This is a genomic window from Aeromonas sp. SER, assembly GCF_038739615.1.
GTDB classification, from domain to species: Bacteria; Pseudomonadota; Gammaproteobacteria; order Enterobacterales; family Aeromonadaceae; genus Aeromonas; species Aeromonas jandaei.
This window is the reverse complement of sequence record NZ_JBCGFC010000004.1, coordinates 287090-339948: the sequence shown is the minus strand read 5'-3', so window position 1 is coordinate 339948 and position 52859 is coordinate 287090. Positions and strand designations below refer to the sequence as shown.

78 protein-coding genes (2 of these 78 running past the window's edge) are annotated in these 52859 nt (G+C 49.0%); 73 read left to right on the top strand and 5 right to left on the bottom strand.

The features are described 5' to 3' along the window. The 26 genes from AAHA41_RS09010 to AAHA41_RS08885 form a co-directional block, all read left to right on the top strand. Window positions 1–304, top strand: the 3' portion of a protein-coding gene (locus AAHA41_RS09010; protein ID WP_136501890.1) for a hypothetical protein. It extends 2 nt beyond the left edge of the window; the window shows 304 of its 306 coding nt (coding positions 3–306); its start codon straddles the left edge of the window (only 1 of its three bases is visible, at window position 1); the stop codon is at window positions 302–304. Window positions 305–359: 55 nt separating this feature from the next. Continuing rightward, the gene (locus AAHA41_RS09005) at window positions 360–632 is read left to right on the top strand and encodes a hypothetical protein (RefSeq protein WP_136501889.1); all 273 of its coding nucleotides are present in this window, start codon (window positions 360–362) and stop codon (window positions 630–632) included. A gap of 60 nt (window positions 633–692) precedes the next feature. Next, entirely contained in the window at window positions 693–1325 is a 633-nt protein-coding gene (locus AAHA41_RS09000; protein ID WP_323069895.1) for a hypothetical protein, read from the top strand. 149 nt (window positions 1326–1474) lie between these two features. After that, window positions 1475–1693, top strand: a complete 219-nt coding sequence (locus tag AAHA41_RS08995; protein ID WP_136501888.1) for a hypothetical protein — start codon at window positions 1475–1477, stop codon at window positions 1691–1693. 239 nt (window positions 1694–1932) lie between these two features. Then, window positions 1933–2502, top strand: a complete 570-nt coding sequence (locus AAHA41_RS08990) for a hypothetical protein (RefSeq protein WP_323069897.1) — start codon at window positions 1933–1935, stop codon at window positions 2500–2502. Window positions 2503–2663: 161 nt separating this feature from the next. Beyond that, window positions 2664–3323 (top strand): hypothetical protein, encoded by a 660-nt coding sequence (locus AAHA41_RS08985; protein WP_136501886.1) that lies wholly within the window; start codon window positions 2664–2666, stop codon window positions 3321–3323. A 7-nt stretch (window positions 3324–3330) separates the two neighbouring features. Next, the gene (locus tag AAHA41_RS08980) at window positions 3331–4413 is read left to right on the top strand and encodes a hypothetical protein (RefSeq protein WP_323069898.1); all 1083 of its coding nucleotides are present in this window, start codon (window positions 3331–3333) and stop codon (window positions 4411–4413) included. A gap of 68 nt (window positions 4414–4481) precedes the next feature. Continuing rightward, window positions 4482–4865: a hypothetical protein gene (locus AAHA41_RS08975; protein ID WP_136501884.1), complete on the top strand. Its 384-nt coding sequence runs from the start codon at window positions 4482–4484 to the stop codon at window positions 4863–4865. 251 nt (window positions 4866–5116) lie between these two features. Continuing rightward, window positions 5117–5464, top strand: a complete 348-nt coding sequence (locus AAHA41_RS08970) for a hypothetical protein (RefSeq protein WP_323069899.1) — start codon at window positions 5117–5119, stop codon at window positions 5462–5464. A 10-nt stretch (window positions 5465–5474) separates the two neighbouring features. Further along, window positions 5475–5642, top strand: a complete 168-nt coding sequence (locus tag AAHA41_RS08965; RefSeq protein ID WP_323069900.1) for a hypothetical protein — start codon at window positions 5475–5477, stop codon at window positions 5640–5642. A gap of 48 nt (window positions 5643–5690) precedes the next feature. Continuing rightward, the gene (locus AAHA41_RS08960; RefSeq protein WP_323069901.1) at window positions 5691–5927 is read left to right on the top strand and encodes a hypothetical protein; all 237 of its coding nucleotides are present in this window, start codon (window positions 5691–5693) and stop codon (window positions 5925–5927) included. Between the two features lie 12 nt (window positions 5928–5939). Further along, window positions 5940–6179 carry a hypothetical protein gene (locus tag AAHA41_RS08955; protein ID WP_136501880.1) on the top strand — a complete coding sequence of 80 codons (240 nt, stop codon included), beginning with the start codon at window positions 5940–5942 and terminating at the stop codon, window positions 6177–6179. A 291-nt stretch (window positions 6180–6470) separates the two neighbouring features. Then, window positions 6471–6755 (top strand): hypothetical protein, encoded by a 285-nt coding sequence (locus AAHA41_RS08950; RefSeq protein ID WP_323069903.1) that lies wholly within the window; start codon window positions 6471–6473, stop codon window positions 6753–6755. Beyond that, complete coding sequence (locus AAHA41_RS08945; RefSeq protein ID WP_323069904.1) at window positions 6752–7096, top strand: hypothetical protein; 345 nt, start codon at window positions 6752–6754, stop codon at window positions 7094–7096. The genes AAHA41_RS08950 and AAHA41_RS08945 overlap by 4 nt, the downstream gene beginning before the upstream one ends. Then, window positions 7093–7569, top strand: coding sequence for a hypothetical protein (locus AAHA41_RS08940; protein WP_323069905.1), 477 nt, complete (start codon window positions 7093–7095; stop codon window positions 7567–7569). Before AAHA41_RS08945 ends, AAHA41_RS08940 begins: the two co-directional genes overlap by 4 nt. A gap of 23 nt (window positions 7570–7592) precedes the next feature. Beyond that, window positions 7593–7997, top strand: a complete 405-nt coding sequence (locus tag AAHA41_RS08935; protein ID WP_323069906.1) for a hypothetical protein — start codon at window positions 7593–7595, stop codon at window positions 7995–7997. 20 nt (window positions 7998–8017) lie between these two features. Beyond that, window positions 8018–8560, top strand: coding sequence for a hypothetical protein (locus tag AAHA41_RS08930; RefSeq protein WP_323069907.1), 543 nt, complete (start codon window positions 8018–8020; stop codon window positions 8558–8560). A gap of 528 nt (window positions 8561–9088) precedes the next feature. Continuing rightward, entirely contained in the window at window positions 9089–9295 is a 207-nt protein-coding gene (locus AAHA41_RS08925) for a hypothetical protein (protein ID WP_323069909.1), read from the top strand. A gap of 85 nt (window positions 9296–9380) precedes the next feature. Then, window positions 9381–9800, top strand: a complete 420-nt coding sequence (locus tag AAHA41_RS08920; RefSeq protein ID WP_323069911.1) for a hypothetical protein — start codon at window positions 9381–9383, stop codon at window positions 9798–9800. 21 nt (window positions 9801–9821) lie between these two features. Then, window positions 9822–10286, top strand: coding sequence for a hypothetical protein (locus AAHA41_RS08915; protein WP_136501873.1), 465 nt, complete (start codon window positions 9822–9824; stop codon window positions 10284–10286). Between the two features lie 22 nt (window positions 10287–10308). Next, window positions 10309–10794, top strand: a complete 486-nt coding sequence (locus AAHA41_RS08910) for a hypothetical protein (RefSeq protein ID WP_323069912.1) — start codon at window positions 10309–10311, stop codon at window positions 10792–10794. Window positions 10795–11049: 255 nt separating this feature from the next. After that, window positions 11050–12255, top strand: a complete 1206-nt coding sequence (locus AAHA41_RS08905) for a transposase (protein ID WP_323069913.1) — start codon at window positions 11050–11052, stop codon at window positions 12253–12255. A gap of 328 nt (window positions 12256–12583) precedes the next feature. Next, window positions 12584–14368, top strand: coding sequence for a hypothetical protein (locus AAHA41_RS08900; protein ID WP_323069914.1), 1785 nt, complete (start codon window positions 12584–12586; stop codon window positions 14366–14368). Between the two features lie 182 nt (window positions 14369–14550). Then, window positions 14551–15177 carry a tetratricopeptide repeat protein gene (locus AAHA41_RS08895; RefSeq protein ID WP_323069915.1) on the top strand — a complete coding sequence of 209 codons (627 nt, stop codon included), beginning with the start codon at window positions 14551–14553 and terminating at the stop codon, window positions 15175–15177. 93 nt (window positions 15178–15270) lie between these two features. Continuing rightward, window positions 15271–15612: a hypothetical protein gene (locus AAHA41_RS08890; protein WP_323069916.1), complete on the top strand. Its 342-nt coding sequence runs from the start codon at window positions 15271–15273 to the stop codon at window positions 15610–15612. A gap of 49 nt (window positions 15613–15661) precedes the next feature. Next, window positions 15662–16267, top strand: a complete 606-nt coding sequence (locus AAHA41_RS08885) for a DUF262 domain-containing protein (protein ID WP_323069917.1) — start codon at window positions 15662–15664, stop codon at window positions 16265–16267. A gap of 323 nt (window positions 16268–16590) precedes the next feature. Here AAHA41_RS08885 and AAHA41_RS08880 read toward each other — a convergent pair whose 3' ends face one another. Continuing rightward, window positions 16591–16893 carry a hypothetical protein gene (locus tag AAHA41_RS08880; RefSeq protein WP_136501869.1) on the bottom strand — a complete coding sequence of 101 codons (303 nt, stop codon included), beginning with the start codon at window positions 16891–16893 and terminating at the stop codon, window positions 16591–16593. Between the two features lie 184 nt (window positions 16894–17077). On the opposite strand from AAHA41_RS08880, the gene AAHA41_RS08875 reads away from it, so the two are divergent. The 4 genes from AAHA41_RS08875 to AAHA41_RS08860 all read left to right on the top strand — a co-directional run bounded on the left by AAHA41_RS08875 (window position 17078) and on the right by AAHA41_RS08860 (window position 19985). Then, window positions 17078–17725 carry a hypothetical protein gene (locus AAHA41_RS08875; RefSeq protein WP_323069920.1) on the top strand — a complete coding sequence of 216 codons (648 nt, stop codon included), beginning with the start codon at window positions 17078–17080 and terminating at the stop codon, window positions 17723–17725. Between the two features lie 242 nt (window positions 17726–17967). Continuing rightward, the gene (locus AAHA41_RS08870; protein ID WP_323069921.1) at window positions 17968–18903 is read left to right on the top strand and encodes a hypothetical protein; all 936 of its coding nucleotides are present in this window, start codon (window positions 17968–17970) and stop codon (window positions 18901–18903) included. 49 nt (window positions 18904–18952) lie between these two features. Beyond that, window positions 18953–19555, top strand: a complete 603-nt coding sequence (locus AAHA41_RS08865) for an RES family NAD+ phosphorylase (protein WP_323069922.1) — start codon at window positions 18953–18955, stop codon at window positions 19553–19555. An 82-nt stretch (window positions 19556–19637) separates the two neighbouring features. Beyond that, complete coding sequence (locus tag AAHA41_RS08860) at window positions 19638–19985, top strand: hypothetical protein (RefSeq protein ID WP_136501865.1); 348 nt, start codon at window positions 19638–19640, stop codon at window positions 19983–19985. 48 nt (window positions 19986–20033) lie between these two features. Here the strand turns inward: AAHA41_RS08860 and AAHA41_RS08855 are convergent, their stop codons facing one another. Both AAHA41_RS08855 and AAHA41_RS08850 read right to left on the bottom strand, forming a co-directional pair. Beyond that, complete coding sequence (locus AAHA41_RS08855; protein WP_323069924.1) at window positions 20034–20579, bottom strand: hypothetical protein; 546 nt, start codon at window positions 20577–20579, stop codon at window positions 20034–20036. After that, window positions 20566–21459, bottom strand: coding sequence for a hypothetical protein (locus AAHA41_RS08850; protein ID WP_323069925.1), 894 nt, complete (start codon window positions 21457–21459; stop codon window positions 20566–20568). Before AAHA41_RS08850 ends, AAHA41_RS08855 begins: the two co-directional genes overlap by 14 nt. A 251-nt stretch (window positions 21460–21710) precedes the next feature. Here AAHA41_RS08850 and AAHA41_RS08845 point away from each other — a divergent pair, with 251 nt between their 5' ends. From AAHA41_RS08845 to AAHA41_RS08820, 6 genes are all read left to right on the top strand, one after another. Beyond that, window positions 21711–22196, top strand: coding sequence for a hypothetical protein (locus tag AAHA41_RS08845; protein WP_323069926.1), 486 nt, complete (start codon window positions 21711–21713; stop codon window positions 22194–22196). Between the two features lie 70 nt (window positions 22197–22266). Continuing rightward, on the top strand, window positions 22267–22737 hold the full coding sequence (locus tag AAHA41_RS08840; RefSeq protein ID WP_136501862.1) for a hypothetical protein: 471 nt from the start codon (window positions 22267–22269) through the stop codon (window positions 22735–22737). Next, the gene (locus AAHA41_RS08835; RefSeq protein ID WP_136501861.1) at window positions 22737–23276 is read left to right on the top strand and encodes a hypothetical protein; all 540 of its coding nucleotides are present in this window, start codon (window positions 22737–22739) and stop codon (window positions 23274–23276) included. The genes AAHA41_RS08840 and AAHA41_RS08835 overlap by 1 nt, the downstream gene beginning before the upstream one ends. A gap of 55 nt (window positions 23277–23331) precedes the next feature. Beyond that, the gene (locus AAHA41_RS08830) at window positions 23332–23820 is read left to right on the top strand and encodes a dATP/dGTP pyrophosphohydrolase domain-containing protein (protein WP_136501860.1); all 489 of its coding nucleotides are present in this window, start codon (window positions 23332–23334) and stop codon (window positions 23818–23820) included. Between the two features lie 20 nt (window positions 23821–23840). Continuing rightward, window positions 23841–24365 carry a hypothetical protein gene (locus AAHA41_RS08825; RefSeq protein WP_323069927.1) on the top strand — a complete coding sequence of 175 codons (525 nt, stop codon included), beginning with the start codon at window positions 23841–23843 and terminating at the stop codon, window positions 24363–24365. A 313-nt stretch (window positions 24366–24678) separates the two neighbouring features. Beyond that, window positions 24679–25185, top strand: coding sequence for a hypothetical protein (locus tag AAHA41_RS08820; RefSeq protein ID WP_323069928.1), 507 nt, complete (start codon window positions 24679–24681; stop codon window positions 25183–25185). A gap of 80 nt (window positions 25186–25265) precedes the next feature. On the opposite strand, the gene AAHA41_RS08815 is transcribed toward AAHA41_RS08820, so the two are convergent. Then, complete coding sequence (locus AAHA41_RS08815) at window positions 25266–25478, bottom strand: hypothetical protein (protein WP_323069930.1); 213 nt, start codon at window positions 25476–25478, stop codon at window positions 25266–25268. 130 nt (window positions 25479–25608) lie between these two features. On the opposite strand from AAHA41_RS08815, the gene AAHA41_RS08810 reads away from it, so the two are divergent. The 13 genes from AAHA41_RS08810 to AAHA41_RS08750 all read left to right on the top strand — a co-directional run bounded on the left by AAHA41_RS08810 (window position 25609) and on the right by AAHA41_RS08750 (window position 32680). Then, on the top strand, window positions 25609–25788 hold the full coding sequence (locus AAHA41_RS08810; RefSeq protein WP_323069932.1) for a hypothetical protein: 180 nt from the start codon (window positions 25609–25611) through the stop codon (window positions 25786–25788). 76 nt (window positions 25789–25864) lie between these two features. Then, window positions 25865–26242, top strand: a complete 378-nt coding sequence (locus AAHA41_RS08805) for a hypothetical protein (protein ID WP_323069933.1) — start codon at window positions 25865–25867, stop codon at window positions 26240–26242. An 86-nt stretch (window positions 26243–26328) separates the two neighbouring features. Then, window positions 26329–26610, top strand: a complete 282-nt coding sequence (locus AAHA41_RS08800) for a hypothetical protein (RefSeq protein WP_323069934.1) — start codon at window positions 26329–26331, stop codon at window positions 26608–26610. 10 nt (window positions 26611–26620) lie between these two features. After that, the gene (locus AAHA41_RS08795) at window positions 26621–26830 is read left to right on the top strand and encodes a hypothetical protein (protein WP_323069935.1); all 210 of its coding nucleotides are present in this window, start codon (window positions 26621–26623) and stop codon (window positions 26828–26830) included. A gap of 57 nt (window positions 26831–26887) precedes the next feature. Continuing rightward, window positions 26888–27268: a hypothetical protein gene (locus AAHA41_RS08790; protein WP_323069936.1), complete on the top strand. Its 381-nt coding sequence runs from the start codon at window positions 26888–26890 to the stop codon at window positions 27266–27268. A gap of 68 nt (window positions 27269–27336) precedes the next feature. Next, complete coding sequence (locus tag AAHA41_RS08785; RefSeq protein ID WP_323069937.1) at window positions 27337–28761, top strand: DNA cytosine methyltransferase; 1425 nt, start codon at window positions 27337–27339, stop codon at window positions 28759–28761. Between the two features lie 727 nt (window positions 28762–29488). Next, complete coding sequence (locus AAHA41_RS08780) at window positions 29489–29872, top strand: hypothetical protein (protein ID WP_323069938.1); 384 nt, start codon at window positions 29489–29491, stop codon at window positions 29870–29872. Window positions 29873–30265: 393 nt separating this feature from the next. Next, complete coding sequence (locus tag AAHA41_RS08775; protein ID WP_323069939.1) at window positions 30266–30403, top strand: hypothetical protein; 138 nt, start codon at window positions 30266–30268, stop codon at window positions 30401–30403. 16 nt (window positions 30404–30419) lie between these two features. After that, window positions 30420–30869: a hypothetical protein gene (locus AAHA41_RS08770; protein ID WP_323069940.1), complete on the top strand. Its 450-nt coding sequence runs from the start codon at window positions 30420–30422 to the stop codon at window positions 30867–30869. Window position 30870: 1 nt separating this feature from the next. Next, a complete protein-coding gene (locus AAHA41_RS08765; protein ID WP_323069941.1) occupies window positions 30871–31380 on the top strand; it encodes a tetratricopeptide repeat protein in 510 nt (169 codons plus the stop codon). Between the two features lie 191 nt (window positions 31381–31571). Next, on the top strand, window positions 31572–32075 hold the full coding sequence (locus AAHA41_RS08760) for a hypothetical protein (protein WP_323069943.1): 504 nt from the start codon (window positions 31572–31574) through the stop codon (window positions 32073–32075). A gap of 15 nt (window positions 32076–32090) precedes the next feature. After that, window positions 32091–32390, top strand: coding sequence for a hypothetical protein (locus tag AAHA41_RS08755; protein WP_323069944.1), 300 nt, complete (start codon window positions 32091–32093; stop codon window positions 32388–32390). Window positions 32391–32449: 59 nt separating this feature from the next. Further along, entirely contained in the window at window positions 32450–32680 is a 231-nt protein-coding gene (locus tag AAHA41_RS08750) for a hypothetical protein (RefSeq protein ID WP_323069945.1), read from the top strand. An 82-nt stretch (window positions 32681–32762) separates the two neighbouring features. On the opposite strand, the gene AAHA41_RS08745 is transcribed toward AAHA41_RS08750, so the two are convergent. Then, a complete protein-coding gene (locus tag AAHA41_RS08745; protein ID WP_323069947.1) occupies window positions 32763–33641 on the bottom strand; it encodes a phage exclusion protein Lit family protein in 879 nt (292 codons plus the stop codon). A 322-nt stretch (window positions 33642–33963) separates the two neighbouring features. Here AAHA41_RS08745 and AAHA41_RS08740 point away from each other — a divergent pair, with 322 nt between their 5' ends. The 24 genes from AAHA41_RS08740 to AAHA41_RS08625 all read left to right on the top strand — a co-directional run. Beyond that, window positions 33964–34242: a hypothetical protein gene (locus AAHA41_RS08740; protein WP_323069948.1), complete on the top strand. Its 279-nt coding sequence runs from the start codon at window positions 33964–33966 to the stop codon at window positions 34240–34242. Between the two features lie 36 nt (window positions 34243–34278). Then, complete coding sequence (locus AAHA41_RS08735; RefSeq protein WP_323069949.1) at window positions 34279–34521, top strand: hypothetical protein; 243 nt, start codon at window positions 34279–34281, stop codon at window positions 34519–34521. Window positions 34522–34629: 108 nt separating this feature from the next. Then, window positions 34630–35001 (top strand): hypothetical protein, encoded by a 372-nt coding sequence (locus tag AAHA41_RS08730; RefSeq protein WP_323069950.1) that lies wholly within the window; start codon window positions 34630–34632, stop codon window positions 34999–35001. 61 nt (window positions 35002–35062) lie between these two features. Continuing rightward, complete coding sequence (locus tag AAHA41_RS08725; RefSeq protein ID WP_323069951.1) at window positions 35063–35659, top strand: DUF5420 family protein; 597 nt, start codon at window positions 35063–35065, stop codon at window positions 35657–35659. Between the two features lie 148 nt (window positions 35660–35807). Next, entirely contained in the window at window positions 35808–36116 is a 309-nt protein-coding gene (locus AAHA41_RS08720) for a hypothetical protein (RefSeq protein WP_323069952.1), read from the top strand. Between the two features lie 114 nt (window positions 36117–36230). Further along, window positions 36231–36806, top strand: a complete 576-nt coding sequence (locus AAHA41_RS08715) for a hypothetical protein (protein WP_323069954.1) — start codon at window positions 36231–36233, stop codon at window positions 36804–36806. 73 nt (window positions 36807–36879) lie between these two features. Then, entirely contained in the window at window positions 36880–39582 is a 2703-nt protein-coding gene (locus tag AAHA41_RS08710; protein ID WP_323069956.1) for a TerB N-terminal domain-containing protein, read from the top strand. Next, window positions 39575–40870 carry an ATP-binding protein gene (locus AAHA41_RS08705; protein ID WP_323069958.1) on the top strand — a complete coding sequence of 432 codons (1296 nt, stop codon included), beginning with the start codon at window positions 39575–39577 and terminating at the stop codon, window positions 40868–40870. Before AAHA41_RS08710 ends, AAHA41_RS08705 begins: the two co-directional genes overlap by 8 nt. Further along, window positions 40842–43061, top strand: a complete 2220-nt coding sequence (locus AAHA41_RS08700; RefSeq protein ID WP_323069959.1) for a DEAD/DEAH box helicase — start codon at window positions 40842–40844, stop codon at window positions 43059–43061. Before AAHA41_RS08705 ends, AAHA41_RS08700 begins: the two co-directional genes overlap by 29 nt. Before the next feature lie 167 nt (window positions 43062–43228). Further along, a complete protein-coding gene (locus tag AAHA41_RS08695; protein ID WP_323069960.1) occupies window positions 43229–43468 on the top strand; it encodes a hypothetical protein in 240 nt (79 codons plus the stop codon). Between the two features lie 62 nt (window positions 43469–43530). Continuing rightward, window positions 43531–44082, top strand: coding sequence for a hypothetical protein (locus tag AAHA41_RS08690; protein ID WP_323069961.1), 552 nt, complete (start codon window positions 43531–43533; stop codon window positions 44080–44082). A 60-nt stretch (window positions 44083–44142) separates the two neighbouring features. After that, on the top strand, window positions 44143–44517 hold the full coding sequence (locus AAHA41_RS08685; RefSeq protein WP_323069962.1) for a hypothetical protein: 375 nt from the start codon (window positions 44143–44145) through the stop codon (window positions 44515–44517). A gap of 13 nt (window positions 44518–44530) precedes the next feature. Further along, window positions 44531–45013 carry a hypothetical protein gene (locus AAHA41_RS08680; protein WP_323069963.1) on the top strand — a complete coding sequence of 161 codons (483 nt, stop codon included), beginning with the start codon at window positions 44531–44533 and terminating at the stop codon, window positions 45011–45013. After that, the gene (locus AAHA41_RS08675) at window positions 45013–45393 is read left to right on the top strand and encodes a hypothetical protein (protein ID WP_323069964.1); all 381 of its coding nucleotides are present in this window, start codon (window positions 45013–45015) and stop codon (window positions 45391–45393) included. Before AAHA41_RS08680 ends, AAHA41_RS08675 begins: the two co-directional genes overlap by 1 nt. Window positions 45394–45463: 70 nt before the next feature. Continuing rightward, complete coding sequence (locus AAHA41_RS08670) at window positions 45464–46102, top strand: DUF262 domain-containing protein (RefSeq protein WP_323069965.1); 639 nt, start codon at window positions 45464–45466, stop codon at window positions 46100–46102. Between the two features lie 38 nt (window positions 46103–46140). Next, a complete protein-coding gene (locus AAHA41_RS08665; RefSeq protein ID WP_323069966.1) occupies window positions 46141–46446 on the top strand; it encodes a hypothetical protein in 306 nt (101 codons plus the stop codon). A 31-nt stretch (window positions 46447–46477) separates the two neighbouring features. Continuing rightward, window positions 46478–46642 carry a hypothetical protein gene (locus AAHA41_RS08660; protein ID WP_323069967.1) on the top strand — a complete coding sequence of 55 codons (165 nt, stop codon included), beginning with the start codon at window positions 46478–46480 and terminating at the stop codon, window positions 46640–46642. A 6-nt stretch (window positions 46643–46648) separates the two neighbouring features. Then, complete coding sequence (locus AAHA41_RS08655) at window positions 46649–47164, top strand: hypothetical protein (protein ID WP_323069968.1); 516 nt, start codon at window positions 46649–46651, stop codon at window positions 47162–47164. Between the two features lie 10 nt (window positions 47165–47174). Continuing rightward, window positions 47175–47369 (top strand): hypothetical protein, encoded by a 195-nt coding sequence (locus AAHA41_RS08650; RefSeq protein ID WP_323069969.1) that lies wholly within the window; start codon window positions 47175–47177, stop codon window positions 47367–47369. Window positions 47370–47541: 172 nt separating this feature from the next. Further along, on the top strand, window positions 47542–48768 hold the full coding sequence (locus AAHA41_RS08645) for a hypothetical protein (protein ID WP_323071189.1): 1227 nt from the start codon (window positions 47542–47544) through the stop codon (window positions 48766–48768). Window positions 48769–48770: 2 nt separating this feature from the next. Next, window positions 48771–49997 carry a hypothetical protein gene (locus AAHA41_RS08640; RefSeq protein WP_323071188.1) on the top strand — a complete coding sequence of 409 codons (1227 nt, stop codon included), beginning with the start codon at window positions 48771–48773 and terminating at the stop codon, window positions 49995–49997. A 1-nt stretch (window position 49998) separates the two neighbouring features. Next, window positions 49999–50853 carry a HEAT repeat domain-containing protein gene (locus AAHA41_RS08635; RefSeq protein ID WP_323071187.1) on the top strand — a complete coding sequence of 285 codons (855 nt, stop codon included), beginning with the start codon at window positions 49999–50001 and terminating at the stop codon, window positions 50851–50853. A gap of 1 nt (window position 50854) precedes the next feature. Beyond that, entirely contained in the window at window positions 50855–51934 is a 1080-nt protein-coding gene (locus tag AAHA41_RS08630) for a hypothetical protein (protein WP_323071186.1), read from the top strand. Window position 51935: 1 nt separating this feature from the next. Next, window positions 51936–52859, top strand: partial view of a hypothetical protein gene (locus AAHA41_RS08625; RefSeq protein ID WP_323071185.1) — the 5' portion only. Its footprint extends 69 nt past the window's final position; the window shows 924 of its 993 coding nt (coding positions 1–924); the start codon lies at window positions 51936–51938; the stop codon falls past the right edge of the window.

Sequence of the window (52859 nt, the reverse complement as noted above, 5' to 3'; positions counted from 1 at the left end):
GATGACCCTAGCCACGAACACCACCCCCTCTTGCAACTGGCATACTTTCAATGCGCTGGTGGCTGTCGGCTTTAACAGCAAGGTCGCTGTAGTCGATCTGAGTTGCAGCAGTGACAGCGTAGCAAGTGACCTGGTCATGGATGACATCCTTGAACCTACTTGGGCACAAAGCGCATCTATCGATCTCGAGGTGCCGGGGATTTATCAGGTCATTGGCGAAGTGGATCTCTATGCCGATGGTGAGCCCGAGTATCGCAATGTCACTCAAACACCAGTGAGTTACACCCTCCCCTCAGAACAGTAAGCAAATGCGGGCCTGCGATGGTGTAGGCCCCTAATACCCCAGAGAGGTGAACTGAATGGAACTGGATGTGGAAGCAACAAGATATCGAGCTTGGAAAACCATGTTTTTGGCTTCCATCACTTTTGGTGTGTGGCTCATTGTATTTATCGCTGAGATGGCTTTCGCCGCATGGGTTGGCGCTAACAATGTTTTCATAATCGTGATGGTAGTCATTACATTGTTTTTTACCTTGCTTTTCTGCGGTCTGATGTGCAAATCCATGGCAGATGTTTGCAACCAGGAAAGTGAGCGCCGGAAATCCAAGGGAAATGTTGTTAGCAAGCCATAGTCGCCAGCGGACAATCTACCATCCTTGGTGAAATTACCTATAAGCTAAAAGGAATCGGTTATGCCTAATCACATGGTTTTTCGCTTCAAGCACCCACAAACAGGTGCGACACGATCACTGACTATTTCTGCCTCCGTAATCCAGGAACAGCTTGCCGACTGGCTGATTGAGGAACTTGCTACGGCGTCATGCAAATGCCAGCCTTCAGCACCGGAAACAAATCACGTGGATTGTGACTGTGATGACTCGATCTATGAATTCGAGCTGCTGCCACAACCTGCAATGGATTTTTTGGACCCATCGAAGACGTTGCCAAGCGATCGCCGGAACCCACTGTCGATCCCTGGCAACAGTGCAGGGCATAACCTGATCGCTGCTGAACGCCAGCGGCAAATAGCCGTGGAAGGCTGGTCCGAGAGTCATGATGATCGGCATGGTGCAGGCCTGCTGGAGATGGCCGCCCTCTGCTATCGAGATGCCCAAGATGCAGAAACTGAGCGTCCAGCAAACTGGCCTTGGACCCCCGAGTGGTGGAAACCGAAGGATCGCGAGCGTAACTTGGTGCGAGCTGGTGCGCTGTATCTTGCTGCCGCATCGACTGCAGATCGTGCCGGTGATTACAAGCAGCGCAACAGCTTGCTGGGGCAGGTGGAGAGCTGCGCCATCTTGCTGAACAGCATGCTCCCTCACTAAGCGAAGGCCATATCGATGATGGGGAGGACGTTTACTGCCCTCATTGTGGCCAGGCTGACCCAGAGCTTTGGATCCGCTGGCACCACAAAGATCGAGCCCGGTGCAAGCGGCCAAAGAGCTGCTGGATAATAATCAGGGACATCCAAAGTATGGGCGATGACGACAGCTGGATTGATGCGAACACCCTGCCAAAATGTGATGGCGATTATGAGTGTCGCATCTCCAATAACGGCAGGGAGTTCACCGCCAAGCGCCGGTTCAAAAAAAGATACTGGTTCGGCGGCTGCAGGCCTTTTGCTGATGCAGATATCGTACTGGCCTGGAGAGAACTGGATGCGGCGTCTGTTACCGCAACTCCAAGTAAATAGAATAAGGTAAAAAAGTGACGGCTAAAATCGAAACAATCATTACCTGTGATGGTGGTCCTGAGTGTCCAGAGGATCAAGCATATGGTGTTGGAAGCACCAGCCAGTTTTCAGCAAAGTTGCAACGGGCAGGTTACTGGATGAATGGCTGGGTGTATTGGAAAGGTAAGGACTATTGCGCAGCTTGCGCAAATAGATTGGGGTTGCAGCCTGCAAAAAAACCGACAACCAAGGAGTAATAAATGAAATTCGAGATGAAGCTAGAAAAGCTGGCGTCCTATATTCAGCTAGCAGGTTTGGCCGTGTTGCTCGGTAGCGCATGGTATGGTCTCTCATTCATCATGGCGATCATTTCGTACACCATGATGATGGCTCCATTGATGCTGACCGGCAGCAAAAGAAAACGCCAGGCCAATGTCTTGTTGGTGCTTGGGTCTTCCTTGATATTGATGTCCATTGTATCGAACTGGAATGCGATCTGGCTAATGCTTGGCACCACAGTAATGGTGGCTGGTGCTTGCCATCTTTTCTTCGCTCTGCGAGACCTGGAGAGCAAGTACAAAGCGGCGGATCCTAAACCTGAAGAAAGCTTGAAAACGAAAAAAGACGTACTGCAGTCTCGCATGGTGTGGACCGCAATCACCCTGTTTATTTTGGGGCTCATTACTGGTCAGCTGATGGAGCCATATTGGTTTTTTGGGATATTTTTGGCGGCGAATGCAATTTTGTTTATAGCAGACTTTTTCAGTAAGATGTTTGCTATGCTAACAGCATTCATCATCACAAAGCTGCGAGCAAAGTCAGCTTTGTGACTACCACCATGTTGTTAACATGATAAAGAGGGCCCATCGGGCCCTTTTATTTAAAATAATCGTGCGAAAAACCAAAAAATGTCAATTCATAATTGAATTGTTTTTTACCTGCAAGTGTCTTTCCGTGATAGCATCATCGCATAGCTTTATCCAGTAATTTAATGCCAATTATTAAAATAACGATTATGGTGGAACGTGAAATGACTCTTGATGATCATAAAAATGAGGTTTCGACTTTTAAGCTGCAGCGATTGGCTCATTCTGATGATGCAACACCAGAGATGTTGGCGGATCTTGCTGTTAATGATAAGCCCAGCGTCCGTAGTGGTGTGGCACAGAACCCAGCATGCCCCGTCGCACAACTGGACCAACTTGCACAAGAAAAACACGACTTCATCAGGGAGAGTGTTGCTCGGAATAAATCGTGTCCTCCATACATACTGCAGAAGCTGGCCACTGACCCTGCTATTGAGGTCAGGATCTTTGTTACATCCAATCCGAATACCCCTGTAGAAACGCTGCTTCAGTTAGCCTTCTGCGATCCCCGTAAAACAGTGAAAGCGGCCAGCCGGGATGCTCTGAAGCTAAAGACTGCTGAATATTGGTCATCGAAAGTGAAGGAGGGGCTATCACTGGCCTCTCATGATGAGCACTGGGGAGGAGTATCACTTGGAGATACCTTGCTCGAGGAGAAAGGGCTGGCTGAGGTGTATCAATCAATCCAAGCTGCTGAGCTCAATCATCGGATCGGAATGGCCACCAGCAACGTACCAACAGATGACATCGCAGTGCCGCACTCTTCCGGTAAATTAAGGATGTGATCTACCAATGAACATTGGCAACTTGCGTGATGATGAGAAAGGACGGCTAGCCCAGCACCCGGCAACCCAACCAGCATTGATTGCTGAGTTGGCCAAAGATAAATACTGGAGCATCAGAATGAACGCAGCGGGCAACCTCTCTTGCCCTGCTGATACTCTCGCCGCCCTGGCTGCAGATGAATTCTGGATGGTAAGGATGGTGGTCGTGGGAAATCCCCGATTACCGATATCAGCGCTGGATGATTTGGCTCGAGATGAGCAGGACCGTGTACGCTGTGCAGTTGCCGCCCTGGCTCGAACACCTGACAGACTGCTCACTCAGTTAGCTGGCGATACCAATGGCGATGTATGCGCTGCTGTGGCGGCCAATCCTTCATGCTCCCCTGCACTCATGGAAGAAATTGCCAATTCTGGCGATGAATACCTCCTCAGTGGGCTCGCAAGCAATCCTGCTGCCAGCGCAGAGCTCCTTGCTACCTTACTTCGCGATGGTTCCCATGAAGTGAGAGCCTCGATAGCGAGCAACCGGCAGTGCCCTGAGGTGTTACAACATGCCTTGGTATCAGATAAGCACGTCGAGGTACGCTCCGCCCTGGCGGCCAACCACTCATGCTTGTTGGCATGTCTTGAGAAGCTAAAAGCAGACAAAGAGGCTGCAGTTCGATGGATGGTAGCTGAGAACCCCTATGCAAGTGCAACGATCTTGTCGCAATTATCCTTGGATAAGGATATCGATGTCAGGCGGCTGGTGGCTGCAAATCAGCAGACCAACTTGGCGGTTGCCGCTGGACTGATGCTAAATGATCCGGATGGAGTCGTGCGCAATGCTGCACATGCCGGTATTCAGCAAAAAAACGTAACTGCAGGGTTCGGTGGCGGTGTGAGCGACGAGGGAGTGAACCTGTCCATGCCACTACCAGGTTCAAGGCTCGGGATTACTTTAGGGGATGCCCTTCTCCAGGAGGGGTTTACTGATCTCTATCAGGCACTTCAGGCAGCAGAGCTGGCGAAAATTATTGACCAGCCCACCAGCAGTGAAGAAGCCCCTGTGCTGACAGCGCTATCGAGGCAAGTTCAGTTCAAACTCTAGGGGCAGCAGATTACGTCGTGATAGCATATGAGACCATACCGTAACGACCAAGCAAAGGTGTTGAGTCGATGAGTAAAACACTGTTCCTACCTGCATCGTTTTTTGTTGGATTGCTCTGGCTTTGGGGACTAACAGCAAGTGCTGATTTCGGACTGAAATGGCAATCGACTTCAGATATCCGTAAAAATGTGACTGTCGTTCTTGAGAACGACACAACAATTACGGGTGATATGACCATGAACTGGGATCGATCCTACAACCTGACCGATACCAAAGATGGCAGTATCAGGATGTTTCGGGGCTTCAAAATGATGACGATCCCAACGCAGGAGCAGGAGAAGACTGCATTCCCCTTTCGAGCTGTTCTGCCATTCTTGCTCTATTGCTTGGTCACCATCGGTGGATTCAACTATTGCAGAACGAAATCATCAGCCGAAGCCCCATCAGATTGACCTCTGCTCCAGGCCTTCGCATGCGACCATCTGAAGGCCTTGTTTTCACGCCATCACCTCTTTCCCCTCCCCCTGCCACGCTCCATTCCTGAAAATAACGGCCAGATAAACACGTATAAAATTATTTGGTGTGTTGACAAATTGAGCGGACAGGAACATGCTTTTATACACTCTTTTTTAATTCAGTTAAGTCCAGTTGGAGGGAGTTCTTTAGAACTCTATCAAGCCAACTGAACGAGGAAAAACGGGACATGGCTAAGGACACTGATTGCGTTAACTTCGTCACTGACGACAACACTGGCGGCTACTTCGTTTGTGAGTGCCAGAACTGCGGCGAAGTGTTCAACAGTAAGGATTGTGATGGGGGTGGTGCAAATGCCGATGCGGGTGATTACGGCGACTGCTACTGCCCGCATTGCAATCAAGTAGACCCAGAGGAATGCGACAACCCGAATCTGGTCTGGAACGTGCAGCAGGCCAAGATTAACCGCCTTGTCGCTTCCCTAGAAAAAATCGCCAGTCTGACGCTAGGCGCTAACGCGCGCTGTTATCAGGACGAGGCCCGCGAAGCAATCGCTGCTGTGAATGGCAAGAGATAGAGGAGTAACGATGGCCAGGCATCTGATGAACACGGCAACTGGAAGCGTAGACACAGAAGAAAGCTGGGAGGCTGAAATTCTTGCTTGGGGATATAGTCAGCCTGCTCGCGAGGAACTGTTTTCCTCTCTGGTGGAAGTGGTGAAAGACGAAGCGGGCAACTGGGTAAAGGCAGAGTAATGCAAATAGGGCTGGGTGACCGGCCTCTATTCGAGGAAAAACGCACCTATGGAAATCAAGCCATCCGCTCTGATCATGTCTCTGTGCGACGAGATGTTTGAGCGCAAATCAGGATACGGTGGTCGCAATTGGCCTCCGCACTGGAGGAAGAAAACCCGCGAAAAGTTGGTAGCTGCTGGGATTGTTGAATCAAAGGGTCATGAACCCAAGATCGGGGAGGTTTATTACTTCACTGAGGTTGGTTTGTCCTGGTATTTGGGGCAGCGGCCAGAACGTAAACGTTAGAGGAAGTTTTTGATGAAAAAGCCAACGAAGAGCGAGATCAAGAACAAAGCCTTAAGCGGCCTTATTGACCTTGCAAAGGCGGATAGTGGCGAGTATTGGGAGGAGCTGGCAGCAGAACTGCTACCAGGTGCCGGGATAGATGAGCTGAGTGGTCTGGCCAACGAAATTCAAGCTATTGCGATCAAACAGGCTGAAGCCCTAGTAAAGCCAAAGGCAGTTGGTGTTATTGGCGTCAGTAGACCACGCAGATAATCGACAGAAGTTGGAGTGTAAGTTGAGCGGCATATGCCTGACTATGAGGCAATAATTGCTCGCCGGAATTGTAATGCAGCGTTTGAGAGCTGGCGTCAACGGCTCAGCCAGGGCGACAAGTTGCCAAGAGGTCCGTACTTTGCTGGTAAGAAGCCGGGGCGGAAAATTGTGTTGATGGATGAGGCCTGGTCTGTATAGACCGGCGTTCAAAGAACGCTGGACTAGCGAGTCAACCTCCACCAGCCTCTGTAGATTGGCGGGCTCTGGATAATAGGAAGGTAAGGAACTTTTATGACTACTAACAACAATGTTGAGAGCAAAAAAAAGGCCACTAACGCAATAGAAAAAATGATGGGATGGCTCTCTGAACCTCTTATTACAGGGCCGGTGATTCTGACGCTTCTTATCACGGTTGCCATAGCCGCATTTACCGTATCGAGACTGAAAGAATATGCTGATAGCTGCGACCAGCTGATTGAGGCGCAGCAGGAGGCTCTTGTGATAATGGGGTGGCCACTGAATGATGAAACCAAGAAAGTGGTGGTGTCACGCGAAGAACCCAAGAACGTGAATTGAAATTTAAATTTCTGCCAATTGTGGGTGTTGGCGGTGGCAACATGGCGGCCCACTTCCCGAGCATCAATGTGCGGGGTTCAGGAAGTGAAACTGAACGAGGAAGAATTATGGCAGGTACTGTCTATCTATCGGATCGCGAATGGGCGGCAATCATGACGCTCTGGTCTCAAACATCAACAGCGGTTGAGGGATCGACTGATGAGGTGTTTTGCCGTTCTGTGGATGAACTTGGTGAGGTAATCCAGGGAGTTCGACAGAAATACAAAAAAGCCAGCCTCATGACAGAGGCACGAAGGCTCGCCAAACAAATGGGCAAGAATGAAGGGGAGAACGAGCAATGATAGCAATTGTCTCACTTTTTAGAGCGATACTGATTTTCCCATTGGTATTACTTTCATTTTCAACGCCAAAAATGATAACAAGAATGTCCAGCTCTCGCCTTGTTAACTTTGTTATGTTGGAATTGACGACCATTGCGATGGCAGTTGTTTTTGCATATTATTTTTTCTGGAATACCTTTTTGGATGTGCTGACGTCTCAGGCTTTTTTGTTGTGCTTGGTTGCATTTTTGACTCCTGCCTTTTTAATTACGTTCAAGCAGGTATATGGCAGGGAGAAAAGTAAGCGTGCGATTACCCTAGATAAGATAAAAAATAGCTGTTGGAGACCGTATGCCGCCCCTGTGATCGGTGAGACTGTCAACATAGAGCTAAAGAATGGGCGCATTCTCTGGCATGTGCCGAGTGAAAAATTAGAAGTCTTGCATGATGAGGTAAAGCTATGGATGCCGGTGCCAGGCCAATGTGCAAAATGACAATGGGGAAATAAGGTTCGTCGATGACTAAGCTATCAACCACAACAGAGTATCCAATTGGTTTTGATGGGAGCTATTTATCTGTCTCTGACATTGGCGATAAAGAAGATCCTGTTGAGGCGTTGCTACCAGATAATCGCTTAGTCACGATAGTTGAGGTGACAGAAGTCAATTCATACCCGTCCAGGACAACACTTTGGTGCTTCAAGTCAGATAGTGCCATACAGATGCCTGCAGGTCTCTACGAAGCAATGCAAGGGTTTTGGGTGGCTTATCGGGCCGAACTGGACCTGCGCAAGAAGGCAAAACGTGGGACTGTGAGGTTTCAACGGTTTACTCCATTTATTGGATACCGTGTGTTCCGTGATGTCGAATTTGCACAAGAGCTGATACAACGTGGCTGGGCGGCGATCCTGGCAGACTGTTAGATGGGATGGAAGGAGTGTTTATGAGTGACCTTGTAAAGCAAGTGGAAGAAGCCAGTCGCGGAAAGTTTACTGGCTGGGGGCTTGTTGAGCTTGCCGGTTTTTTCGTAGGTGCAGCTAATCCTCCATTGGGCTTGGCGATGTTTGTTGGCGCAATGGTCGCAGATGTATCGGCGCAGAATCAAAATCTCAACGAAACCAGAATGCCTGATTCGTGGCTTCAGGAAGTTGCTGATAGCACTGCGGTTAGCAAAAAAGGGATGGCCTACTTGGCTAAATGCGTCCAAAAAAATGGTTTTGTCTCGGCCAAGCAGGCAGTTAAATGGGTCGATATCGAACGCCAGAATGCCATAGAACTTCAGCAACACAGTGATAAGAGATCAGGGTTGACGTCCCCTGGTGCGGTGTCACTTTTGACGCGAGCACGTAAAGAATGTAGCGGCTATTTGGATGTCGCATCACTGACGAAAGCAATAGATTCTCTTTCCTCGATGGAAAAGTTGGCTGGCTTAGCAACAGATGCCAGTAAAATCGTCGCAAAAGCCGCATCAATGTTAAAGAAATAAGGGAATTGAGGGCTGGTGGATGATGCTCAATCACACGGCCATCCTCCAGCTCACTAATTGACCTCGCGTAATCACTTGAAAGCCCTGCCCCCAACCTCCCCCACTGACAACCCTCTGCCCCTCTTTTTTTAGCCTAAAAATATGGCTTTATTATTTGCTATGTTGACAATTTGTTTTGATTTGTTCATGCTAGGGTCAGTTCTGTAGCAGCGAAGGGATCAATTATGTGCTTTCCACGAAAGGCATCTCTCGGACGGTATAACGCCAACCGCACCCAGTGGAAGCGAGCTTACAGAGAGGCACGGTGTAAAATTGGCGATGGGGGCTCCCCTAATCACTTGCTATCTGGAATTGAATGGAAGGCACAGCTTATCGTTGCAGATGAACGGGAGCGCATTGACCCACTTACAATTCCAGTATTGAACCGCCTTGCCGCACAAAAAATCATTGAAGAAATTCTGAGTCAGTTATAAGCCTGTCACCCCTATATTTGTTAAAAATACATTCAGAACCTGAGAGATAATGATCATGAGCATGCTGAACAGTGAAAGCCCTAAAGATATCGATCTGAACAGCTTGTCAGATGAAGCAAAAGAGTCACTGCAGGCAATGGTCGATTACTGCATCCGTCACGGGATAGGGATGGGGCCGGACGAAGGAATTAAATGCTTTGACACCAATCAAAAACACTCGTTCCGTGAAGAACTTGAGAACATTTGTGGCTATCAAGATTGAGCGACGTGCAGAAACAAGCGTTCTGAGCTGGCATCATTAAGTCGCACGACGCTTACCAGAAGTTTTATGTTTTAAAGGGAGAAATATGTTTATCTACGCACCAAATAGCATCATCCGTGATGATGGTAAGCCCAGTGATAATGCTAGTTATATGCTGGAAATAAGGCGAGCATCATCGATGTTTCTCTATGAGAATCGCGATGTAAAGCCTACGTCACTGCAATTTAAGGAGGCTGCTGAGTATCTGACCAGTAATACAGGGATCTGCATTCACCATAAGCAAGCAGAGGCAATTCTTTCGCTTTACCCTATTGCCCGGATCAAGCTCGCAAAGCATGGGGTTACCGACACCGACGTATGTGATGAACTTGCATTTGCCAGTGCCCATTTCTTTCTTGGTTGTAGTTGGCCAACTTTCGGTGACAAGATCAATATGGATGAGTTTATCGCGCTCATGAGAAAGCAGGCTGGCTTAATGGGTTTTGCTTGCATAGAGAAAAAGTAGAGTAGCTGCAAGAGAGGAAAAATGACTTCCAGAACCGAAGCGTTGCGACTGTTGGCAGTCAACCATAGCTGGCCCATAGACAAGGGCGATCTCATTAATGGCCACGGAGCATGTTACGGCTGGAAATGGGTGCAGACTACGAACGGGGATATGGTGCTGCGCTGCGAACAGGATGCCGCTGATATCACAAAGACAGAATGGGCAAAGGCCGTCAGAGCAGCGAATAATGGGGCTAATTACGCCTCGACAATCCCTCGTCAGGACGTGCTGAAACCCATGGCCAGAGCACTGGACAAATGGCCTCTCGAACTCTCTGAATCCGGCAGATATTCTTTTGGAATGCATGGCTGGGGATGGGTACTTGCTGGAGACGAAATGGTGTTTCGCAGCCGGGGTGATATTCCTGACATCAAGAAACAGGACTGGGTTGCTGCCCGTGGCGCCCTAGAGCTTATTGCCACCGCGCATGGGCATTTTTATCGCTAGTTGAATAGTTAAGGGGCACCTGATGTCACGTTGGTATAGCAAACAACGCAAGCAGAGAATGACCGGTGATTTCATCACCAATAAGTTCATTCCCTCTCGAGGTCGCATTACTCTTGCACAGAAGCCAGGACGTTTTGCATCTCACCTCTCTCTTTGCGAATACACTGAAGAATGCGATTTTTGCAACAAGCCTGGGAAGAACACTCCTTGCTATGTTCGCATAGTAGAGTGCGGAGAAGCCGGGTCAGAGGCAGATTACTGCATCTGCAAACACTGCTTGCGCCGCAAGCATCACGAGCGAATGATCGGTGAGGAGTCTCAGTGGTATGGCTATTCAGGTTTTCACCAGTGGAAAGCGCGAGCAAAGATGACACCTGAACAGCATGTTTGCGATTATTGCGACGAAATCGTAACAGGTGATTGCGATTGCAATGGTGCTACGTATTGGCGAGCAAAAGAGTCAGGTCGGACTGAAATAGGTGAAGGCAGTGCCCCAAGTTCTCATTGAAGGTATTGAGTACGTACCTAAGGCTGAAATCCCCCCCCCCAATGGACAATGACCAGCTCCCTGTAGCGTTGCGGGAGCTGGTCAGTCTCTATTACCAATTGCGCCTTATATCCCCGTCATTCATGGCGGGGATATAAGGCGAGAGCGGCGTAGCCGTTCCGTGGTCAGTGTGGTGTTTGCTGCTGCTCGATATATTGGCGAATGATCTCATCTAATATCGTTGATATTTGTCATAGACCAAAGGATGATGGAGGAATGCAACGACTTCAAGCCTTCAAATACGAACTGATGCCAAATGGACTGCAAGAGCGGCAAATCCGCCGCTTTGCGGGCACCTGTCGGTTCGTCTTCAACAAGGCGTTGGCGTTGCAAAAAGATAGGCATGAGCAAGGCGAAAAAAAGCAGAGCTATGCAGACTTGTGTAAGTGCTTAACGGCATGGAAGCAAGATGAGCAAACGCGTTGGCTGGCTGAAACGCCTTCTCAGCCCTTGCAGCAGACGCTCAAAGACTTGGAGCGGGCCTACGCCAACTTCTTCGCCAAACGGGCGGATTTCCCTCGTTTCAAGAAGAAGGGACAGAGCGACACCTTTCGTTATCCGCAGGGCTGCAAGCTGGATCAAAGCAATGGGCGCATTTTCCTGCCCAAGCTGGGCTGGCTGCGCTACCGCAATAGTCGAGACGTCTTGGGCGCGGTGAAGAACGTCACCATTAGCCAATCATGCGGCAAGTGGTTCGTTAGCATCCAAACCGAGCGGAAAGTTGAAACTCCCGTGCATCAGGGTGACGCCATTGGGGTTGATATGGGGATTGCCCGCTTTGCCACCCTGTCAGATGGAGAGTTCTACGCCCCGCTCAACAGCTTCAAACGGCATGAAATCGCTTTGCGCAAGGCGCAACAGGCGATGAGCCGCAAGGCCAAATTCAGCGCAAACTGGAAGAAGGCCAAGGACAAGGTCCAGCGTATTCATTCCCGCATCGGCAATGCTCGCCGCGACTACCTACACAAGACCTCTACCGCGATCAGCCAAAACCACGCGATGGTGTGTATCGAGGACCTGCAGGTACGGAACATGTCCAAGTCGGCGGCAGGCAGCACCGAAAAGCCGGGGAAGCAGGTTTGGGCCAAGTCCGGCCTGAATAAGTCCATTCTCGATCAAGGCTGGTTCGAGTTCCGTCGCCAACTGGACTACAAGTTGGCGTGGAAAGGCGGACACCTGGTAGCTGTGCCACCGAAGAACACAAGCCGAACGTGCCCAAGTTGTGGGCATATTTCGGCGGACAATAGGCGAACTCAAGCCAAGTTCCAGTGTGTAGAATGCGGCTTTGAGGAAAACGCCGATGTTGTTGGTGCAATCAATGTATTAAGGGCGGGACACGCCCGGTTAGCCTGTGAAGTGAGCGGTGCAATAATGCCGCCAGCAGCAGGAACCCACCGAGGTGAGTTGGGCGTGTTCGCCTAGCCACGGTAGGAGTCCCCTCCTTCCCGGTCAAAGACCGGCGAGCGTTAGCGAGAGGTGGGGGAGGACGTCAATTTAACGACTGGCATTGTGCTCAAGGGCGCGTCTGGAACGCCATACACGCACTTTCTCCGGAGCTGGCTGAGCTGGTGTCAGATAACCCTTCAGCAGCGTATGAGCGGTTACAGCCACCAGCGACCACTGGTTAATCGCAACCGCTCCAACCTACCCCATCCTCAATTCCCCCACCCGACCCCAAACAGCTTACTCGCCAAATACGGGTGACCATAAATCAAATGAGGGTGACCTTGGCTCATATCGGGGTTACCTCATGACAGATACGGGTGACCTTAATCCATATCTGGGTGACCTCGAGACAAATAAAAAGACCGCCAACCAACACCTAACCATCTGTTCAGCACTGTTGGACAGCATCCCGCTATGTGGTAGCGATCAACAAGGGCCGCAGTTGCCTCACGATGACCTTGCATTACAGTGCCAAAAATATGCTTATATGGTAGCTTTTAAAGAAAGTGATCATCATTATTTTCAAGATGGAGCACATATCATGCAGATCAAAAGCCCAGATGGCCAAAGGCCTCGCATACATTTCACGTTCAACAATTTCGCGTCGGTTAAGAAGCCGATGTCATTAGAACTGGAGTCTATCGAAACAGCTTTCGATTCACTTTCGTTCTACGGACTCTATAAAGATCTGCCATCGCCAGACGATCCAGCCTGGTCAGTGCATCATGATGTCGACCTACCTCGCGCAGTCGATATTCGCTTCATCGACTTCCCTATCGTTATCGACCATTGCGATGCCCTGTCTGACATGTTGATCAGTTTGGAATCAAAAAAACTGACCGCTGGCCAAGAAGAAAAACTGGCTCCCTTGCGCATTGCGATCAAGATGCATGAGATTGCGCAGCTGGTTGCTGCAGGTAAGGTGACTCCTGGTGCAAATGGCATGACGCCAACCATCTACACGATGACGGAGCCCGCGAGCGGGAAAGTGACCGTAGGATGGCGCTTCGAGCCAACCTCAACCAGGCCTGGCGCCAGTGTCTCTTACGACACCGGCATCGGAATTGCGCCAAATAAAAATGCTACCGTGGCTTGGATCCATCCAATTTTTGGATCGGAGTTAAAGAACTGGGCTCGCCAGCAGCAGCATGCAGAGATCAATGGGTTTATTTTGCGACGCAATGGTGAGTGTTCCTTGGGCCGCTTGGCTTTTGACCCAAATTTACTGGGGGGTAGCCATTCACTTAACCACACCCCTATCCAGCCAGAAGAGCTCGATGACATCGTCATGGTGGCTCCAATGCCTCATCTGAGCATCCTTCAACAACACCCGATAGATAATGCCAAAGTCGGTATGAAGGTCATCGCATGGGATCACACCTCTACAGAACCACGTTATGAAATCGGCACAGTAGAAGGCAACCAGACTAATCGCCGCTACCAAGGCTATGCCGGGCTGATGTTTAACGGTACGCCATTCGAAAGTTATCAGTGCTTCCAACGCCTGGAAGAGGTGGTTGCAGCCACCCAAATTCATCAATACAACGCCGCGCTAAACCGTGCTAAAGAGGTACAAGCTGTGAAGAACGCTGTCGAAAAAAGCTATCCAGACTTGTTTCAGAACGCCATAAGCGCCCACGAAGGATCAATTAGTCGCCACCAGCTTACTTACAACCTGAAACAGATTAAATCTATGCCTGCCGAGCAAGGGGAAAACAATGTTCTGGCCAGCCTGACTGACCCCAACGCAGATCCCCAGATCAAGGAGCGTATCAAGTTTCAGCTTCAGCTATTTGGCCACGCCACTCAGATTGAGCTCGATGGCATCAAAACACCTGTGTACATGCATGAAATGTCCGGTGGAGCCATAAATCAAACACCAGGTGGCGGCTGGGCAGTGTTAATGCCAAGAGAAGGCCTTGTTTTGCAAATGACCGGGGATAAATCGCACGCAGTATCCACTATTGCCAGCTCCATAGCCCAGGATATCGCGGTAGCGGTACTTGAGCGTGAACCGACGAAAACGCTGGATACCCATGTAGAGCTACAATCCATCCCGCTCTTTCGGCCACGCGGCATGCGACCTTGAACCCTTGATCCTTGTCAGAAAGTAAAGCGCAGTCATAAAATGGCCCCACTTTTGGGGCTGTTTTATTGAGCATTAACAGCAGTAATTATTTCTTGCATTGACAGCATTTGTGGTTAGATGCATCATTTTAGTTAATCGGAAAAATTTGGTGGCACATATGAAGAATGACAGGGAGAAGCAGAGTGAAGATTAAGATCTTAATTTGTTCATCATTAGCAATGGCGCTGTTAAGTGGTTGCTTTGAAAAAAATGATGAGCAGAAAATAATTCTGAACAATGTGCCGGACATCGTTGCCAAAGGGGATTATCACAAAGGCACAGATATCATTCGCAAAGGCGCAGAACAAGGCTACGCCTCAGATCAATACTTGCTCGGCCTGATCTACTCTCGCGGCATCGGGATGCCACAAGATTACCAGTTGGCCGCTACTTGGTTTGGCAAAGCCGCTGAACAAGGGCATGAATTGTCCCAAATTAAACTTGGATGGATGTATAGCGAAGGCAAGGGCGTGGCTCAAGATCACCAAAAAGCAGTCTATTGGTTTCGCAAAGCCGCTGAACAAGGGTACGACGTGGCTCAGTTCGTTCTGGGACAGAAGTATGAGCGAGGCGAAGGAGTCAAGCAGAGCGCTAAGCTTGCATACGTTTGGTATTCAGTTTCTGTGGCAAATAGCTCAAAAGATAGCGATAACGAAGATCTCGTTGAAATTCGTAATGCGGTGGCCAAGAAATTGACTCCAGAGGAATTGAACGAAGCGCAGAAATTGGCAGCCAAGTATTTTAAGCTGTATCCAGCAAAGCAATCGTAAACAATCTCGATTATCGACCGCGTCAATCCAGTCGTCGCTTCGGTTAAAGTAAAAAGTAGGTAATAAGCAACCATTTGGATATAGGAGATAGTCATGGCTTACTACTTGGGTGCAAGTATTGTTCTTGCCATCTTGGCAATGTGGTTACTTAATGCCTTGATAGATATTCGCAAGCGTACTTACGTTGCAGCTGAAAACGACAAGCTAACCCTGTTTGTCCTTACCACCATGTGTTGCAGCTTGTCACTGATCACTATGGCAAATGCGTTGCCACAAGTAGGTGAAATATTCAACGATATACTTTTATGGGGTATCCCAGAATTTCGCCTATTAACCGTAGGCATTATGTTAATGTTGCTCGTAGCCCTGTACGGTCTACTGCTGGCGGGCTTGGTTTTGTTATTGCGCAAGTCCATAGGCCACCAGCCAATTTAAATGATGAATAAGTGTGGGATGAAAATATTTTCATCCCACAAGAAATGCGATGACCAAGGATAATTTCATGTCAGACCCTCGTGTTTATCACAGCAAGACTGAGTTGCTGAGATCGATAATCAAGCCTTTGCCAGCCGCTAATCACGCTACGGATTGCCCATTCCGCGACCTGGAACGAATGCTTGAAGGGTACGAGCAGAACTGGGGGTTAAATCTTGATCCAGACTTCCAACGAGGTCACGTTTGGACAGTTGCACAACGCATTGCCTATCTTGAAGGCATATACCGGGGCACGGTAGGTGAGAGTCAGCGGACGATCCAGTTCAATGCTCCACATTGGGAGACGGAAGATCACGGGGGTGATCTCCCCAACGAAATTCAGATCCTCGATGGGCTGCAGCGCCTGACTACTGTTCGCATGTTCATGACCGGTAAATTACGGATCTTTAATGGCCTGCATGTTGACGACTTCGAAGGGTCAAACTACAGCACACGAATGGCTGTTTATCGATTACGATTTACCATTCACAATTTCGCGTGGCGAAAAGATGTTTTGCAGTGGTATATCTCGGTCAATGAAGGGGGCTCACCCCACGCCCCTGAGGAGATAGACCGAGTTAAGGCTCTGTTGGCCATCACGGGCAATCAAAACTGAACCATGGGCTCATGTAGCAATACGCAAGACTGAGTTATTGTGGACAGGAGGGATAGGCAATGGCCAGGGCAAAACTGATTTGCAAGAGTGTCGAAATCTTGTGTGGGCATTGCGGCGAAACGCTACCAGAACAGCGCACAGGTTCACTCTTCTGGGTGTTGACGGAAATCACGGATCCTATGACGGTCACTTGTAACGAATGTGGCCGCGAGAACAAGATAAGCATCCCGGCACGCGTAGCGACGGATCTGTAAGCGATTTGAGTTTTTAGATAGTGGGCTTCCGCAGCCCACTATGCTTAATGAATTGGCTACGCCTATCGGCTATTGAGCGGATGAGACCAAGCGAGAAAGTCCTACCCACCCCTGCGTTCCTGCACAAGAGCCGGTCATAACTTTGACTTTCGCTACGTCAACATTAAGCATTCCACCCGCGTTTTTAACGACCTCAATGACTTCTACTGAATCCCCACGCAGAGGTTGGCATTCAGCTTTGCGTGCCTTTACTGGGTCTTGATCGGTCAGAACCATGTTGCTATCTGATAGCTTGGCCACTTCTCCGGCAATACTGGTGGTGCTGAAAAATACGAGCGATGCAGCAATCACCAGGATGTGTTTTTTGAACATTACTGGGCTCCATTTGTTACATAAATAGCCAATATATCCCGATAGGAATGCACGGATCAATTGTGGTTTTTGTTCCCGTAACTGCCACCAGCTAGAGAAAACTGATATCTTAACGCCGACTTGCTACCACACCGTGTGAGACCGCCTCGAGCCAGCTCACACCACTGGAACCAAAAGGCGCATAATGAGTGACAGAAAAATAGTTAGAACTAGCCTGCGACTACCAACCTCCCTTCATGAATTAGTCATTTCATCTGCGATCAACTCTAACAGGACGATGAATGCGGAAATTGTCAATCGATTGGATTTTTCTATTCAAAAAAATCTCATATCATCGATTGACTCTATGGCACATGAGAAAATTCAAAAAACAAGCTTACGGTTGCCAGTTGTCCTGCACGATAAGGTCATGGCTATTGCTGGAAAAGGGTTTAATGATGAAATTGTTAGGCGACTAAAAGGGTCGTTCGACATAAGCCCGAACGAGCAAAGAGAGTTGCAATCTATGGGGACACAAATTGCGTCTTACCCTCTCAGGATGGAACCAGTCATGAGAGAACATTTTGAGATGACTGCAAAGATGAACAAGCGGTCTCTACACTCCGAATTGATAGACCATCTTTCCAGAGCCATGGAAGTATCCGAAGTTGAAAAGACTGCATCACAATCCATCATAAGCCGCCTTCACCGGGTGTTCATCGATGATGTGCCCTACCATCCGGAAACAGATGTAGTGTTGGTTCAGGATCCTGACCTTAGGAACAAGCTTCTACAAGCCTTGAGTGACCCGAAGAAAGTGCAAGCTCTCGCGTCATTCCTAAGCATCAGATGAATGCTGAGATCATAGGGTTGCCGCTGATGAGTAAAAACATCACCCAAAAGCACAGGCCCCGACAATAACGCGATGTGAGTCCTTTGGGATGCCGATGCTTAAATCGGCCTCTCATTCGTCACCCTGGCTATATCCACCAGCCCCCTCTCCCTTGCAAGACCACTTCTTCACTTCGCATCTTTACTCTATCTCTACGAGCTGTGTCGCTATATTGGCTATTTTGGCTATGATGAATGTGAGGTATGATGCTCATCATCTGTACAGGCGTCGGAGGTAATCATATGCCACGCACTGAAGAAGTCTTGCACTCTCACAGCAAGCAAGGATCCATTGTTTCAGTGACCGATATGGCCACGCTGAAGGCAACATCAGAAACACTACCTGATGAGTCCATGATTGTGCTCATCAAAAAATCGGATGCACTGACCAAGCTACATCTCACTGAAGAGCAGCTTAAGGCGTTCCTGCCTAAGGCTGTTGAAATTGCATTGGTCAATATCCTCATGACCCAGGATTCAGAAGCCAACTTTAACCGTTTGGTTGACGCTTATCTTTCTGACATAGGGACGGTAGTACGCCCCTATGGTGTTTCAACTCAAATTCCTACGCGTAAAGAACTTCGGCGTGGTGGATTCAAGAGAGCCAGCCAGCCGTTGCTCGCATCTTGGCTTAGAGAGCACCCTATGCGTCCGATAATATCGACCCCAAGGGGCTGGGCTTCAGCGGAGTTTTCTGCACAACAAGATTTACCCCTCTCAGGGCAGGTCAAACCGGTGCAAGTGCAAGGCGCAACCCCAGCGAAATTGACGGATATAGTGCTGGCCAGTGCTACCTGGTTAACCGCTCAGGAAATCTGTGAATTGGCTGGCATCACGGTCAAAAACCCCTCCTCTACCCCTCATAAATGGAAGAGCAGCGGACGGATCTTCGCCCTGACAAGCGAAAAGAAGGACCTGTACCCTGGTTATGCCTTTGGCATTGATGGCAAGCCATTACCGGTCATGAAAACCGTGCTTCAGCATTTTGCTGGCCGGAAAGTACCTTTGGCTATTGCACTGTGGTTCTGTAGTGCTAACAGTTGGCTGAATGGTGCCAGGCCGCAAGATGTGCTTGCTTCTCAACCGGAGCAGGTCACTCATGCAGCCGCGATGGAGGTGGCTGCAATTGAGCACAGCTAATAACAATTTCAGCATGCCTACCCCAGGGTTGAAGGTCACTGAGTTCACCTTGAACGCTCATACTGAGCTCCTCCGTGTTCACTCAAGTAGATTTGGGGAAACAGTCTTCAACCCTGGTTACGGCAATGCCAGATTCAGTCCTTTTACTAACTCAGCGGGTGTTGCGGTCCCGACGATCTATGCGGGAGCCACCGTGGAGGTTGCTCTGATGGAGAGTGTCTTTCACGACGTCCCCTATACAACAGATCCATCGTTGAAAACATATGACCTCCAGCGACTGGATGGGATGGTGCTGAGTCATATCTCTAACGCCAGGGATTTAAAGCTCGCAAAGCTGTTCGGGCCCGCGACAAGAAACCTGGGGATTGCTGAAGGTGAACTCATTCACAGCTCTGCATCCTACTACCCCTATACTCAGGAATGGGCAAAGGCTATCCATGCAGCCTCAGATGTCGATGGGCTTATCTGGAGTTCTCGACAATGTGCCAGCTATTATGCGGTCATGTTTTTTGGAGATCGTGTATTGCCAAGGGATCTATTAATTAGGGTTCCTGCAGAGTCACTCAAAAACAGTGCGATCGCATCCAAAGCCATTACATCATTGGCCAGCGAGATGGGGCTGACATTCTATGATGGGAAAATGTTGGCTTGACCGGGCATTAGTTCTCGCCACACACGGCGAACAAGCCGCATTGCAAACAACTCACAGCTAACTTTTATCGTCGAGGTGGAATATGGAAGATCTCCATGCAAAGCACGCATCAACTGAGCTGAATCGCATTTTTGACGAAAAATTCGGTGCCTATATGCAGCAGGTCAACGATGGTGAAGCGCCAATGTTGTCCCCCCTGGATGAGTCACTATGGTATTGCGATGAGGTGTTACGCCATGACCCGGAGAGTACCCTGGTTGGCTACGACCAGAATGGCCCAATGTACTTGCTAACCTCCTATGTTGATGCCTGCCGCAAAGCGGATCCGGAGCTGGATGCCTATCTGAAGCAGCTGGTGGCAAACATGCCCGCGTCATTTCGCCAACAGCACGCGAACATTCAGGGGCCTGCAGCCATAACCACCAGCTAAGATCTGGCTGGTCTTGATAAGTGTCCAGATGCATGCCTCACCTGACTACTATCGGACTTTTAGGAAGGCCAAAATGATCAGCGGGGCGCACACCACATAACTGTAAGTCGTGGCCTGCAGCCCCATGTTCATAGCCCCTATGAGATAATCCATTCCGGCTAAATACTCACGAACAGAGACCTGTGAGGCCAACGCCCCATCTTTCCAGAAGTATGAAAGATTGAAGCTGAGCGCTGCATTCCAGATAAAGTGCCCGAACATCACTGCAGCAATTCCAGCCCATCTGACAATAGCTTTCCATCGGCTGGTAGCTACTAATGCCCCCCCCTTCTTCAAGCCACCCAGAATAAGCGCCACGCTGACCCAGAACCCGAGCAGTGAAAAGCTGGAGAAGCAGTCAGCAACGTTCATGACAGCGCGGACTGAAGTATCGTATTGCTGAAGTGACATTACAGCCGGATGAGCTGCTTTCTCCGCCTCAACTACACTCGTGAATTGATACATCAGCATGTTGGCTATCGAGAGATAGATGCATGACATGATCACAACCAACCCAGTCCGGGTGATTATCCAGCGCTGGTTACTTGTCAGCATAAACCCCTCCCAATACTCCGCCCACGGTTCCTGCAGAGTATGGCGACCCTTCACCGATTGCTGATAGCGTTTCTGCAACCACCTTATCCGGAGAGTTGCTATCCGGCACCGGGGTGTACCTTTCGGCGTTGGGGTACTGCTTTCTGAATTCTGCTGTCATCTCGATCACCTGCATCGATGCTGGATCGCTACTTTTTCGGATCAAGTAGCGTTGCAAGGATGCAGGGATGGCAAAATCTTCGTCCTCATCAAACTGGATTGCTAACTCCCCCAGGGTGGCCTCCAGTTTAAACACTGCCGACCCACCCATTTTGATGCCATCTGTTGTATGCGTAGTGCAATTCTTCCCGGTGACATCATATTGGTCAATCGTGCGGCCATTGCGGCGGGTACGATCGCCCATTTTGGGTGTTTGGACCGCTGGCACGCCAGCTGACCAAAGTTTTTCGAAATACTGCCTGATGATGAAGGGATCCGCGTCATCAATCCGGAAAGCCCGTGCGCCAAACTTGTAGAGCTCTTCCCGGTAATACCCTCGGGCATCTTCATACTGCAGGAAATTCAATATGCCATCCCCTACGGCACCAAGCGGATTGCCTACACGCCCAAAGCGGCCATATGTGTAGACGAATGGGCTGTTGTCCTCATGGACTGACACAAACGTATGACCGGCGCCTTTGACCTCAGTCCATACGAAAACACCGTTAGCCAAAGGGTTAACAGGTGCTTGGCAATCTTCACTGGAGTCAACCCAAAACCCTTTTGCGGTCTCGATAAGCTCGACACGACCGGGATCGTCTTGCTTGAGGTAAGAGATTGGCTCACCAGCAGCCAGGCTCTTGTCTTGCCACAAGCCCAATCCTTTCCCGTACTGCTTCATCCTCTCTGGAGTCATCACATTATCCGTTTGGCACAAAGTCGGTATTTTGCCATGGGTTGCACCCGAGACCAAAACCGGAACGCTACGGGACGACAAGGGTTGTCGGCTGGTGGAGAGTGTTGACATCCTTCCACACCTTCGCGCTCTGAGCAGCAGCCAGACTAAATACACCTGTAATAAATATTGACAAGCAGAACAGCGTCAATATAGTGAAAAGCACAGAATTTAGTTTATATGGGAGCATATAAAGAATGATCACACTGAGCGGCAAAAACCTGATTGAGTTGTTGGACTTCATTAGCCCGGATCGGGAACAGGACCCCAGTCAGCTGGATGCCGAAATCACTATCATCAAGCGGGACGCCTTCACCTCCCTGGATGGCGAAAGCATGCCTGCTGGCCTGTACGCTTACGACACGGAATACCCTGAAGAAGGGCTTCATGGGCCGATAGGCATGCATGACCCGCAGCCCATCTCACTGTACAGCATGGAGAATGGAGAGCCTTGGGGGGTCTGGACTGATGGACACCGACTTAAAACTGATTTTTTGGAGAGAGCCAATAAAATCATCACGCAGTCTAGCTACGCCCCGGTAACTGTCGAACAAGTAGAGCATGGTTATGCCCGTTACGACCATGACATCCCTGAATACAACTTGATAGAAGCAACTCAGGATCAGCTGGGGGCATTTCCTATCACTTGGGTGCGCGGCGAAGACATCACTTACGCAGGATGAATGTCGGGGAGCATGCCTCCCCTTCCATCCTCCGACCCAGGCTACACCTCATTTCAACAAGGACCATAAAATGCTGCACGCTCAACGCTGCCAACGCTTTGATGAAAATTTGGATAATACCTTGGGCCCTGTTGAGGTTTTTCTTGACCTCTCAGCGCCCCAGCACTCCATTACAGGACGTGCGATACATCAATTGATGTATCGCAATCAAGATTTGTACGAAATGGCACCAAATCCCAGTGGAACCCCTCACACTGGAGGCGAACACTCCTTCTGCATCAAAGGCTCTCGACAAGAGGTAAATGCTTGGCTGGATTTGTTCGCTGAAGCCTACCCTTCTGTTGCGACAATGGTTGGTTTTGTGAAGGCCCATGTCCGCAAAGAATTTGTCAGTGGTAATTGGCGACAGTACAATCGCATTAACTTCAAGTTAAAAAACATGAAGACGCTGGAGCAAAAGGAAGGTGTTGATCAGCCAGTAGCCGTTTGCTGGTTCCGCAGCCAAAATGAGAAAAATGCGTCCATCAGGAGCAATGATTGATGACTCCCTATGAGGGTTTGCGACGCTGCAGGGTAAAACCTCCTACCCCTCAATTTTTGCGCGACGTACTTTTGGTGTTATGCCTCATATTGGCATTGCAGCTTTACTGGTTAGGGCTTGGCCATTATCTGCAGAGCCTTTCTAATCCAATGCCAATGAAGTTCATCCTCGCAACATCATTTTGTGTAGGTGCCATGTATGAGCTTAAAGGTAATGCCAGCCGTCAGGGAGTTATAGCAATACTGGTAATCGCGATCATATTCGCCATCGCACCATGGTTGTCCATCGTGATCCGTGGATGGTACTTAGGCATAATCGCAGAACTCAAATCTGTTCATGAGGCCACTGAAATGATCGGGGTTGAATACGTTCGGGCAGTTGAAAATCCGGCTATTGGGATAGGTTCATGCTTTGCCATGGCAACAGCAGCTCTTCGATTATCATGCTATCGAATGTTTAAGTATTGGCTGACAAGGATGCTTCTCATCAATGGAGATCAGAATGTCTGTCCGCATTGCGGTCAAATAGTGCCGAAGTGACAGGAGATGTCCCTCCCCTTCCCTCTGATATCTAGCCAAGCGAGGAAAACGAGTTATGCCCCTGCTTACGTTACTTCAAGAACAGCGCGTTTTCAGCGTCTCAGCGTTCGGTCCCGCGCCTCGGTTGCATGGGGTGTTAGAGCACCTCAAAAAGGAGCTTGCAGAGGCCCAGGAGTCTCCTGGTGATGTTACTGAGTGGGCGGACTGCTTTTTACTTTGTGTGGATGGTGCGCTGAGGGCTGGTGGTGATCCCCTCCATATTGATGCCTACATGTCCCATGGGATAATGCCTGAGGAATCGAAGGTTCAGGATGGATGGAGCTTTGACGACATTCATTTCGAGCTATCAGCTTTGGAAGGGAAAATCCATCAGTGGCGCCCTTGGGCCGTCATGGCATACAGGATCTGGTTGGCCGCTTACCATCACGGGCATCAAAAATTGATCCCGGCAGCTGCAGCCAAGTTGGCTATCAACAAATCTCGCACATGGCCAGATTGGCGCAAGGTCGCGATAGATCAGGCGATCGAACACATCAAAGACTGAATTGAGAGAGGCAACAGCCCATGGAAACGAGAAGTATAGAGGAACTGGACAGAGCTCTGTCTGAAATGGGGATGCTAACGGTAACGCAAATGATCCATGGGCAACCGCTGATGCGTCACGCAGGTGTATGTGACCTGGATACGTTCAAACAGTGGTTGACCATGCGCCATGAAGAATCGCTGCGCATGAAAGCCGGTTTGATTGTTGATGGCAAAGAAAAAAGCGAGTTATTTGAATGGGTGATGGCTCATCATGCAGCGTTCTCGGAAGTTCTGGTTAACTTCAATAGCGTTAACCTGTTAGGTTCAGATGTTCAGGCTGAACAGCCAGAAAGAAATCACAATCGCCAATTGGCCGAATTGGCTGTGCAGAAATTCAATCGAACAAATGCGGTAGGTACAAAAGTGACTTACCTGAAAAGTGAGATTGAGGGTAAGCAAATCACTGCTGTAGTTAAACCTGCCTATATCCAAGGTGACTCGAGCCCTATGGTGGTCCTTGAAGGCATAGGTATTGCTCAGTTGGACAAAGTCGAGCCTATTTAAGCTCAAGAGACAACCTGAAGGTGCCAAATGACGTATAAATAGAGGATATCCCGGCAGAATTTTGGGCTGGAAATATCTACACCAAGCTCGCAAAATCACTTTTTTGCGGCTCAATGACACCAGCATGCGAGATTGAACTCAATGAGGGGGTAGATGCAGCGGCCCTCAACAAGTGCATCAGGGCACACCTGCAATCATGGGCCCCAAAGCACGAGCATAAAATTGCAGGGGTAGGATACATGCTCGCGTCAGTATGCACGCTTACTCCACTCCCGGCATAACACTTCAAATCCAGCATAGGCGTAAGTCATAGATGGCAAATTTAAAGCAGCGGGGATACGGCTTCCCTGAAGTGATGTTCGCGATCGTAGTTGCAGCGGCAGTTTACATGTTAGCTGTTGACCCCTATCTCAAGGATCAGAGATTCCGTGAGATGAAGTCGAATTATCCGGAAGTGACAATCGACTCAAAAATTCTTGTCGATAGCTATAGCAGCAAACCGGAGCCAAAAGATCACCCAAGAGGTAGATACGAAGCTGAATTTCAGATAGATGGGAAAAGTGTCGCGGTGTCCTACTATTTTGATGACAAAAACACTGTCACAAAGGAAATGAAAATTGCCGGTATACCAAAAATATCTGGATCCGCGCAGTATCAATTTAATGGCTCAGTATTGATGTTTTCGGAGGTCATCGGCGATAAAGCTTTGTTTCCAGAAATCGGGGAGGCTATTGTGGTTGAAAATCCACAGACAATCACCATGCTTGCGTCGAAGAAAGATGGCGAAAATATCCAGTTAAGTCGAGTGGAAAAGCACTAAGCAACCGAAGATCCAAGATCAAAAAAAAGGCCAAACATCTCTCCAGATTGTTTGGCCTTTTTGTGTTCAAGCGGCTGCGATTAGCTCTCGGCTGCTTTTTTGCTAAGGGTAAGTGCGGCTTGAGCATCGAGAACATCTCGAACCCAATCAGATTTTGTTTTCCCCTCAAGCTCTGCAGCAGCCAGGTAGTCTGCCAACTGTTTTTGCGTCAGCTGGACAACCCCGAGTCTTTCGATCCGCTTTTGGTCTAAGGGTTTTTTGGGCGCACCGCGCGGTTTCGCTTTTTCAGTCATGCAAACATTATTACATGTGCATTTAATGTTGACAAGCACCCCCTAGCCTCTAAAATTAATGCACGTGTAATAAGTTTTTGCCTTTTGAGTAACGCATTCACACGACGACAGTCAATCTGCAAGGAGGATTATGATGACAACAAAGACAAAGCTTAAAGAAGGTGATATAAAATTTTTCAAGAAAAGTGGCAATAAAGTTCGCCTCCTTACCCAAGATGGCAATGGTTGGGTGGTTGAACGTGTCAGCGGGGCATCTGCTGGTAAGCAAATGTGGTGTCCATCCAGATCGCTAGTAGACAGTCTCGATTAGCATTAAAAGGCTCGAGAAGCTGTAGCTGGCATTACCACACATGCAGATACATTTTTTGGTAAAGGGGATGAATGAAATGAAACGTGTGTTGCTGATCAGCCTTCTGTCTATGCTGAGCGCAGGCTGTAATGATGCTGCTACGGAGCGGTATGTGCAATTCGATGACCAAACGTCGCAATGGCGAGCAATCGAAGTTGGAGCTGATTCCGTTGCCTGGATTTCTTCAGAGCAATGTGAGCGCGAGTTTGTCGAATCGAAAGACAAAGCGCGTGAAGAGCTAAGGCATTTTGAAATCGAAACGGTTGATGGCGTTGAAGTGTACAGTCATCCATCTATTGGCGAATTCATCCATGTTGCATCCTATGATCATGAGCCACTGGAAGCAGCGAGAGAGCTTGGTAATAAACATGGATTTTGGAAGGCTCAGACCGATCTCCCCGTGACGAAGTGCTAACCCCCCTGACCACTATTGCTGGTGGACGAGGAACCGTGAAACAGGGCTGCCCCAAAAAAAACAATGCGTAACGATCAGGAAGTCAGATGGCGAGTAAAACCCCGGCAAACCATGGCAAGCACACTCCATCTGAGCTGGTGAGAGAGCGCATCATTGCACACCTCAAGATAGGTCCGTGCAAACGTGCATCAGCTATCGGATATGCCGCATACCCTGATTACACCTTTCGTAATCGCCAGGGGGCCGCGTTCGCGGTTCAAAGGCATCTGCAGCAACTGGTCAAAGACGGCATCGTAGCTTGGAATGGTGACGACATTGACTCCGGATACTATCTAGTCCGAGCCAATCCAACTAACGATGATCGTTAAAGGTAATGTCATGACTCGTATCGTGAAAGTGAGTGATAGAACAATCACCATCAGGGAGCAAAAAGTTCCAACATGGTTTGTTGATGAGCTAGGTCGTCGCTATGAATTTGATTCGATGGCCGTTCTTGACCAGGATGGGTGTTTTGCAATGTCAAATCTGAGTAAAAGGCAATGTATTTTATATCCAGGTGCAATTTACAGCCTGGCTTCCCCACAATGATTTACCTTCTTGGAAGCTCCTTCATTGCGAAGGTCTATCTGAAAAAAGGATATCGAAATGACAGCAGAACGCTTAGCTCATGCAAATGACCTGATCCAACTGATTGCCAACCATGGTCGGAAATTTTTCAATTCAAACGGTCATGTGGCCAAGATGCATCTGGACAGTAGAGGCCGCGTTTGGTTTCACGATGCTCGCACCGGCAAGCTGATTTACACCCATTACAGTGGCAAATGGAAAGCCTTCAGTCATGGTGGCACGCTCCGTTCCTTGGTTGAACGGTTGCGTGACTATGTAAACAAGGGGGTGCAGTTACCACCAAGCATCATTTGCCCTGAGCGGTGTAATGTAGATGATGGCAATATCTGGGGTTATGAGGAAAGTGAAGCCAAAAAACTCAGGGCCGCTTGTCAGGGGCTTCCAATATTCAGGGATTAGCTCTGCGGTGATGGTTGGCCATAGGCCAAAAACAATTAAATACCTGCTGGCATGCTCTGCAAGGGATTATGATGATTTGCACATTTTCACAACCTGAGATAGTTACCAAACAGCTGACATTTAATAACGTCGGTGGGCGCAGAAAAGTTCGCCTCTCTACCAATTTTCTGCCGATCATGGGGTTCACCCCAGGGCAAGGGGTCACAGTTTCCCCGCTTGGCTTTCAAAAGGGTTTTGCTGTCGAGCTGGCCAAGGGCGTGGAAGCAAGTCATCAGGTCCACCAGCGTCGGTATAATCGGGGGCGCTCTAACAACCCTCTGGAGTCTCTGGTTGAGTTCTCCAGTCAACAGATGATCGATCGTTGTTTCGCAAGTTACACCGAGCGATTTCATGTGGAAATGAGGCCTGGGCGCGTCGTGTTCAGCCCTTTGTCCAACCGGGTGTTTTCCATTGTTGATCGCTTCAGGAAAAGCAACCCATGGCGGGCCTTTGTTGGTTTGACTGGTGGCGTTGACATCCATGTCATGGAGTCCCTTGGCTGGAAAGCCGATATCGTGCTGGAGCATCGTCCACCAGAGGCAAGAGATATCGCATCGGGCCGTGACCTATCAGAGGTCCATGCCCTCAATGTTTTGCGCAATGCTGCGCCGCGCATCTTGCTGTGTGAAGACATCCATCACTTGGAGATTGACCGCCTGGCAGCATTGCTAAGCGAACGGCCCCCAATCGCATTGGCGCATTACTCCCTTGGGTGCGATGACCATAGCACCGCAAAGAGCCCGGTGGCTAAGGCTAAAGCTGTTTCAGACCTGTCAACGATGGTCGATATGGTTTACCCGTGCTTGCGGCAGATCGAGGTTATTCAGCCTGCTGTGGTGGTCGTTGAAAACGTCAAAGGCTTTTCGACTTCGGCTGCGGGGATCATGATGACAACGGTTTTGCGTCGCATGGGGTATCACATCACAGAAAGTGTGCTGAGCGGTTTGGGATTTGGTGCATACCAGGGCAGAACACGATATTACATGGTTGCGTCGGTTTATCCTGGCTATGAGCCTCCAATTGGGGCCGCTAATCCATCCACACCATTACCATTGTGGGATGTCGTGGAAAAACACCTGGCAAGTTGCAGCGATATTACCGACACCAAGCTGATCCGTGCTCGCGAGCAATCCACACGTACAGTGACCCCTTATCTGACGCCTGAAAGCACCCGCTGCCCGACCGTATTGAAATCCCAAGATCGTGGCATCAAGGATGGCATCTACATTCAGCATGAAGGCAGAATATACAAGCCATCGATCGAGCTGATCCAAGAGCTGATGTCGATCCCGAGTGATTTCGACACTTCCTGGATGGCTAAAGAGCAAGCTACAGAGACTCTTGGGCAGAGTGTTGATTACGCTCTCCATCAGGCGGTTATGTCTTCAGTGAAAGCACACATAGAAGTCAATTGCGGGCGGACGACATTAGTCCGGCATAGTTTGAACAGTTAATTTCAATCTGTTGTATCTAGTGATCAAAATGGAGAGTGAAATATGTACCAAAAAATACGCAAGCTTTGGGAGGCAAACAACGAATGGACACCAAAATCTTATTGGTTGGCCACAGTAATGTTAATCGCTACGTGTGGTTTGATTTACAACCAATCGGGTGATAGTGAACTTCGGGATATCCTACTCATTTCTGGTGTTGCTGTGGTGTGGACTATCCAAGGATTCATAGTTTGCAAATGGTCTGGCAACAAAACAAAAGGCGTCAGATGATGCCATGGGTCAGTAAGGTATCGGCCACGGGGCAATCAGCCATCTTGGCGACCGGGTATTTATCGCGCCGACGTCAGTGTTAGAACTCAACAACATGAGGCTTTATTGTTATGGCTGATAATCGGGAGTTCTGTGAGCAAATCGGGGCAGCTGTTGCAGGCCTTGGCCCCCAAGAGGCATTAGAGTGTATGGCTCGTGTTATGTGCTGGATTGCAGTTGAGCACGAGCACGCTATCGAGTTCAGCTGTGACCTCGGTGTTGTGACCGTGGAGCCTGCGCTGCCGCAATTGCAAAGCTAGTAGCATGCCTTCTCCATCGGTTCAGATGGGCATAAAAACCGACCATTAAATGCACGTGTATTAATTATTGACCTGACGCTGGTGTTCGATATAATTAATACACGTGTGATATTCTCACGCCAATCAGTAGCAGATCAATAAAACCAAGGACACCGGCAATGAGAAGCGAGACCATCATCAAAGCAAGAATGCAAGCCAAGGGTTTGTTTAGACAAGGGCATGTGGACGCAGGAAAGACCTTGGCAGATATGGCATCCGATCTCGAGCAAATGGCCAATGAGAATGAGCTTCTGATCCAAAAAATGAGTGAATTGCTCGAAGTAACCAAAGGATATCGGGAGTGGGTAATGGCAGTTCCAGGTGACCTCGCTCTGCCTGCGATGCCCGGCCTTGATGGTGACTGGGCATCTAATGTCATGGATGCGGCCCAGAAAGCGCTTAAGCAGGAACCTAGCGACAATGACAATGCTGAAGGCGATTGCGTAATGACCCCTCCCCCATCACCTGACTGTCATCGTCACATCCTTCGCAAAGGCATTTGATATCGAATTGCCAGCGACTCCTGGCGTTAGCACTGGGAAATAACAGAGAAAACACATGCAAAATTTGGAGCTATTTGGCGAGCCAGGCAGTTACGGCGCAAGCTATCGGGACCCAGGCGATCACAACGGCAAACATCTGGAGTCTTGCCCGTTCTGTGGCGGCAACAAACTGGAAGTTTTCAATACACATACCGCCTCTGGCGACGTTGCAGAGAACGCAGAGTGGGCACAGAACGAGAGTGAGTTGATCGCTGCGCATAAGGAAGCTTTTCAATCAGCAGTGTCCGGATGGAATCAGCGAAAGGGTGATGGCCATGTCAGGTAGCAAACCGCCAGCATTGATATGCGAAGCGCGGGATCTCGATGTCAGGGCATACGACAAGCGGCCCGCTAATGCGTCCTTTTCGTGTGATGGATGCGCTTTTGATGGCGGAGATGAATGCCTCAAGCCTGATGGCCAGGGCTTTGATTGCGATGGCCATGGAACTGTCGATTTTATCTTTGTGGCGAAAATCAGTTGATCGGCTTTAAGTAACAGGAAAATACGATGATTATTCAGCGACCAGGGTTAACGGAAGAACAGGCTTCGAACAGCTTCAGTGATGAAGAACTGGAGGGGATGTCCTATGGGAATAATCCGGTAGCCAATGCTTACCGCGAATTACTGGCCCTTAGGCAACGTATCACCCCCAATGGGGGCATCAGAAACGGCGCCTTCGATAAGCTGCGAGATTTAGCCGAACAGGCCACCAAGGGTGAATGGGAGGCAGTTAACGATGGGGTTTGCTTTGGCGTCGTTCGTCTCAAGGGGACCAACTGCCAGATCGCTGCCTGTACGATGCATGATGGGCACCCAAAACCAGTGTCGCTACTGGAAGTAAACAGCAAGTACATCGCAGCTGCACAACCTGCCGCCATACTAGGTCTGCTCGAACAACTGGGACGCCTGGAGCGGATGATCGAGGAAAATTCGGCTGCCGAATTAAGGGACAAATAGGATGCAAAACACTGTAAGCCCATCAGTATCAACACCTGACTTAACACCGGATGCACAGTACAACCTTGCTATTATGTACGCTACGGGTCGCGATGTTGTACAGGATGAGCAACACGCAGTAGTTTTGTTTCTCAAGGCTGCGAAACAAGGTCATGCCAAAGCACAACACAGTCTCGCCGTGATGTATGAGAATGGTCTTGGCGTGGGGCGGGATTTCGAACTGGCGCTAACATGGTATCTCAAAGCTGCTGAGCAAGGTCTAGCAGATGCACTGCTTGACCTCGGCTGTCTGTATTATAAAGGGGACGGCATTACCCGTGATTTTGGTCATGCCTTTACCTGGTTCAGCAAGGCGGCCAAACAAGGTTTGGCAGATGCACAATTTAACATCGGCGTTATGTATGCCAAGGGCCAGGGCATTACAAAGGATCAGGGGCTGGCGGTTGCCTGGTTCCGTAAAGCTGCTGAGCAAGGCCATAAAGGGGCGCGGAAAAATCTGAGGATTAGATGAAAGATGAAAATTTGGCCATAGTCGCTGGTTTGTCCAGTCTTGCCAGCGTCACTGCCTTTTGGATTGGACATTCTGTGATCGGCCTTTTCTTGGGCGCTATTAGTGTTGCGTTCGCCATTCGGTTGGGTTTGTCTAAACGAGACAAAGAGAAGAGCTGATCAAAAGCCAATGGGATTACTCAGGAAATAGCGATGAAAGTTAAAGAAATCGAAGTCGGGCGGTTCTATCACGACAACAAAGCTGGGGTGCGTGAAGTTCTGGCCATTATTGAAGAGGCTGATGGTAATACGAACGTGTATTTCCGCATTTTAGCCGCCAAGGCTGCGCAGGAGTACGACTCCGATCGCAGAGAAATGGTTTCCGTGCTTGGGACGACCTCTCATTGCCTGGTGAGCTCATTTTCGACTTGGGCCAAGGTGGGCATGGATGAGTTGGGTGCTCGAGCGTTGATGACCTCCATGCAGGCCAAAAAAATCAAACTTCCTCCTGGTGAGTTGGCATTTATGGTGTCAGCGCTCGATGAGGTTGGAGGTCCCCTGGCTGAAGGCCTGCGAGTCGAAATAGCCCACACTGAAGGGCGTGCAGTGTCGGGCCTGGAGAAAAAGGGGCTGCTGCAGCGTGACAGGGCAACAGATGAAGCAGTCTTCACTTCTCTTGGGGCTGCATGGTCAGTCGTATACCGGTTGCATCATTGAACGGGGAAACAGCTTGTGACTAAAGACTTTATCACGATGACAGCAATGGTTTTAGTTGGCATCGTTTCAGTGCTTCCTGCTGAGGCATGCGAAATAAAAAATGAAGAATATTCTACTCATCAACTGGCCGCGCTTACTAGATTAGTCGAACGAACAGAAAAGAGCCTTGAGTTGATTTTGCATAACGCAACCTTGGATAAGGATGACCGAAGATTTCTTGAAACAACACTTGAGGATTTACAACAAACTCAGCGTCTTTGGGAACCGGATAAGTGCTCCTCTCAATCGGGTCAGTGCCCCAACATTCAGCCTTAATGAAGTATGGCGATCGGTTTTAGTTGTTCACCAGGGATGCATGCGATAGGGAAAACAAGATGTCCAAAGTAGTTCTGACAAAGAAAGAGCAACAGGCAATTTCTGATTTAAATGAGCTGGCAAAACGATGGCCAAAAACATTAAAGCTGTTCAGTTGGTCTGGAACATTGTGCGTTTTCAAGAAGGACACTGATGGCCACAATGCTAATATCGATTCTATCTCCGGGATACCTAATGACGGCGGTGACCCCACCGATATAAATCAGGACCCTGAGATTGTTTATAAGTGACCCCTCCCCCCCCTCTAAACACCTAAAGGAAAGGGCGGGTTCACTTCCCCAAGAAAGCACTTAAAGACGCGATAGCATCAGTTTAAGCAGCTTGGCCTGCCATGATCATTGGTGCTGCAGGCCAAACCTTTCGCAAGGCTGTAAATGCCATATTGGCGATGGCCACCGCGTCTTCATTTCTATCCTGCCCGATAGCCGCACATACCGCGTCAATTCTAGCCTGAACCGCAGGATGTGTTTCAGACTCCTCCCACTTGTTTTTAGACAACAGAGTCATGGCAAATAGCGCAAAGTAAATTGCGAGCTCCCTTTTCTTTTTGACGGACTGAGCATCATCGCCGCTTTCGTCGGAATAGAGTGGGATCCCCTCCAAAATGAACCTGGTGGCAAACTCATCGCACGAAAATTCTTCCTGTCTCTTAGATTCGGGAGAACCAAATGCCCCCGCGCTAGTGCCTTCCCTTTGATGGCGGATATGGCGTACTTCATGGAGGAAGGCCCAGCCGAGTGCGATGATGGAAAGTTCAGCTGCAGCACGCCGCTGGGGGTCTTCCTCCATCTCTGGGAGATAACCCGGTTCCGGGATCCCAGTTGGTAGCGGCGTGTCATCTGCCTGATCGTTCTCTATTGTGGCCTCGAAGGCAGAGATCATCGCCTTCAGCTTCTCGATATCAAATTCCCCTGCACTGCCACCCTCGGCGACGCTCCGATATCCTTCCCAAGCCGCGAACGAACCAATCCAAAAAGCACGAGTAACACGCTGATTAAATCGAACATAACGATAGAGCCCGGCATCCATAATCACACGTCCATCCGGATGCACATCGGGCAACATTTGGAATACCACCGTGAGGTCCTGGAGCAAGGTAGATACCTCCTCTTTTTTCTCTGGCATAGATCCCTGAAAGAGGTTTATAAGCGCCTCTTGCACTTGATCATCAGCCCTTACATTCGCAGTCATGTCTTCCTCAAATTGTTTAAGACCAGTGCTACTGGCTAGCTGCACGGCACCAATATAGGCAGCCGCGATGGTATATCTGTCCTTGCCCAGTCCAATGGGATCCTACTTGCCATCGCCCTTACAAGCCATTACAAGGGCAAACTGAAAGAGGGTTGATTTTATACACGTGTATTTATGTTGACTTGCGGTCTGCTTTCGATAGACTTAATGCACGTGTATTAAGTTGTATTTATCGACGATGCTTGGGCCGCAGCCTGTATACAGGCGAGGGTGATACTAGCTTGAGCAATTTATGTAGCGCTCTTAAAGAGGACAAAGAACTATGTCGACAACATTTAGTCAAGGCCGCAAGAAACCGACGATGCCAACGAAGGAGTTTACATCTCTGGGTGGGGTCGGTCAGATTAAGGCTGTGGAAGAGTGCTACAGCGAAGGAAAATGGTTCGGCGTTTCGTGGGCAAGTACCGATCTTGGTCGCTTTTCGTCTATGGAAGAAGCTACAGCCATAGCGAAAGCAGTAGCCGAGTCAGGGGCCGACAATATTTACGCCATACGAGCAGTTGTAAGCCAGCTCCTTGCGCAATCGCCATCCAAATCGTAGGCAGCTCGATAAGAGCCAGTAGATAGAGGAAAGATCATGCAAGAACACGACACAAAAAAGATCGGCGTGTATCAGATGGGTGCAGTTGTCATCGGGTTGGTTTTACTCGTGCTCGGTATTTTGACAATGGTAAGAGGTGTTGGCTATGGGCTTGCAATCACCATCGGCTCGCTCGGATGGTCTGCCTTGGGCCTTATGATGAGCCCGCAAGTTCGCAATGACTTATGGGGGACTCGATTTGAAAAGACAATGCCAGCTCCCGAAGAAGACTCTAATTAATCCAGTAGTTCGGGGGAAACGGCATATGAAGTCGATGCAGCTCCACTTACCAATACCGGCCACCGTTGTTGCGGTGGTCACCAGCAGTTGGACCATCTGAGGAAACGTATGCTTGGTAAAAACGATGTGTATCCTATGTTACTCAATATTGCCCTCATAGTCGGTGGCGTGGTTCTCGTCTGTGTTGCTGGAACGCTACCTGAAGCCTCATTGAGAGAGCATGTTGCAGATACTGCATCCGGGGCTGCACTTTTTGTAACGCTTGTCGTCCAGCTATTAATTTTATTGCCAGTTGGCAAATTTATTTTTAATTCTTACAAAGAAAACAAAAAATCGCTTTGCTTATGCATCGGATTTTTTGGCGTGGGGCTGGTTGTGTTTTCCCAATTCGTGCTGCTTCCGTTTATGGATCAGCTGTATTCATTAGTCGGTAATGTTTTCATTGAGTATGTGAAAAATATATCAAATTTTGTTTATTGATAGCAGAGTCTTAGAACATTAAAATGCTCTCAATTTAGATTCCAATGCCAACGGGGTAAAAATGAAACCAGAGGAATACTACCGCTATTACAAGCTTTCTGGTGAAACAGCTAAGAAAGTAAATGCCGAGTACAAAGCCACCGTTCCAGAAAATCGTTCAAAGATTATTGCAGAGCTTTTTGCCGCAACTGGCGCTATTGTTTTTTGCGAGCGACATGACTGGGGCGAGAACGGAACTTTCGTTTCCTCAATCTGTTTCCCTGCCGATCACCCTTTCGAAGTGCCTGTCAAAATCCTCAACAAAGACAAGTTTGAGGGGCGTGATGTCGTTATTGTTTCCGGCAAAGGAAACACCAAGGAAGCGCGTTCGTTTAACGCGAAAATCAGAGAACAGATCGACACTGCAAACAAGAAGCTGAAAGACGCGCCAACTTACATCGACTACCTGATCAAACACTTCAATATCCAGTGCTGCACTATTGGTGCCCCAATGGGGCGCGGCGCGGCGATGATCTCAACGCATTGCGGCCAAAGCAAGAACGATGAAAACGTACTGGTGTTTGCCATCCCAAATGCAAACGGTCATGCCAATCAGCCTAGCGTGCCGCCAGAATTCGTTGAAATCACCTATGGTCAGTTTTACGATCTCACCAATTAAGGGAATCCTTCATCTCCATCGGGATGAATCAGACTATGTCAAGGCTGACAAAAGGATATGTCCGCCCTAGTTGGCGCAGGCCGAGTCGACTAACAACCAACCCTGGCTACCGATATCGTGGTAGCCAGCATTAGCAGAAGGTTCGCACATGATCGAAGTTACCACTGAATATCACATCACCAGCTCTGACATTGACGAAAAACCGGCATATAAGTGTCAAGGCACTTGTAAAAAAGTGTGGTGGAAAGATGATTTGCCTGAAGCCCCCTTTGGCGTACAACTGCATTGCAAGATGTGCAATGGAACATTGGGCGCAGCCAAAGAAAATGTTAACTTCAAGATCACAAAATTTGCACCGGGTGAGAAAATCATGCCTGGGAGCCCAATCATTATTAAGCATTCCTCTAACCTGCTGGAGGAGTTCATTCCGCTTAGAGAACAGTATGGTTGGAAGTAGGGCTGAAAAACATATGGAAGCGAAGAAGAACATGATGGTCAAGGCTTTGATATCCCCCTCATCTGGTGATGAAGATGCGGCTCAACCGATTGGCGCTGACAATAAAGGTGTATCATGATTTCTTGGGAGAAAGCACAGCTATTGAGTCAGCAGGAATTTTCGGTTCAGCTTATGCTAGCGCTGACGGATGCGGGGATCACTACCACCTTTCAACAAACCCTGTCTGAACTGACTTATATCGAAATCAGCGAAATTTCAGCATGGTTCTCTCTATCTCATGCAGTCCCCCTCCCTCAGGACAAGCGCCATCACCTCTGGCTGGCGGTCTACCACAAAACCTTATCTGCCCTAAATAAATACCGCTCCTCCAAAGGGGTAAAAATCAAACGTTGGACAGATGAAGAAGACGAATACATTATTAAAAATTTTCATCACATGACACGTTCTGAAATTGGCAAGTTTCTTGGGAGAACGGTGATTGCTGTCCGTGGGCGATGCCAAGTATTGGGGCTTACCAAAAATGCAAAAAAACTCTATGCAACGTATGACGATAACGAATTAAAGGTCGTGGAAGACATTAGCCTATCGAATCGAGAGGTCGCCGACAAACTTGAACGTCCAATTGGCTGCATCTGGATGAAACGAAAGCAGTTGGGCATCGATATAAAAAACAAAACAGCTGTTAAGTAGATAAATCAGACTCGAGCAATTCAGCCTTTTTTGATAGCATAAAAACACCGCTGAACAGGTTCGGAGATTTATCATGGCAAGACGGAGAAAACCGAAGGGAGGCACATTTCCGCTTGCCACCATAGTTTTGGGCTTCGTTGCTGTCGTTGTGGTCAAGGTTTGGGAATTGATCCAATCAATCCCTTGGCAGATTTGGGTGGTGATGGGGTGTGTATTCGCATCAGCTGTGGGGCTACACTTCGTCAAAACGAAGTGTAGCGTTCCTGCCACCCCATCAATGAAAAAATCGCCACTCGCCACTCGCCAAAAATCGGGCGCATCATCCCTACCCGACAATCCAAAACTGAAACCACAAATTGAACACTCAATGGTCAACCACTCACCTGATATGCCAGAACGGCATATCCAACATCAGGTATTGACACCATCCTCTGGAGATTTGCCTGTTGTGACGCATCCTGATGAGCAAGATCAGTCCACCAGCTCAATTACAGTGACGGTGACAGCCCCAAACATGGTCAGCCAGGCAGTGGCTCCGGGTAAAAACGTCGCTTTCTTTGACGACCTGATCTCCGTGTCCAGAGCCCCGCGCGTGGATATGCAAAATGAATACAGCATTCCCCTGCCCGATTTTGATCCCATCCACGTTGAGGATGATTGCATTTTGACGGACAAAGCGGACCTTGAGGCTGCTGGGGCGGACATCCGGGGACAATGGTTATCCCCTGGTGAAAGCATCACCCTGGCGGGCTTAGAAATCACTGGTGGCATGCTTTATGTGGGTGGCTATCGGCTGCCCGCTGGGCTTTCTGACGAGCCGTCATTGATCAACCCGCTGTTAGATGTCTTCAAAGGTGATGTGAATCTCAGCACGTCGGTTGATGGTTATTGGCCAAGTTACAAACGGCTTAGCCCAAGAGGCCGAAAGGCCTATCTGCAATGGCTGGCTGGTGGCCGAAAAGACCCTGCGGCGAATGTTGGCTATGTGTTCCTGTTTTTCTATGGTCTGGAACGGCGATTTCTCATCGACCTTGGCAACGACGAGGCCAGTAAGCTTGATGTCCTGTTTATTGAAGCAGAGGTTCGAAGGTTGCTTAGCATTTACGGAGACAACTATTCGTTCAAAGGGTATGCGTCCAAATTTTTGGATTGCATTAACCTTCAGGATGAGAGCCGAAATCTCTATGAGTTGCCAGCTCCAGAATTGGAATACCGGACATACGAATACCCATTAATTATCAAAATGTGCTTGGGGCAGCTGGTAAGAGACAAAAAGCCGGTGCCTGCGGACTGGGCCCTAGCTTGGGTTGTTTCCATCCCCTTTATTTCATTGCGCACGCCAGTTGAGCGATGCCCTGATTTGTTCAGGAAAGTATTTTTGAAGCTTTATGCTGAACGTCATGGTGAGGGGCTCCGGCTAAAAGAGCTCAAAACAAGGGTTCAACTCACCTATACCCCAGCATCAGAAGCCTTACGTGGTCATTCCATCCAGCGTAGCCTTGACCTTTCTGACGTGGCCTCGTCTACGCCATTGACGGATAAACTGCGAGCGCTACTCGATGCAAGTACCGATGTAATTGATCAATACAGCCGATATATTGCTCGTAACCCGGACAAAACAACGGCATTGGAAGCGCAGCTGTTGTTGCCAACATACCTTTGGCACAAAGACATCAGCGACGGATTCACTCAATTGCAATCTGATGTAGGGAGTGGCCTGGCAACCATCAGTTGGGGCGAACTGTTGGCGAAGTTCAATTCTAACGGCAAGCTGAATAAGGACCAAAAGGCCAAGTTTGCAAATGCCCTGGCTGATTACCAGCTCTGCATTGAACCGAGTTTGTTGGCCAGTGCGAAATCACCAGCCCCGGAAAGCAAGATGGTTGTTTACTCGGTTACTGGAACTCAGATTGCGGCCCATGAGGAAAAGAATTCGCTTACCGCTGCAATCGGTCTTGATCTGGCATGCATTGTCTTGCATAGCGATGACAGTAATCGCTCAGTCAAAGCCGATTTTTTGGCCGCACAAATTGACGCACTGAAAGACCTTCATCACTCGCAGCGCAATCGCCTCAAGGCCAAGCTCGTGCTTGGTGTAGAAAATCCACCAGCCCTGGCATTGGTCCGCAAACAGATCGAGCTGCTGACGACTGATGCCAAGAGTCTGATCGCAAGACTCTTGGTGGGGGTTGTCAAAGCAGACGGCACAATAACCCCCGATGAAGTCAAATCCCTTGAGAAAATGTATAAGTTGCTGGGGTTAGATAGCCAGCAGCTGTATTCCGATCTGCACGCTGATGATGTGGTAGTGCCTCCATCCTCAGCGACCATCAACAACGCGCCTTCTGGCGCAGCCGCGCCCGCGTTCGCTCTGGATGCCGATCGGATTGCCAAGTTGCAGGCCGAATCGAAATCGGTTGCCGCTATTCTGGCAACAGTGTTTACCGAAGATGATCATCAGTCCGCTATCTCAGAGGTTGTTGAACATGCAGCCCAACAAGTACCCGATTCTGCCCCCTCGGCGAGCAAGCCGGAACCTGTTGGCATTTGTGGTCTGGACCATGAGCACTCTTCATTACTTCGCCATCTGCTGACACAACCCGAGTGGGCCAGAGACGAGCTGGTGGCCTTTGCCACTCAGATCGGCCTTATGCTCGATGGGGCTCTGGAGCAGATCAACGAAAGCATGCTGGACCTGTACGACGAGATGCTGATTGAAGGCGATGACCCTATCGAAATTAACCAAGACCTGTTGGAGCAAATCCCCCATGAGTAAGATACGAGCAAAAGACCGGGATGCTGTGATCCAATCCCTACGAGCTGGCGTTGTACCCCGGACCGGCCAGCACTTGATCCAGGTTGGGCGCAAGAATGAGTTGAATGCGTTCATCGCAGACATCGACCGCGTGGCGGATACCGGCTCTGCGTTCCGACTCGTGATCGGCGAGTATGGTTCCGGCAAAACGTTCGTGCTGAACCTTGTCCGCTCGATCGCATTGGAGAAAAAGCTGGTGACGGTTCATGCAGACCTCAACCCTGACCGTCGATTGCATGCAAGCGGTGGGCAAGCCAGGTCCCTGTATTCCGAGCTCCTGAAAAACATGGCCACCCGGACAAAACCGGAAGGTGGTGCATTGACTGGTGTCGTGGAGAAGTTCATTTCCCAAGCTAAAAATGAAGCGAAGGAAGCGGAGATCGACCCGGAGCGGATGATCCGCAAAAAGCTCGAGCAGCTTTCTGAAATGGTGAATGGTTACGACTTTGCCGAAGTGATCGCTTGTTACTGCCGTGGGTTTGAAAACGGTGATGAGCAGCTGAAAGCAGATGCAATCCGTTGGCTACGCGGCGAGTTCTCGACTAAGACCGATGCCCGGACAGCATTGGGGGTACGCACCATTGTCGACGACGCATCGATGTACGATCAGCTTAAATTGCTGGCGCGATTTGTCCGGCTTGCTGGGTTTTCTGGGCTTTTGGTTTGCCTGGATGAACTGGTCAACCTGTATAAGCTTTCCAATACTCAGGCTCGAAACTCCAACTACGAGCAGATCCTGCGCATTCTCAATGACTCCCTGCAAGGTTCTGCCGAAGGCCTGGGGTTCATCTTGGGTGGCACGCCTGAATTCCTTATGGACACTCGGCGAGGCCTTTACAGCTATTCGGCCCTCCACTCCCGATTGGCAGAGAATAGCTTCGCCCAAGCAGGCCTGGTTGATTACTCGGGACCAGTGATGCGCCTGTCCAGCCTGACCCCCGAAGATTTCTTTGTCTTGTTGCAAAAAATCCGGGATGTCTATGCATTCGGCGATGAGACCAAATATGCCCTGCCAGATGATGCCCTCCCCGCCTTCATGGCGCACTGCGCTACTCGGTTAGGTGAGTCCTATTTTCGCACCCCTCGGACAACGATCACTGCGTTCATCAATCTGCTGGCCGTACTGGAGCAAAACCCAGGAGCAGACTGGAAAGAGCTCATCGGATTTACCGATGTGACAGCAGACACCGGAGCGGAGCTCGACGCGGCAACAGAGGACGATGATGAGTTCGCATCCTTCCAACTCTGACTCCAGACACTTCGAGAAGCTGGATGAGCGCATTCGTCGCTGGATCTGGCAGAAGGGTTGGACATCACTTCGCGATGCGCAGGAAAGGGCTATTCCTGCGCTTATTGACGCCGACCGGGATGTGATTGTTGCTGCGGCTACTGCCGCTGGTAAAACGGAAGCTGCATTCTTACCGATCCTTACCAATCTGTTGGCCTCCCCTAAACCGGGGACAGTGCTCTACATCAGCCCACTTAAAGCGCTGATTAACGATCAGTGGGACCGGCTTAACGGGCTATGTGAAGCATTGGAGATCCCGGTAACCGGGTGGCACGGTGATGTGAATTACAGCAGTAAAAGCCGGTTTCTGAAAAACCCTAGTGGGATCTTGCTGATCACCCCGGAATCATTGGAAGCACTGTTCGTCAATCGGGGGGCCTCCATACCTGGATTGATGGCCTATTTGCGCTATGTGGTCATTGATGAGCTCCATGCGTTCATCGGCGACGAACGGGGGAAGCAGCTGCAGTCATTAATGCACCGGGTCGAAATCGCGATAGGTCGAGTTGTTCCCAGAGTCGGGTTATCTGCCACTCTGGGTGACATGCACCTTGCATCCTGTTTTCTGCGCCCAGCAAAGCCAGATGGTGTCGAGCTCATAGAGTCAAAGGATGGTGGGCAAGACCTCAAGGTTATGCTCAAGGGGTATATCGATGCGGTATCGGATCAAAATGCCGAAGCCGATGATGATGACCCCAGCACTCCTTATGCGGCTATCTGCAATCACATGTACAAGGTTTTGAAAGGGACCAACAATCTCGTTTTCCCAAACTCCCGATCCAGCGTTGAGAAATACACCGACCGGTTGCGCAGGCTATGTGAGCGTGACAAGGTGCCGAACCAATTCTGGGCCCATCACGGCAGCCTATCCAAAGCGTACAGGGAAGAGACTGAGCAGGCGCTTAAATCCGGTGAAGCTCCCGCCACTGCTATTTGCACCAGCACCTTGGAACTCGGGATTGATATCGGTGCGGTCAAATGCATTTGCCAAATTGGCCGTCCACCAGCGGTGTCTAGTCTACGTCAGAGACTGGGGCGCTCAGGTCGCCGCAAAGGTGAATCAGCCATCCTGCGGGGGTATCTGATAGAGCCAGAAGTGGGCCCCAAAACCAGCCTCGCAGACTCCTTACGTGAAGGCCTGGTTCAGGCAATAGCGATGGTGAGGCTGCTCATTGATGGCTGGTTTGAACCCCCACGAGTGGGAGGGATCCACGGCTCAACGCTAGTACAACAGATCATGTCTCTGATAGCAGAGCGTGGCGGTGCCGATGCCAAAGAGTTATGGCGCACACTGTTAGCGCCGGGAGCACCGTTCGCGGGGATGGAACGAGAGGAATATCTGCAGCTGCTCAAGCAAATGGGCACCCTCAAGATGCTTGTGCAGGATAGCTCTGGCCTACTGCTCCATGGAGAAGTGGGAGAGAAGATAGTCAATCACTACGACTTTTATGCTTCTTTTGTCAGTGATGAAGAGTACCGCCTCATCTGTGGCTCAACTCAAGTCGGCCTGATCCCGGTAACCCGCCCGCTTGTTGTCGGTCAGAAAGTGATTTTCGCTGGGCGCCGCTGGTTGGTTCAGGATGTCAGTGAAGAAAAAAAATCTATCTACGTGACCCCATCAAAAGGCGGGTCCCCTCCTGTGTTCGATAACTGCAGTGCCGTCGTACATGAACGGGTGCGGCAGGAGATGAAAACTGTGTTGTCTGGTGATTTTCACGTGCCATTTCTTGATGCCAACGCGCAAGAGCTCCTAGCTGAAGGCCGAGAGAACTTCAGCCAGGCGAACCTCAACGATGAGTCAATCATTGAAGTGAGCAGCTGTAACAGCCTGTTATTCACTTGGTCTGGCGATCTGGCTAATGATGCTCTGGTGCTGCTGCTTCAGCGGCAAGGGCTCGAGGCGACAAATGAAGGCCTGAGCATTTCGGTGCCCTGCTCTCGCAGCGCGTTGCTAGATGCCTTGAACACCATCGCTAATGACGGAGTTGTCACACCAGATGATCTCCTGCGGAACGTCCAGAACCTTAGCCGAGAAAAGTGGGATTGGGTTCTCCCAGGGGGCCTTTTGCGCAAGTCATATGCATCACTGCATTTGGATATCGAAGGGGCCAAACGTGTGGCTGGCGATCTATCCAAGACTCACAAAGGGTAATGTTAAATACACGTGTATTAAAGATTGACAACTGAGTCTCTGCTGATATCATTAATACACGTGTAAAAATGCAGGTGGCACCCAGCAGTGGCTGAGAGGACCTTGTATGCGGGTAACGCCGCCCCCCACACGATGCTGCAGGTCTCCTGCGTATAGAGGAAAACGGCATGGCTGACATTGTTCTTACCCCGGCCCAGAGTCGGATGCTATCAAAGGCAGTTGCGACCCTGAACGAGGTTCTACACCAGCTCCAACTGGAAAATCCAGATTGCAATATAAATTGGTATCTAGAATCCGGTGCTCTTCACCTTATGGGCGGTGATTCCCATGATGATGATGGCCGTGCCCGCCAAGATTTGGTTATTGAGACCTTCACCTTGGACAAGGCTGATGGCGGCGGTTGGTAAACAAGCTAGAGGAAAAGGCATGTTTATTGTCTGGATTAAGATGACCACGCCAGGAGAGGATTATGAGCAATATTGAAATTTCGGCGGGGGAGTCCGTACACCTTTCCGCAAAGGGAGAGCAAAATCCCAACCGCTTTTTCATTGAGTTCAAATGGGAACCGACACCAAGACGGCGCAGTTTGATTGAACGATTCTTTTTCATCAAAAGAGCAAATCAGGAACTGCCGATTGAATGTGATTTTGAAGTCTCTACAGAAGCCCACGATGTTAACCACAATCGGCTCGGCGAAATGACCTTTAAGCGCAATTGCGCTGCAATTGAAGGGCTGAAACACTTCACGGGCAAGCGGTGTCAGGAGTTTGTATCTATTGACTTCGACAAACTATCAAGCAAGACAGAATGTCTTATCTTCTCAATATTTGATGAGCGTCCAAAAATATTCTGGTGTGATGGTCACTTCACTTGCACGATCACAAATAGCGATAAGGTGGAGTTGTTAAAATACGAGTACCGCTTCCCCGGAGGAGCCCCTTCAATCTTCCCTTACCCCTGTATAGCGAGAATCCAGCTCGTCGATAATCATTGGACATTCACTGCGCTGGCAGATCACTAAAACGGAATTTATCGACGAAAAGCAGGGCAGTGAAACATTCAAGCAATAAGGAACTTGTAAATGATATTCAATGAAAAAACGCATCTTGGTGGTGTAACATCACGCACAAACGAAACCTGTCTCGTGAGCGAGCCTGTTGTCGTCAAGATCGATGGCCATGATATTGAATTATGCCTTAGCGACGCATTCCTGCTCTGCACGGGTCTTGCTGGCGCCATTGAGAGGGTCAAACAGTCAGAGATCGAGCTCATGGGCGATGGCACTTCATACAACGTCGCGGTGATAGGCTCGTCGCGTAGCGGGATGTCTATGCCACGCTCAAAACTCGGCGATGGTGAATTCATCTATCTCGATGGCATGGCTGATGTTTCCAGCATACCTGATCTATCAACTCTGGCTGCTCTTGACGCTACTCCAGATTCGCATGGTCTGTGAACCATAAAAGACGATGCCATCAAATAGTCAGCTCAGAGAAAAAATCATGCTCAGAAATTGTTCAAAAATTAGCGTTCTTGCTGTGGCCTTGCTGTTTAGTAGCTCTACATTTTCTAGTGAAAATGAGAACTGTATAAGCGCAGCTGAAGTGGAGTTTGGTATTCCTACCAATGTATTGAAAGCTCTGTTCATCCATGCACAGCAAGAAAATTCGGCCCCTTCCTTAGTTGGTCCAATGAAACTCTATACGGGATCCGCCAGCGTCGCAGATAAACAGCTGTCGGCCGATACCGCTGATGTTAATGGTGTCTGTCGGAGTTATAGAATGGCTGCATGGTGGCTGATGAACCCTGCTGGTGGTCGAGTGGAAAAAGATATTTGGGTCGCGGTGAAGCGATATTTCCACGGAGATAACGTCATTTCCGAAACCAGTGACCAGAGCAAAGTAGTAAAAGCCATCTATGAGTCTATGACCCCTAATGCAAGGAGCAACTGATGAAACGTCCATTTTTAGCCGGTTTTGTTCTTGGGGGAATAGTAGCGACTATCTCGATATACGTGACAAACATGCCTCCTGAAATTCCAGATCCACTAGCTTATGCATCTGTGCCATCAACACCCACGGGCATTTGTTCGTTTGGTGTAACAACGTCTGGTGGGGTCATTCAGGCTGTAGATTGGCAGGCACTTCAGCCAATCGGATATTTTGAAAAGTATGCTGGTGGTAAAGTGGCTCTGATTACCCCTGAGGGGTATGCACCAGATGTTACGGAATGCTTTAAAGATGAGGCTCTAAAGAAATTCCTCCCTGAAATAACCACAGCAGCAAATGGGCCTAAAGTTGGCGACAGCGCAGAACTGATCCAGGAGTTGTGAAGCACCGGCAAAAGGATAATCGGTGGCCTAGGAATGACCGTGGCCGTCGACAAAACAAGAGGATGTAGCAGTGAAAAAAAATGACGGGCATGAACAAGCCCCGGTGACAGGATTCCACAGATATGACGGTGCAGACCTTGTGGATGATGTGAACTCCATGCCTCAAGATGATTTGAGTCCGGCCACCAGCCGTTTGAGCATTGGTGAATTGCTCGGGCGCTTCGAAGATTTTTGTAATGACCCTGCATACGGAGCAAAACGCTTTCCTTGGGCTAAAGGCTTTGCTATGGGCTTTCCCCTCCCCTCCTTCCAACGTGATCTTGTGTGGACTACTGAGCAGAAGACCCGTTTCATCCGCTCAATTTGGGCTGGTGTCGATCTTGGCACTTATCTGGTGAACGACGTCATGCAGTTGATTGGTGACGAAAGCGACGTGATTTTTCGCGAGTTTAGTGAAGCTCTTCTTGATGGACAGCAACGCCTGACCACATTGGAGCAATACGTTACCAATGTGTTTACCGTGCCGGACATTAACGGTAATGCCAAATACTGGGGAGAGCTCGGAAGATCAGAACGGCGACGCTTCTGCGGGATCACCTTCACAATGGCAACCATTAAATGCTGGGATGAGGCAACGCTCAGACATGCTTATGACATTCGTGCTTTTGGCGGCACAGCTCACAAAGAATCGGAGCGGGCATCAAGATAGGTGCTTTGCAATAAATTGACTGATAGGACATGTGTTGTATGGATACCCAAAAGAATGTCGGCGCTAATGAAAAGACCGGTTTTGCAAACGACCTGTACATGTTGTTTTTGTCAGGGAAAAACACATTTAGGCTGCACCTGTCCTCCATTACAGGATTGAGTGCGATCATCGGTGTCTATCTCGTTGTTGACGCCCTGCGTGCTCACGTAGCCGATGTTCCGCCAGCAATTTTCACCATGTCAGGATTATTTCTTGTGATGGTATTCCTTGGTGTGCTGGCTGGATGCTTTGTTTATGGTGCGATTAGGTTGATTGGTTTATTTTTTTCAGGATGGAATGGGTAAATAACGGAGTTGGTTATTAGGTGAGGATTATATGACTGATGACAATATGACAAAAGAGCAGATTTTGGCGCAGATTAATACTCTGTCAGATGAGATTGATGCGAATGAAGAAGAAAATCGCATCATGCAAGATAAAATTGAGACCCTCTATTTGCAGCTGGATAAGCTGGAAGGACAAGGGCGGAGCGAAGGTTGAGTGCTGATGAAATATAAATCTGGCATGGCGTTGATTGAATTAACTGTCGTTGTTGCTGTGATTGCATGTCTGTTTTTATTGTTTAAGTCGAACTGGTATCCATGGGCGTCCGTGGACGTTGATACATCCCCATCGCCTGAATACCAAAAAACAGTTGAAACCTACAAGCTAAAACCTGCATCCACTGTCATTCTAAATGGGAAATACATCGGTAATGGTGTTATAGATGGTCATGACGTAAACGTGACATATGTTTTTGAGAATGGTATGAAAGTTAAAAAGGTAATGGAGGTTAAACTTTGGGGTAAAAACTTCTTTCAGGGTGAGGCCAATTACAAACAAGTTGGTTCAACTCTGGTGTTCACAAACATATCGGGGGATGCTTTTTTGTTTCCAGCGATAGGTGAGCCTGTGGTTGTGGAGGACCAAGATTCCGTTCTGCTCGTAGGAAGTGGCAACATTAGAATTAAATCTGAAGCACTTGCAATCAATCAGTCTTCAGCTGAAGGACAAACAAAATAGGGCTCATAAGATGAGTGATGATGATAAAAAGTGGCTCGTCATTACTGACGAAATCCAGGTTGGTCCGGTGCTGGCGGTGCTCCTGCTGATCTACATTCTCGTATCAGGCAACATCACCTGGTGGTTGGCACTGCTGGTTGTTTTTCTCTGGAGTTTTCACGGGAATGTCGTCATCAACTGGCGTAAGTTGTTTCGTCGTCGTTGAGTTGCCATCCCTGAGCGCCCCCTAGCCCCTATAGGGCTTCCCCCACGGTAACCCCCCCTTCGGAGCGCCGATATGGACATCGGCCTTCTTGGAGAACGATCATATCTCACAAGCAATGGCAAATTTTATTTGGTAGTATATAAAAACAAAGCTACCGGATTGAACTGTCGATATGGACCACTCTTCACCAGCTTGCCTTACCCCCACAGAAGCTGCCGTACAGCAGGCTAAGGTGCTTGCAGCTATAACCACCGATAATGTGGATGATCGCCATTACGTGGCGAGCCATCTCTCTTGCCCCCGATATGCGCTTGAGGCGCTAGTTCAGGATGCGAGTGCCAAGGTCCGCGCAGCTGTTGCTGGCAATCCAAATTCGCCAGCGCATCTCCTCGAAACGCTTGCTGCCGATGAGGACAGAACGGTCAGAATGTATGTGGGGCAGCACCCCAACACCCCTGTCGCCACGTTGGTCAAACTAAGCTCTGACAATCATGCGGATGCCATTTTTAGTGTGTCCAGTGTTGCGAGTAATCCCAATTGTACCGTTACGATGCTCGAGGTACTCGCTAAAGACGCAAGATGGGAAGTCCGCGAAGCTGTCGTCGAGAACCCCACCACCCCCGCGTACCTGCGCAATGCGATGGCAAGTGACGATAACCACGATGTCCGGGCCAGAGTGGCTATACATACAGCAGATCAAGAGGTATTGGCTCGTTTGTCCCAGGATCCGGATGGTCTGGTGAGGATGTATACCTCTCAGAACCCAGCGTGTGCTATCGATCTGATGAGCCAATTGGCCATGGATAAAGAATGGGCTATTCGGGCTGGGGTTGCGTGCAACAGGAATTGTCCCGCAGCGCTCTTGTCTATCTTGGCCAATGACTCTGATGCCAGGGTGAGATGCGATGTGGCAAAAAACCCCAATTGCACCGACGAGATATTGGGGAAGTTGGTAACTGATACCGATGACAAGGTCAGGGATTGTATCGTCCAAAGGCACGATTGCCCGCAAGCTATTTTGTCGTTTATGGCAACTGACCGAGACCCATTGATCCGCAGTCATGTGGCTATTCATTACTCTACTCCCATCGTCATCCAGCTGCAGATGGCTTGCTTTGACGTAGACGAAGATGTCCGGGAGGATGCCAAGACATATCTGCAAAGCCTACCTCAAGCGATTTGGCCAAAGGTAGTCGCTAGTGGCACTTCTTTATCAAAACCAATCAGTGATGCAGCTGCTGGCCCCCATCTAGGAGATGCGTTGCTACGTAGGGGCCTAGCTGACGTATACCAGTTCATCCAGAGCGCGGAACTAACACTGCAGCTTCATCAAGCTGCCAGTCAGGATATGACGACCCAAAACACTGTTCCGGCCTCTCCCCAGCGTTTGAGGATGTAACTATGTCGGCAATTGAATTAGGTCATCTCAGTCATGAAGAAAAGGCGAACCTAGCATCCTCATCCAATGCAAATTTGGAGGAGCTGACTCTCCTGTCCATGGATGTAGAAAGTTATATTCGTAGTTGCGTGGCAAGGAATGTCTTTTGCCCTCCTGAATTACTAGCAGAAATGTGCCATGACACAGATCCTAGTGTGCTTAGAGAAATCGCAGGAAATAGTAATACCTCTACAGCGGCTCTTGCCATTCTGGAAACGGATCATGACTGTTTTGTCCGCCGTAGCGTGGCTCGACATCCAAATTGCGATGTCGAACAAATGAAAAGAATGTCCATAGATGATGACCTTTTTGTGCGATCAGCGGTAGCCCAAAATGTAAACTGTCCCCGCGATCTGTTGATGATTTTATCGGGTGATATAGTTGATGTTCTTGTCCCGGTTGCTAGACATCCAAATTGCCCTGAAGAACTGTTTGAGTCGCTAGCTAAAAACCCCGCTAGTGAAGTCCGCTGGTCCATCGCGAGCAATAAAAATGCTCCCCCAGCATTATTGTCTTCAATGGTAGAGGATGAGGAAGAAAGAGTCCGCGCCAATATCGCACTGAATTTGAATTGCGATAGCGAATCGCTTGAAATACTTGCCGGAGATGCAAGTAACATTGTGCGTTCTAATGTGGCCAGTAATGTAAATTGTGCCCCTCACCTGCTTGAAAAATTGGCTGATGATTATGCGTGGGAAGTACGCAAAGAAGTTGCTTCTCATCCAAGCTGCCCTAATGATTTGCTGTCATCTTTGGCTAGCGATGATGCCTCAATGGTTTCGATCGCTGTCGCAAGCAACATAATAACCCCTGTCGAAATACTGGCCAGGCTATCTATAGCACAAGAAGAAAATCTGCGCCTTGCGCTCATTAAAAACCCACATCTACCTGTAGATTCCCTTATCCACATCGCATGTGATTCGTTTTATTCCCCATTGATTTTGAGTGCTTGCCGCGCTGCGCTGGGAAAGGTTGACACCAAGATATGGGAAAATGCTGTTGCTGGCGGGCTCTCATTATCTGTTGAGCTAAACATGGTTGAGACGATCGGCGATAGGCTCATCCAATATGGATTCGGCGATGCCTACCAAGCAATACAATCAGCTGAACTCAACCTCAGGATCAATAACATGATCCCGAGCGCTAATCAGGTCAAAACTCAGGCTTTGAGTCGAAAGTTGAGGATGTGACATGGATATTTCAGCACTGAATGATGATCAAAAGTGGGAGCTCGTTGTAGCAACAGGCACATCATCAAAAGAGCTTGTTGAACTTTTTAATGGAGTAGACCGTTCGGATCGAGCAATGCGTCGAGCAATTGCCGAGCATGTCAATTGTCCAATTGACTTGCTCATCGCCTTTTCATCTGACCCAGGCGAATATCACGCCGTTAGAAGAGAGTCTGTAGGCAATAAGAACTTTCCGATCTCTCTGTTACATTTAATGGCTGATGACAATAAACATTATTTCGTTCGAGAAGGTGCTGCAAAACACCCTCTTTGTCCAAAAGAATTACTTATCAAGCTTGCATCAGATGCGTGTGATAGCGTTCGTGAATCAGTGGCAAATAATCAAAGCTGTCCAAAAGAAACACTAAGTGTTCTGGCCACTGATAGTGAGGTTATTGTACGCAGAGGAGCAGCATTCAATCCAACCTTGTCTATTGAGACATTGCATTTACTTGCTGAAGACCACGACTGGCTTGTTCGACTTGGTGTGAGCGGCCACCCCATGTATCCAAAAAAATGGCTATTTGAAAAGCTCTTGTTTGATACCGATGATGATGTCCGTAATTCGGCTTGTGAATACTTAAACGAACTGAGCCAATCAGACTGGCTAAATATCGTTACAGGGGGCGTGTCGCTTGGAATGCCAATTTCGCATCTACCACCTGGTTGCCTGCTTGGTGACCATCTTATTCAGCACAACTATGTTGCCATTTACCAATCGCTTCAGTCAGCGGAGCTAGCCATAAAGGCACATGACATCAGCAAGGACGTTATATTTGGCGATGATCAAGCTTCGAGTCAAAAGTTAAGGATGTAACATGGATATTTCGATACTGAAAGATGCCAAAAAATGGGGCCCTATTGACGCACTCGAAACACCACCAGAGCAACTTGCAGCTCTTCTGCATGGCGCTGATGAATATCTACGCGCGGCAATTGCTAAGCATGCAAATTGCAGCAAAGATGTGCTTGAACACTTAGCAAAGGATGCGCACTGGGAGGTCAGAGCCAGTGTGGCATCAAATAATGGGTGTGGCGCACGACTACTGAAAACATTAGCTTCTGATGAGCACGATCAAGTTCGTATACGTTTGGCTCACAATGAAAATTGCCCAGTTGATTTGCTTGATTCCTATGTATCAGATCCTTGCGAAAATCCTGCTGTTAAGCAGGCGGCCATTGGTAATAAAAACTACCCAGTTGCCTTATTGCAACTTATGGATATTGAAACTCAGGAAGATTACATCAGGCAGGGAGTAGCAAAAAACCCCAACTGTCCAATGAGCTTGCTCGTCAAGCTCTCAAACGATCATTGCGTCAGTGTTCGCGAATGTGTCGCTAGCAACATTAATTGCCATGAAGATTTGTTGCGTACTTTGGCAGACGATGAAGAAGCTGAAGTCGCGGCAAAGGTAGCTGGAAATATCAATTGCCCAATCGACTTATTAATGTCAATGGTAAAAGACCCAGAGGTAATGGTCCGTCGAGCCGTAGCATTCAATCCGATGCTACCTATTGAGACACTATATGCACTATCAGAAGACGATGATGTTTTTGTACGCCTTGCAATCAGCGAAAATCCGAGCGCCACAGTCAAATTACTTGTAAATGCCATATTGCGAGACGAATTTGATGAGTTTCTTGAGCCTGCCAGTTTAGTTCTTAATAAGAAGAACCATAAAGATTGGCTGGAAGCAGTTAAGGATGGTGTGTCGCTAAAGATGCAAATACCACATCAGCCTCCCGGCAGTCTGCTCGGAGAGTATCTCATTCAGCACAACAATGTCGCCATATACCAGGCGATTCAATCTGCAGAACTGGCCATCATGATCGGTGATATAAATTCGGATATTTGCCAGACCGATGCCAAGTCGTCGAGTCGCAAGCTAAGGATGTAATATGGACATTTCGAAGCTTGACGAATTCACTGGTGTGAGAGTTGTATTGGCAACTAGCACGACCAAACCATCACTATTGGCTAGTTTTGCCAATGATGAGTCTGTAGACGTGAGGGCTTGCGTTGCTTCTAACCAGGCGACTCCTGTAGCAGTATTGGAGCAGATGTCCAAGGATGGGGCTTGGAATGTCCGTGACCGCGTTGCACAAAATCCTAATACACCAGTCGAAGTGCTCATTTCCTTAGCTGGCGATGAGGAAGATATTGTAAGAATGGCTATCGCGGCAAGCCCTCATATCCCCTCCAGTAAGCTGGTTGAGCTAGCATCGGATAATAGCAAGGCAGTGCAATGCAGTGCAGCTCAAAACCCAAATTGCCCGACAGACCAATTGGAGCTCCTTGCCAAGGATACCTTGTGGAGCATAAGACAGCATGTAGCCCGCAATCTGAATGTCCCTGTCAGCCTGTTGACTCGGCTGGCGAATGATCGTGACACTGATGTCAGATGCGAAATTGCCGCGAATCCCAGCACTCCCATTGAATTACTTGTTGCGCTAACTGAGGATGACAACGGAGCGGTCAGAGGTAGTGTCGCCAGGCACTACCCCCGTTATGACGGATGCTTCATTTCGATGACGGTTGATGAAGATTATTATGTGCGTCTATGCGCGGCAGAAAACAAAGTTTGCCCTGTCGAAATGTTGGTAAAGCTTCTTAACGATCCTGAAGATGAAGTGCGCATAAGTGCTGATGAGGCGTTGGGCACTAAATCAGCGGAAGATTTTAAAAAGGCTGTTAGCGAGGGACTTTCACTGTCTACATCGTTCAATAGCGGTTCGCCGGATAAAACGCTCGGGGAAGCCTTAGTTGATGCTGGACTTTCTAACGTTTATCAATCTATTCAAGCTGCTGAACTCGCCATCAAG

Bases quoted from the DNA above. Each gene is read 5' to 3' on its own strand.
- AAHA41_RS09005 (WP_136501889.1), top strand. From the start codon at position 360: ATGGAACTGGATGTGGAAGCAACAAGATATCGAGCTTGGAAAACCATG.
- AAHA41_RS09000 (WP_323069895.1), top strand. From the start codon at position 693: ATGCCTAATCACATGGTTTTTCGCTTCAAGCACCCACAAACAGGTGCG.
- AAHA41_RS08995 (WP_136501888.1), top strand. From the start codon at position 1,475: ATGGGCGATGACGACAGCTGGATTGATGCGAACACCCTGCCAAAATGT.
- AAHA41_RS08990 (WP_323069897.1), top strand. From the start codon at position 1,933: ATGAAATTCGAGATGAAGCTAGAAAAGCTGGCGTCCTATATTCAGCTA.
- AAHA41_RS08985 (WP_136501886.1), top strand. From the start codon at position 2,664: ATGCCAATTATTAAAATAACGATTATGGTGGAACGTGAAATGACTCTT.
- AAHA41_RS08980 (WP_323069898.1), top strand. From the start codon at position 3,331: ATGAACATTGGCAACTTGCGTGATGATGAGAAAGGACGGCTAGCCCAG.
- AAHA41_RS08975 (WP_136501884.1), top strand. From the start codon at position 4,482: ATGAGTAAAACACTGTTCCTACCTGCATCGTTTTTTGTTGGATTGCTC.
- AAHA41_RS08970 (WP_323069899.1), top strand. From the start codon at position 5,117: ATGGCTAAGGACACTGATTGCGTTAACTTCGTCACTGACGACAACACT.
- AAHA41_RS08965 (WP_323069900.1), top strand. From the start codon at position 5,475: ATGGCCAGGCATCTGATGAACACGGCAACTGGAAGCGTAGACACAGAA.
- AAHA41_RS08960 (WP_323069901.1), top strand. From the start codon at position 5,691: ATGGAAATCAAGCCATCCGCTCTGATCATGTCTCTGTGCGACGAGATG.
- AAHA41_RS08955 (WP_136501880.1), top strand. From the start codon at position 5,940: ATGAAAAAGCCAACGAAGAGCGAGATCAAGAACAAAGCCTTAAGCGGC.
- AAHA41_RS08950 (WP_323069903.1), top strand. From the start codon at position 6,471: ATGACTACTAACAACAATGTTGAGAGCAAAAAAAAGGCCACTAACGCA.
- AAHA41_RS08940 (WP_323069905.1), top strand. From the start codon at position 7,093: ATGATAGCAATTGTCTCACTTTTTAGAGCGATACTGATTTTCCCATTG.
- AAHA41_RS08935 (WP_323069906.1), top strand. From the start codon at position 7,593: ATGACTAAGCTATCAACCACAACAGAGTATCCAATTGGTTTTGATGGG.
- AAHA41_RS08930 (WP_323069907.1), top strand. From the start codon at position 8,018: ATGAGTGACCTTGTAAAGCAAGTGGAAGAAGCCAGTCGCGGAAAGTTT.
- AAHA41_RS08925 (WP_323069909.1), top strand. From the start codon at position 9,089: ATGAGCATGCTGAACAGTGAAAGCCCTAAAGATATCGATCTGAACAGC.
- AAHA41_RS08920 (WP_323069911.1), top strand. From the start codon at position 9,381: ATGTTTATCTACGCACCAAATAGCATCATCCGTGATGATGGTAAGCCC.
- AAHA41_RS08915 (WP_136501873.1), top strand. From the start codon at position 9,822: ATGACTTCCAGAACCGAAGCGTTGCGACTGTTGGCAGTCAACCATAGC.
- AAHA41_RS08910 (WP_323069912.1), top strand. From the start codon at position 10,309: ATGTCACGTTGGTATAGCAAACAACGCAAGCAGAGAATGACCGGTGAT.
- AAHA41_RS08905 (WP_323069913.1), top strand. From the start codon at position 11,050: ATGCAACGACTTCAAGCCTTCAAATACGAACTGATGCCAAATGGACTG.
- AAHA41_RS08900 (WP_323069914.1), top strand. From the start codon at position 12,584: ATGACAGATACGGGTGACCTTAATCCATATCTGGGTGACCTCGAGACA.
- AAHA41_RS08890 (WP_323069916.1), top strand. From the start codon at position 15,271: ATGGCTTACTACTTGGGTGCAAGTATTGTTCTTGCCATCTTGGCAATG.
- AAHA41_RS08885 (WP_323069917.1), top strand. From the start codon at position 15,662: ATGACCAAGGATAATTTCATGTCAGACCCTCGTGTTTATCACAGCAAG.
- AAHA41_RS08880 (WP_136501869.1), bottom strand. From the start codon at position 16,893: ATGTTCAAAAAACACATCCTGGTGATTGCTGCATCGCTCGTATTTTTC.
- AAHA41_RS08875 (WP_323069920.1), top strand. From the start codon at position 17,078: ATGAGTGACAGAAAAATAGTTAGAACTAGCCTGCGACTACCAACCTCC.
- AAHA41_RS08870 (WP_323069921.1), top strand. From the start codon at position 17,968: ATGATGCTCATCATCTGTACAGGCGTCGGAGGTAATCATATGCCACGC.
- AAHA41_RS08860 (WP_136501865.1), top strand. From the start codon at position 19,638: ATGGAAGATCTCCATGCAAAGCACGCATCAACTGAGCTGAATCGCATT.
- AAHA41_RS08855 (WP_323069924.1), bottom strand. From the start codon at position 20,579: ATGCTGACAAGTAACCAGCGCTGGATAATCACCCGGACTGGGTTGGTT.
- AAHA41_RS08850 (WP_323069925.1), bottom strand. From the start codon at position 21,459: ATGAAGCAGTACGGGAAAGGATTGGGCTTGTGGCAAGACAAGAGCCTG.
- AAHA41_RS08845 (WP_323069926.1), top strand. From the start codon at position 21,711: ATGATCACACTGAGCGGCAAAAACCTGATTGAGTTGTTGGACTTCATT.
- AAHA41_RS08840 (WP_136501862.1), top strand. From the start codon at position 22,267: ATGCTGCACGCTCAACGCTGCCAACGCTTTGATGAAAATTTGGATAAT.
- AAHA41_RS08835 (WP_136501861.1), top strand. From the start codon at position 22,737: ATGACTCCCTATGAGGGTTTGCGACGCTGCAGGGTAAAACCTCCTACC.
- AAHA41_RS08830 (WP_136501860.1), top strand. From the start codon at position 23,332: ATGCCCCTGCTTACGTTACTTCAAGAACAGCGCGTTTTCAGCGTCTCA.
- AAHA41_RS08825 (WP_323069927.1), top strand. From the start codon at position 23,841: ATGGAAACGAGAAGTATAGAGGAACTGGACAGAGCTCTGTCTGAAATG.
- AAHA41_RS08820 (WP_323069928.1), top strand. From the start codon at position 24,679: ATGGCAAATTTAAAGCAGCGGGGATACGGCTTCCCTGAAGTGATGTTC.
- AAHA41_RS08815 (WP_323069930.1), bottom strand. From the start codon at position 25,478: ATGACTGAAAAAGCGAAACCGCGCGGTGCGCCCAAAAAACCCTTAGAC.
- AAHA41_RS08810 (WP_323069932.1), top strand. From the start codon at position 25,609: ATGATGACAACAAAGACAAAGCTTAAAGAAGGTGATATAAAATTTTTC.
- AAHA41_RS08805 (WP_323069933.1), top strand. From the start codon at position 25,865: ATGAAACGTGTGTTGCTGATCAGCCTTCTGTCTATGCTGAGCGCAGGC.
- AAHA41_RS08800 (WP_323069934.1), top strand. From the start codon at position 26,329: ATGGCGAGTAAAACCCCGGCAAACCATGGCAAGCACACTCCATCTGAG.
- AAHA41_RS08795 (WP_323069935.1), top strand. From the start codon at position 26,621: ATGACTCGTATCGTGAAAGTGAGTGATAGAACAATCACCATCAGGGAG.
- AAHA41_RS08790 (WP_323069936.1), top strand. From the start codon at position 26,888: ATGACAGCAGAACGCTTAGCTCATGCAAATGACCTGATCCAACTGATT.
- AAHA41_RS08785 (WP_323069937.1), top strand. From the start codon at position 27,337: ATGATGATTTGCACATTTTCACAACCTGAGATAGTTACCAAACAGCTG.
- AAHA41_RS08780 (WP_323069938.1), top strand. From the start codon at position 29,489: ATGAGAAGCGAGACCATCATCAAAGCAAGAATGCAAGCCAAGGGTTTG.
- AAHA41_RS08775 (WP_323069939.1), top strand. From the start codon at position 30,266: ATGCGTCCTTTTCGTGTGATGGATGCGCTTTTGATGGCGGAGATGAAT.
- AAHA41_RS08770 (WP_323069940.1), top strand. From the start codon at position 30,420: ATGATTATTCAGCGACCAGGGTTAACGGAAGAACAGGCTTCGAACAGC.
- AAHA41_RS08765 (WP_323069941.1), top strand. From the start codon at position 30,871: ATGCAAAACACTGTAAGCCCATCAGTATCAACACCTGACTTAACACCG.
- AAHA41_RS08760 (WP_323069943.1), top strand. From the start codon at position 31,572: ATGAAAGTTAAAGAAATCGAAGTCGGGCGGTTCTATCACGACAACAAA.
- AAHA41_RS08750 (WP_323069945.1), top strand. From the start codon at position 32,450: ATGTCCAAAGTAGTTCTGACAAAGAAAGAGCAACAGGCAATTTCTGAT.
- AAHA41_RS08745 (WP_323069947.1), bottom strand. From the start codon at position 33,641: ATGACTGCGAATGTAAGGGCTGATGATCAAGTGCAAGAGGCGCTTATA.
- AAHA41_RS08740 (WP_323069948.1), top strand. From the start codon at position 33,964: ATGTCGACAACATTTAGTCAAGGCCGCAAGAAACCGACGATGCCAACG.
- AAHA41_RS08735 (WP_323069949.1), top strand. From the start codon at position 34,279: ATGCAAGAACACGACACAAAAAAGATCGGCGTGTATCAGATGGGTGCA.
- AAHA41_RS08730 (WP_323069950.1), top strand. From the start codon at position 34,630: ATGCTTGGTAAAAACGATGTGTATCCTATGTTACTCAATATTGCCCTC.
- AAHA41_RS08725 (WP_323069951.1), top strand. From the start codon at position 35,063: ATGAAACCAGAGGAATACTACCGCTATTACAAGCTTTCTGGTGAAACA.
- AAHA41_RS08720 (WP_323069952.1), top strand. From the start codon at position 35,808: ATGATCGAAGTTACCACTGAATATCACATCACCAGCTCTGACATTGAC.
- AAHA41_RS08715 (WP_323069954.1), top strand. From the start codon at position 36,231: ATGATTTCTTGGGAGAAAGCACAGCTATTGAGTCAGCAGGAATTTTCG.
- AAHA41_RS08710 (WP_323069956.1), top strand. From the start codon at position 36,880: ATGGCAAGACGGAGAAAACCGAAGGGAGGCACATTTCCGCTTGCCACC.
- AAHA41_RS08705 (WP_323069958.1), top strand. From the start codon at position 39,575: ATGAGTAAGATACGAGCAAAAGACCGGGATGCTGTGATCCAATCCCTA.
- AAHA41_RS08700 (WP_323069959.1), top strand. From the start codon at position 40,842: ATGATGAGTTCGCATCCTTCCAACTCTGACTCCAGACACTTCGAGAAG.
- AAHA41_RS08695 (WP_323069960.1), top strand. From the start codon at position 43,229: ATGGCTGACATTGTTCTTACCCCGGCCCAGAGTCGGATGCTATCAAAG.
- AAHA41_RS08690 (WP_323069961.1), top strand. From the start codon at position 43,531: ATGAGCAATATTGAAATTTCGGCGGGGGAGTCCGTACACCTTTCCGCA.
- AAHA41_RS08685 (WP_323069962.1), top strand. From the start codon at position 44,143: ATGATATTCAATGAAAAAACGCATCTTGGTGGTGTAACATCACGCACA.
- AAHA41_RS08680 (WP_323069963.1), top strand. From the start codon at position 44,531: ATGCCATCAAATAGTCAGCTCAGAGAAAAAATCATGCTCAGAAATTGT.
- AAHA41_RS08675 (WP_323069964.1), top strand. From the start codon at position 45,013: ATGAAACGTCCATTTTTAGCCGGTTTTGTTCTTGGGGGAATAGTAGCG.
- AAHA41_RS08665 (WP_323069966.1), top strand. From the start codon at position 46,141: ATGGATACCCAAAAGAATGTCGGCGCTAATGAAAAGACCGGTTTTGCA.
- AAHA41_RS08660 (WP_323069967.1), top strand. From the start codon at position 46,478: ATGACTGATGACAATATGACAAAAGAGCAGATTTTGGCGCAGATTAAT.
- AAHA41_RS08655 (WP_323069968.1), top strand. From the start codon at position 46,649: ATGAAATATAAATCTGGCATGGCGTTGATTGAATTAACTGTCGTTGTT.
- AAHA41_RS08650 (WP_323069969.1), top strand. From the start codon at position 47,175: ATGAGTGATGATGATAAAAAGTGGCTCGTCATTACTGACGAAATCCAG.
- AAHA41_RS08645 (WP_323071189.1), top strand. From the start codon at position 47,542: ATGGACCACTCTTCACCAGCTTGCCTTACCCCCACAGAAGCTGCCGTA.
- AAHA41_RS08640 (WP_323071188.1), top strand. From the start codon at position 48,771: ATGTCGGCAATTGAATTAGGTCATCTCAGTCATGAAGAAAAGGCGAAC.
- AAHA41_RS08635 (WP_323071187.1), top strand. From the start codon at position 49,999: ATGGATATTTCAGCACTGAATGATGATCAAAAGTGGGAGCTCGTTGTA.
- AAHA41_RS08630 (WP_323071186.1), top strand. From the start codon at position 50,855: ATGGATATTTCGATACTGAAAGATGCCAAAAAATGGGGCCCTATTGAC.